Raw genomic sequence first — 43117 nt, forward strand, 5'->3', positions numbered from 1 at the left:
CAATTCACCCCAACAAAGCCGCCTGGTTCACCAGGCGGCTTTTTTGTTTTTTGCCTATCCACTCTTTCATTAACAGGCCTTTGCTCATGCCACTGCCCCCAGCCCCCTCACAAAGAGCCAGCCGCTTGAACACCAAAGCCTTTGGAGCTCCCTCCGAAGAGTTGGAGTCTCAGGCCATGGTTCAAGTAGAAACAAAGCGGTCTATCACCGCCGTGACTGACGCAATGACTGCCGTTGCCCCCCCCAAACTGGCCGTAAGAACACGCAAAACTGCGCAGGCGCGTGATGAAGGCCAAACGCAAAGCCAACACACCAACCGTTCTGAAAAGGTCAAGTCAGCAGCCTCCGAAAATCCATTGCCCCACGGGTCGAACCAGCGCATCAAAACGAAATCCAAACGCCGAACGGGTCCCAGCAAGTTATTTGTGCTCGATACCAATGTATTGATGCACGATCCGATGAGTTTGTTCCGCTTCGAAGAACACGATGTGTTTTTGCCCATGATCGTGCTGGAGGAGCTCGACGGTCACAAAAAAGGCATGACAGAGGTCGCACGCAACGCCCGACAAGCCAGTCGCTCCCTGGACGCTTTGGCATCCGCACAAGGAGCCGATCTGGGTAAGGGGTCACCCTTGAACACCACAGGCTACACCGATGCACTGGGTCAGTTGTTCTTCCAGACGCAAGCATTGGATCTGAGCCTGCCGTTGGCACTGCCACAAGGTAAGGCCGATAACCAAATTCTCGGCGTGGTCAAGGCATTGGGCCAGCTTCACTCACCGCGCGATGTGGTTTTGGTGTCGAAGGACATCAACATGCGTGTGAAAGCACGCGCTTTGGGTCTTCAGGCGGAGGACTACCAAAACGACAAAACATTGGAAGACGGCGATCTGCTTTATCCCGGGTCTTTGGCCTTGCCAGCAGACTTTTGGATCAAGCATGGCAAGACCGTGGAAAGCTGGCAACAAGGAACTAATACCTTTTATCGCATCACGGGGCCGATTGTGCCCAGCTTGCTGATGAACCAGTTCGTTTACTTCGAGGCAGTCGGTGAACCCAGTCTGTATGCCAGGGTGACAGAGATTCGGGGCAAAACAGCTGTGTTGCGCACTTTGAGGGACTTTACCCATCAAAAGAATGCAGTCTGGGGCGTCACAACACGCAACCGAGAACAAAACTTTGCCATGAATTTACTGACCGATCCTGATGTCGATTTTGTGACCTTAGCCGGTACCGCAGGGACCGGTAAGACGCTCATGGCATTGGCTGCAGGCCTGACGCAAGTGCTGGACGATCGTCGCTACACCGAAATCATCATGACCCGCGCTACCGTGAGTGTGGGTGAAGACATTGGCTTTTTGCCCGGTACCGAAGAAGAAAAAATGGGTCCTTGGATGGGTGCGCTGGACGACAACCTGGAGTTTTTGGCCAAGGGCGACGGTGGCAATTCCGGTGAATGGGGCCGCGCAGCGACCAACGAGTTGATCAAAAGCCGTATCAAGATCAAGAGCATGAATTTCATGCGTGGGCGCACCTTCATGAACAAATACGTGATCATCGACGAGGCGCAGAATTTAACGCCCAAACAGATGAAAACCCTGATCACCCGCGCTGGCCCGGGCACCAAAATCATTTGCATGGGCAACTTGGCACAAATTGACACGCCTTACCTGACTGAAGGTTCTTCAGGCTTGACCTACGCGGTCGACAGATTCAAGGGTTGGGCGCACGGGGGGCACATCACTTTGGCGCGGGGTGAGCGGTCCCGCTTGGCAGACTTTGCCAGCGAAGCCCTTTGACGCAGCATCGCCTCGTGAGCTTGCGGGCCTCAGTAATCGTCACTGAGGCCTGAGGCCAAGCTCTCGAAACGGGTCAAATTCTTCAAGAAAGTCAACTTCACGGTCCCTGTGGGGCCGTTTCGTTGCTTGCCAATGATGATTTCAGCCACACCCGGCTCTTTCGAGTCCTTGTTGTAGTAATCGTCTCGGTAAATGAACATGATGATGTCAGCGTCTTGCTCAATGGCGCCCGACTCCCGAAGGTCGCTCATCATGGGCCGCTTGTCTGTTCTTTGCTCCACACTGCGGTTGAGCTGTGACAAGGCGATCACCGGACACTGAAGCTCTTTGGCCAGCATTTTCAGACCTCGCGAAATTTCGCCCAATTCGGTGGCGCGGTTATCGCCCCCCGAGCCACCGGACCCACTCATCAGCTGCAAGTAGTCGACCACAATCAAACCCAGCTTACCGCACTGTCGCGCCAAGCGACGGGCATTGGCACGCAATTCCGAGGGTGTGAGTCCTGGCGTTTCATCAATGTGCAATGACACGGTGCGTAATTTTTCAATCGCTTCGGTCAGGCGTGGCCATTCGTCGTCGTTCAACTTACCCGTGCGCAAATGGCCTTGGTCAATGCGCCCAATGGAACCGACAACCCGCACAGCCAGTTGTGAGGCGCCCATCTCCATCGAAAACACGGCAACCGGCAATCCTTCGTTCAGGGCAACATGTTCGGCGATGTTGATGGCAAAAGCCGTTTTACCCATCGATGGCCTCGCCGCCAGCACCACCATATCACCGGGTTGCAAACCCGATGTCATCCTGTCCAAGTCATAGAAACCCGTCGGCACACCCGTGATGTCGTTGGGGTTGTCGGCCATCTCCTGCACACGGTCCAACAACTCGACGACCAGGGTGTCCATCGACTGGAAGCCCTGTTTCATCCGTGAGCCTTCTTCACCGATGTTGAAAATTTTCTGCTCGGCTTCGTCCAAGATCCGATCAATCGCTTTGCCTTGTGGGTTGAAGGCATTCGTCGCAATCTCGTCACTGGCCGAAACGAGCTTGCGAAGAATGGAGCGTTCACGAACAATTTCAGCGTAACGTCGGATATTGCTCGCACTGGGCACATACTGAGCGAGTGAGTTCAGGTAACCCAACCCACCCATTTCGTCGGCTTTGCCTTGGTTTTGTAAATACTCGTTGACCGTGATGACGTCAGCAGGCTTAGAGACATTGATCAAAGCACCGATCGCCGCATAAATCAGCTTGTGCTCATGACGATAAAAGTCGTTATCGACAAGCAAATCCCCGACCCGGTCCCATGCTGCGTTGTCCAACAGCAAGCCACCCAAAACGCTCGACTCGGCCTCAATGGAATGAGGTGGAACACGCAAGTTAGCGACCTGGCTGTCAGATGAGCCATCGGATGGGTAAGTGTTCAAAAGATAAGGGTAAGCAGAGGACATGGGTGAAAAACCAAAACGATCATGTTAGACGGAAAATCAGCAACCATCCGGGATAAACCTGTGGATAAGCCCTGCACTGCCAGTGACCAGACATGTAAAACCCATGAATAAAGCCCGACCCAAATAAAAAGCCGCCAAAGCACGAGGCTTGGCGGCTTTTAAAGACCGAAAGAACGATCAGGCAGATTCGCCGTAGACGGAGACAGTGACTTCAACCACCACGTCGGTGTGAAGCGCAACGGAAACCGAGGAGTCGCTGACGACTTTGATGGGGCCATTCGGCATGCGAATTTGGGATTTCACCAATTTGTAGCCTTGTTTGTTCAGCTCTTCGCAAATGTCGTGGTTGGTGACGGAACCGAACAAACGACCGTCAACACCCGCCTTTTGCGACAACTTGACAACTGTACCGGACAACTTCTCGCCTTGCGCTTGAGCATCGGCCAGTTTGGCAGCAGCCGCTTTTTCAAGCTCAACGCGACGCGCTTCGAACTCGGCTTTGTTGGCTTCGGTGGCACGGCGTGCACGGCCTTGTGGGATCAAGAAATTACGAGCGTAGCCGTCTTTGACTTTGACGATATCGCCCAGATTACCCAGGTTCACAACCTTTTCGAGCAGGATGATTTGCATGGTTGGACTCCTTAGACTTTGTGCTGGTCGGTGTAGGGCAACATGGCCAAAAAGCGAGCGCGCTTGATGGCTGTGTTGAGCTGGCGCTGGAAAATGGCACGGGTGCCAGTCAAACGCGCGGGAATAATTTTGCCGTTTTCGGCAATGAAATCACGCAAAGTGTCGACGTCTTTGTAGTCGATCTCTTCGACGCCAGTGACTGTGAAGCGGCAGAAACGCTTGCGCTTGAACAGCAGTGACTGGGTATTGCGCTTAGGGCGCTTGTCTTTGTTGAACTTTTTAAACGTGGCCATGGGGCCTCCTGAAATTAATCTTGCTGAAATTCTTGAATGTGCAACACGACACTTTTGCCTTGTCGAGGGGTGGCCAAAAAGCCTGAGAACGTCCAAACACTGCCAACCGCTTGCTTGACCAATCTTTCTGCCAAAGACCCAATGGCCAAGGCACGAAGTTTCAACTGGACTTTTCGCATTTGCCCTGCCTCTTGTAATTCAGAGGTGTGCTCCAAAATCAAATCCAGAGCGGGCAAACCAGCGGGGGTGTATCGCAAAGCAGTTTGCTCGGCAATACAGGCTTTCAATTCGGTACGATTCACTCCTCAACAGGTCAGTATCAAGCAGCGAATTCGGCTTGTTGGGACTTGCGAGCTTCTTCGCGCTCAACTTGCTTCATCATGGACGAAGGGCCTGTGTCGGCTTTTTTCTTGAGCACCGTCATGTGACGGAGCACAGCGTCGTTGAACTTGAAAGCGTGTTCAAGTTCAGCCATGACCGCTTGGTCGGCTTCAATGTTGACACACAGGTAGTGGGCTTTACCCAGTTTGTTGATCTGATAGGCCAGCTGGCGGCGACCCCAGTCTTCGACACGGTGAATGCTGCCACCGCCGGCAACAATCATGCCCTTGTAACGCTCCAGCATGGCTGGAACTTGTTCAGACTGATCGGGATGGATCAGCAAAATGATTTCGTAATGACGCATTGATACTCCTTGAGGTTAACCCAAATGGTTGGAAAGCTGCCCCCAGCGTCTGTCGGGGTGCAGCAAGGCGAGCCTCACATTATAGCTCGAACTCACAGCCCAGGAAAGCTTTCAGACGCGTTGCGTTGCGTCACGGGCCGCATGGTGGTTTGACCGATGAAGCGTGCCGGCGTCAACCATGTCGCCAAAAGCATCACACCAAACCCAACCGGAACCCCAAATACGCCTGCCGACAGGGGCTGAATGCCCCACCAAAGTCCACCAAAAGGGTCCATTCCCCAAAAATGTCTGAATCCCGGTGCATTGACCAGCATGTAAAAAATGGTTACGCCCAATCCCGACAACATGCCCATCACCACAGCGGGTCTGTGCACGCGCGGCCAAAGCATTCCAAGCACCATTCCGGGGAAAAAGGCAGACGCAGCCAAAGAAAAAGAAGCCGAAACCAGCGCCAAAATTTCAGCGGGTTTGAAGGCCGCCACAACTGCCGCCACCATGGCCACCGCCAACAGCGCGAACTTGGACAAAATCACCCTGCCCTCGGATGACTTGGGCCCACTGCCGCCATTGGGACGCATATCACGCACCAAAGCATTGCTGATGGTTAGAAGCAAGCCATCGGCGGTCGAAAGCGGTGCAGCCAGACCACCTGCCGCCACCAAGCCAGAGACAACAAAAGGCATACCGCCCAGTTCTGGTGTGGCGAGCATGATCATGTCTGCGCCCAATTTGAGCTCACCCAGCTGCAAAATGCCGTCGCCATTGACATCTGAAAAGGACAACAAGTCAGCGTCAAGCCTTGTCCATTGGGCCATCCAACTGGGCAGGGTATCAAAACGACTGCCCACTAAATTGTTGAGCACCTCGAATTTCACCAACACAGCCAAAGCTGGGACACTGAGGTAAATCAAACCAATAAAAAACAAGGACCAAGCCACAGAACTGCGTGTTTCAGCCACACTGGGCAGGGTGTAAAAACGCGTCAGCAAGTGAGGCAAACCCGCCGTGCCAACCATGAGACAAAAAATCAACGCCAAAAAGTTGAGTCGGGATTCGTTGAAAAGGCGTTCTTGAGCCATTCCAGCTTCAGGGTTTCCGGTGAAAGACTGTGTATGGGCTGGCATGCCTCCCAGGGGGCGTGAACGTTCCAGGTTTTCAATCTTGGCGCGTGTCCATTCTTCTCTGGCTTTTGCAGGATCTTGCGGCATCGCCAAGAGCTCTCTGCGCACTTGGGCAATGGTTGCGAAATCGGCCCCTTGGGCTTTGAGCAATTGAATTTTGGCTTCCAGCTCTTGCTGCAATTCGACGATCGACGCATCCACATCCTGCAAGCGAGAAGCGTAAAGTTTGGCGCGTTGCGCGTATTCACGCCGAACCTCCAACTCGGCAGGGTCATCCATCAATCGTTTTTCAATGGCCGCAATGGCAGACAATTGGTTGCCATAAACCAAAGGCGCGACAGGATTGCCCAATTGCTTGTAGGCCAACCAAGACACGGGAATCATGAACGCCAGCAAAAGCATGATGTATTGCGCCACTTGTGTCCACGTGATGGCCCGCATGCCCCCCAGAAAAGAGCACAACAAAACTCCGCCCAAGCCCAGCAAAATGCCGATTTCAAACTGCACACCCGTCAAACGTGAGGCGATCAAGCCAATGCCGTAAATTTGCGCCACGATGTAGGTGAAGGAACACAACACAGAAGCCAAAGCAGCGATCACACGAGGCCAACGACCACCATAACGTTGGTCGAAATAGTCTGGCAATGTGTAGAGGCGCATCGCACGCAATTGGGGTGCAATCAATAAAGCAACCAGGCAAAAACCGCCTGTCCAACCAATCACATAAGCGAGACCTCCGGGTTGGTTGCCACTGCCAGAATACCCTTGCAAATAAAGCGCGCCTGCCAAACTGATGAAAGAGGCTGCACTCATCCAATCCGCCGCGGTAGCCATGCCGTTGTACATGGCAGGAATACGGCGGCCAGCCACGTAATATTCGTCTTCGTTGGTTGTCCTGCCCGCTATGCCGATCAGGGCATAAATCATCACCGTGCTGAACAAGAAAATCGGGCCAATCAGGTTTTTGGACAACCCTGCACTTTCAGCCCATGCCATGGCTCCGATCAAGCTCAGCAAAAAAACGACGTAAATCAGCACATTTCGATGAAGCCGCCATCGGTACGACGCGGACATGTCGATGTCTTGGGGGCTGGTCATCGCCATGGCCTTGTTGACTTAACGGCCCAACTGGGTCCAGGTCTCGATCACGGTGTCCGGGTTCAGCGAGATAGAGCTGATGCCTTGGTCCATCAACCAATGTGCAAAATCCGGATGGTCTGAGGGGCCCTGGCCGCAGATGCCAACGTATTTGCCCTGCGCCAAACAAGCCTTGATGGCTTGCGAGATCAAAGCGGTCACCGCTGGGTCACGCTCGTCGAAATCAGCTGCCAGCAACGCCAAGCCCGAGTCACGGTCCAGGCCCAGGGTGAGCTGGGTTAAGTCGTTTGAACCAATCGAGAATCCGTCGAAAAATTCCAGAAAGCGCTCTGCCAAAATGGCGTTACTGGGCACTTCACACATCATGATGATTTTGAGGTCACCTTCTCCACGACGCAGACCTTGACTGGCCAGCAACTGGGTCACCTTTTCGGCTTGACCCAAAGTTCGCACAAAGGGCACCATGATCTGCACGTTGGTCAGGCCCATCTCACCGCGAACCCGTTTGAGGGCCTCGCACTCCATGGCAAAAGCTTCACCAAAGTCTGCGCTGATGTAACGCGCTGCGCCACGGAAGCCCAGCATCGGGTTTTCTTCTTCTGGCTCATAGCGGCTGCCGCCAATGAGTTTGCGGTACTCGTTGCTCTTGAAGTCGGACAAACGCACGATGACCGGCTTGGGCCAGAAGGCGGCCGCGATGCTGGCCACGCCTTCGGCGACCTTGTCAACGTAAAAAGCGCGGGGGGAAGCATGGCCTCGGGCCACCGATTCAACGGCTTTTTTCAGGTCGGCATCGATGGCGGGATAGTCCAAGATGGCCTTGGGGTGCACGCCGATGTTGTTGTTGATGATGAATTCAAGACGCGCCAAGCCCACACCCGCATTGGGCAGCTGTGCAAAGTCAAACGCCAACTGGGGGTTGCCCACGTTCATCATGATCTTGGTTTTGATCTCAGGCAGCACGCCACGCTGGATTTCGCTGACTTCGGTTTCGAGCAGCCCATCGTAAATATGGCCGGTATCGCCTTCGGCGCAACTGACGGTGACCAAACTGCCCTCGGTCAATTGCTCGGTGGCATTGCCACAACCGACCACCGCAGGAATGCCCAATTCGCGGGCAATGATGGCGGCGTGGCAAGTGCGTCCGCCGCGGTTGGTCACGATGGCGCTGGCGCGCTTCATCACCGGTTCCCAATTGGGGTCGGTCATGTCGGTCACCAAAACATCACCGGGCTGAACTTGGTCCATCTCACTGATGTGATGAACCAGACGGACCGGGCCGGTGCCAATCTTTTGGCCAATCGCCCTGCCCTCGGCCAGAATGGCGCTTTTGCCTTTGAGCTTGTAACGCAACTCAGGCGTGCCCTTGGCCTGACTTTTGACGGTCTCGGGGCGTGCTTGCAGGATGTACAGCAAGCCATCGGTACCGTCTTTGCCCCATTCGATGTCCATTGGCCGGCCGTAATGCTGCTCGATCACCACCGCATAGCGAGCCAATTGCTCGACCTCGGCGTCGGTGAGGCTGTATCGGTTGCGCAATTCAGTGGGCACATCTGTGGTTTTGACCAGCTTCCCAGAAGCGGCTTTTTCTTGCGCACTGGCGAACACCATCTCAACGAGCTTGGAGCCCAGGTTGCGACGGATCACGCAGCGCTTGCCTGCGGCAAGCATCGGTTTGTGAACATAAAACTCGTCAGGATTCACAGCGCCTTGCACCACGGTTTCACCCAAACCATAGCTGGAGGTGATGAAAACCACGTCTTCAAAACCAGACTCGGTGTCGATCGTGAACATGACGCCAGCTGCCCCCAAATCGGAACGCACCATGCGCTGCACGCCTGCCGATAAAGCGACCTCGGCGTGAGCGAAACCCTTGTGCACCCGGTAACTGATGGCGCGGTCGTTGTACAAGGAGGCAAACACCTCTTTCATCTTGTGCAGCACATCGTCGATCCCGACCACGTTCAAGAAGGTTTCTTGTTGACCCGCAAAGGATGCGTCCGGTAAGTCTTCGGCTGTGGCCGAAGATCGCACCGCAAACGAAGCCTCAGGGTTGTTGCCTTGTAGACGAACGAATTCCTCGCGAATAGCTTGGGCCAAATCCTCTGGAAAAGGCTGGGCCTCAACCATGGCGCGAATTTCAGCACCCGCTGCAGCCAAGGCGCGAACGTCCTCCGTGTCCAAGGCCTCCAGTCGGGCGTTGATGCGCTCGGTCAGCCCGCCAAACGCCAAAAACTGGCGAAATGCGTGGGCCGTGGTGGCAAAGCCTGTGGGGACACGCACACCCGAGGGCAATTGGGAGATCATCTCCCCCAAGCTGGCGTTTTTGCCACCGACCGACTCAACGTCGGTCATGCGCAACAACTCAAAGGGAACGACCAAAGGGGTCTCGCTGAAAAGATCAGACATGCAAAGCTCCAAAGTTAAAACCCGGCTCCATGGTTCAGGTCAGGGTTGTGTTGTTCTTTGAATAGAACCCCGAGCGGACAGCTGTGGATAATTGACTGATTTTAGGGGTCATGTTGATCCCGGCCATTGAAATTAATGACAAGCATGCCAAAACGCACTGTATTTTTCGTATCAGACGGCACAGGCATCACCGCCGAAACTTTTGGCAACGCCATCTTGGCCCAATTCGACATGAAGTCACGGCACGTTCGACTTCCTTTCACAGACACCATCGACAAAGCACACCAAGCGGTGCGGCAAATCAACCACACCGCAGAAACAGAAGGAACCAAGCCCATTGTGTTCACCACTTTGGTGAACATGGATGTCCTCAAAGTGCTTCAAGAACATTGCCAGGGCATGCTTCTCGACATGTTCGGTACCTTTGTCAACCCACTGGAAGCCGAACTGGGCATCAAGTCGCACCACCGGGTGGGGCGCTTTTCAGATGTCAGTAAAAGCAAGGAATACCACGACCGGATAGAGGCCATCAATTTTTCGTTGGCGCATGACGATGGCCAATCCAACCGGGATCTGGAGTCGGCTGATGTCATTTTGGTGGGGGTTAGCCGCAGCGGCAAAACACCCACAAGCCTTTACCTGGCCATGCAGCATGGCCTCAAAGCGGCCAACTACCCCTTGATTCCCGAAGACTTTGACCGCCGCCAACTGCCACCGGCTTTGATGCCACATCGCCCAAAAATTTTTGGCTTGAGCATTCACCCAGAGCGGTTGGCCGAAATACGCGCTGAGCGCAGGCCCAATTCGCGTTATGCCAGCCTAGAGAATTGCCGCATGGAGGTGTCCGAAGCCGAAGCCATGATGCGTCGCTCAAGCATCCGATGGCTGTCGACGACCACCAAATCCATTGAAGAGATCGCCACCACCATCTTGCAAGAGATCAAGCCTGATCGGCTGATTTACTGAAGACAAACGCAGCCTTAGACACGCAACGTCCCCAGCCAAAGCCCCCTAAGCTGTCAAAGCAAAGTGGCCGCGATGCGTTCAGCACACTCACGGGCTTGAACAGCATCACGCGCCTCAACCATCACCCGCACCAAAGGCTCGGTCCCACTGGCGCGGATCAAAACCCGGCCCGATTCGCCCAGTTCGGTTTCAGCGTAGCGCTTAGCGTCCCACAAAGCTGGGTGGCCTTGCCAATCAAAGCCGGGCATCAATCGCACATTGATCAAGGTTTGTGGAAACAGCGTGATGCCCTCCAACAATTGCGCCATGGTTTTTCTGCTGCCCACGCAAGCTTGCAGCACCTGCAAGGCGCTGACCAGTCCATCGCCTGTGGTGTGCTTGTCCAGCACCAATAAATGTCCTGAGCCTTCGCCACCCAGCAACCACCCTTTGTCCTGCAAGACCTCAAGGACGTACCGGTCACCCACTTTGGCCCTGACAAACTGCACACCACGTTGTTTGAGAGCGACTTCGATCGCCAAATTGGTCATCAATGTGCCCACAGCCCCAGGAACGGCTTCATCGCGTGCCAAGCGATCGGCAACCATGAGGTACAAAAGTTCATCCCCATTGAACAAACGACCTGTGGCATCCACAAACTGCAAGCGGTCCGCATCGCCGTCCAAAGCAATGCCGTAATCGGCGCGCTGGTCTTTGACTGACTGAACCAAGGCAGCGGGATGCGTCGCACCCACGTCCTTGTTGATGTTCAGCCCATTGGGTGAACAACCAATGGCGATGACCTCCGCGCCCAGTTCGTGAAAAACTTTTGGAGCGATTTGATAAGCCGCACCGTGCGCAGCGTCCACCACGATCTTCAAGCCCTTGAGGGTCAAATCGTTCGAAAAAGTACTTTTACAAAATTCAATGTAGCGACCTGCTGCATCGTCCAAACGGCGGGTCTTCCCGAGAGCAGCAGAGTCAACCCAAACGGGATCTTCCAGCAAAACGGCCTCAACGGCCTCCTCCCAAGCATCCGTCAGTTTTTGTCCTTGCGCACTGAAAAACTTGATACCGTTATCGGCAAAGGGGTTGTGGCTGGCACTGATGACAACGCCCAATGAAGCGCGCTGGGCGCGGGTCAAATAGGCCACCGCAGGCGTGGGCACAGGCCCCAACAGCACCACATCCACACCCGCAGAATTGAAGCCAGACTCCAAAGCACTTTCGAGCATGTACCCGGATATGCGCGTGTCTTTTCCGATCAAGACGGTAGGGTGTGCCTCTTGAGCTTTCAAGACGCGACCCACGGCATGCGCCAAACGCAAGATGAAATCAGGTGTGATCGGACTTTGGCCCACCGTGCCGCGTATGCCATCCGTGCCGAAATATTGACGTGCCATGTGAGCGGTCCTGATCATTGTTGTCTGAATAATTTTAGCCGTTCAAGCCATGCGCAATGCGGCCATTTTCAGGCAGTGGCCTCATCGTCATCAGACATGCTGCTGGGCAGTTGACCAAATTTTGAGTGCGTCAACGGTCTGCTTGACGTCATGCACGCGAACCACCGACGCCCCCCGATCGACTGCCATCACTGCTGCGGCCACGCTGGCCACTTGTCTCTGCCCGGGGTCAGGCAAGTGTCCGTCTTGCGCGAGTGCGGCACCCAATGCAGATTTTCGAGACCAACCGGCCAAAAGTGGAAGGCCTAAACGCAATAAATCTGCTTGCCTGGCCAAAAGCTGAAAGTTTTGCGCCACAGTTTTTCCGAAACCAATGCCAGGATCCAAAACAAGCCTGGAAACAGCCACACCGGCATCCGAGACCGTGGCAACGCGGGTTCGCAAAAAGAGTTCCACCTCAGACAAGACATCCTCCGTCATGGGTTGGGTTTGCATGCTTTGAGGATCACGGTGCATGTGCATCAAACAGATGCCGCAGTTTGCGTGAGCAGCCACGACTTGCAGCGCACCCGGCTGGCGCAGCGCCCAAATGTCATTGACGATGTCCACACCCCAATCTAAGCTGGCCTGCATCACCTCGGGTTTGTATGTGTCGACTGAGATCGGCACATTCCAACGGACAACTTCACGCAGCAAAGGTTCAAGCCTGGCCAACTCGAGGGCCAATGGCAAAGCCTCGGCACCGGGTCGGGTAGATTCTGCGCCGATGTCCAAAATATCGGCCCCTTCACTCAGCAGTCGTTCTGCATGACGCAAGGCTTGTGGGGTGTCAGCGTACAAACCGCCGTCAGAGAATGAGTCGGGCGTGAGGTTAACAATGCCCATGACCAAGGGCTTGGACAAGTTCAACTCAAACCGTGCGGTTTGCCAATGCTGGGCCGATGGTGGTAAGGGCGGCATGAACTGCATCAGGGTTTTTCCATGAAAAACGGGGCCGAAGGCCCCGTTTTTTTGAGCTCCAACGGTATGAATCAGGCCGCTGTGGTGGCCGGTTCAGATTGAACAACTGGAGACCCACCGCCGCTGTTGCCGCCAGAAGGAGGCGTACGGGGTGTCCAATCCTTCGGAGGCATGGGGTCGCGGCCAGCCATGATGTCCGCGATCTGGTCCTTGTCGATGGTTTCCCACTCGAGCAAAGCTTTGGCCATGCCATGCATTTGAGCACTGTGCTCTTCAATCAGGCGACGGGCCAATGTGTATTGCTCATCGATGATGCGACGCACTTCCATGTCCACTTTTTGCATGGTGGATTCGCTCATGTTGGTGGTTTTGGTCACCGAACGGCCCAAGAAAACTTCACCTTCGTTTTCGGCATACACCATGGGGCCCAAGGCATCGGTCATGCCGTACCGCATTACCATGTCACGGGCAATCGATGTTGCACGCTCAAAGTCGTTGCTCGCACCCGTGGTCATTTGGTTCATGAACACTTCTTCAGCGATTCGGCCACCAAAGAGCATGCTGATCTGGTTCAGCATGAACTCTTTGTCGTAGCTGTAGCGATCCTTTTCAGGCAAGCTCATGGTCACACCCAAGGCGCGGCCACGGGGAATGATGGTGACCTTGTGCACCGGGTCGCATTTGGGCAACAGATTGCCGATCAAGGCATGCCCCGCTTCGTGGTAAGCCGTGTTGCGACGCTCTTCTTCGGGCATGACCATGCTTTTACGCTCTGGGCCCATCAAAATTTTGTCCTTGGCCTTTTCAAAGTCGACCATTTCCACCACTCGGGCGTTGCGACGGGCCGCCATCAAAGCCGCTTCGTTGCACAAGTTGGCCAAGTCGGCACCACTCATGCCAGGCGTACCGCGGGCGATCACACCGGCGTTCACGTCTTGGCCAATGGGCACTTTGCGCATGTGCACGTTCAAAATTTGCTCACGGCCGCGGATATCGGGCAGTGTCACATAGACCTGGCGGTCAAAGCGGCCTGGGCGCAGCAAAGCGGCGTCCAAAATGTCTGGGCGGTTGGTGGCGGCCACCACAATGACACCCAAGTTGGTCTCAAAGCCGTCCATCTCAACCAGCATCTGGTTAAGGGTCTGTTCGCGCTCGTCGTTTCCACCGCCTAAGCCGGCACCCCGCTGGCGACCAACCGCGTCGATTTCATCAATAAAAATGATGCAAGGGGCATTCTTCTTGGCGTTTTCAAACATGTCGCGAACGCGGGAAGCACCCACACCCACAAACATCTCAACGAAATCAGAACCCGAGATGCTGAAAAAAGGAACCTTGGCTTCGCCGGCAATGCCTTTGGCCAGCAAAGTTTTACCCGTTCCTGGAGGGCCAACCAAAAGCAAACCACGAGGAATGCGCCCCCCCAATTTTTGGAAACGTTGTGGGTCTTTCAAGAAGTCAACCACTTCTTTGACCTCTTCTTTGGCTTCATCACAACCCGCCACATCAGCGAAAGTGGTGGTGTTGTTGTTCTCGTCCATCATGCGGGCTTTGGATTTACCAAAGCTGAAGGCTCCGCCTTTTCCGCCACCTTGCATCTGACGCATGAAGTAAACCCACACGCCAATCAAAAGCAACATAGGGCCCCAACTGACCAGCAAAGTCATGAGCAAAGAGCCTTCTTCACGGGGTTTGACGTCAAATTTGACACCGCTGCTGATCAAATCACCCACCAATCCACGGTCCAAGTAGGTGGCTGTTGTTTTGATGCGGCGCTCATCCAAGGTAATGGCGATGATTTCGGTACCACCGGGGCTCTCAGAAATCGTGGCGCTCTTGATGCGGTTGTTCCGAACCTCTTCGAGGAAATCCGAGTAACCAATAGCATTCGCGCTGGCGACACCGCGGTTGTCAAATTGCTTGAACAAGGTGAAAAGCACCATGGCGATCACCATCCAGACGGCAATTTTGGAAAACCAAGGGTTGTTCAAGTGAGGCTCCAATCAAAAGATAACTGTTGCCATTTTAGGCCTCAGAAGGGCTGACACAAGCCCTGAATGCTGTTTTAGCCCTCACAAAGGGAGGTTTAACCACCTTAATGGGTATCGAGCAGGCCCATACCGACCAAGAAAGTCTCCGAAGACTTGTCCCGGGAAGCCTTGGGCTTGATGGGTTTGACGACCTTAAAGGTCTCTTTGAACATCTTCACAATCTGGCTGTAGCCACTGCCGTGAAACACCTTGACCACCAACGCGCCTTGAGGTTTCAGGTGATTTTGGGAAAACTCAACCGCTAACTCAATCAAATGTTGAATGCGTGCAGCATCAGAGGACTCAATGCCCGACAGGTTGGGGGCCATGTCGGATACCACCACATCGGCCTGACGACCTTGCAAAGCAGCCTCCAACAAAGTGGCCACTTCGTTTTCTCGGAAATCACCCTGGATGAATTGAACGCCCTCGACCGGTGCCATGGGCAAGAGGTCCAAGGCAATGATGCCGCCGTTCAGTGCACCCACAGCGGCCCCGTCAGGCGAGAGTCTGCGTCGCAGGTACTGGCTCCAAGCTCCAGGGGCGGAACCCAAATCCACCACCAAATCCCCAGGTCGAATCAGGCCCAATGTTTCGTCAATTTCCTTCAGCTTGTAAGCGGCGCGCGCGCGGTACCCCTCTCTCAGAGCCAGTTTCACATAGGTGTCATTGACGTGGTCGTTCAACCACGCTTTATTGACTTTTTTACTTTTCGTTTTGACTTTCATTCTTCTGCGTCCTTGCGGGGATAATACGGGGATGCCCCAAATACAACTCACACCTGCCGAGCGCAAAGTTTTTCGCGCCGATGCCCACCACCTTGACCCAGTCGTCATGATTGGAGGCGACGGATTGACCCCTGCCGTCGTCAAAGAAACCGAATCCGCCCTGAATGCCCATGGGTTGATCAAGATCCGTGTGCTGGGCGACGACCGTGCTCAACGCGAAGCCATCTTTGCTCAACTCGCAGAACAACTCAACGCAGCACCTATTCAACACATTGGCAAGTTGCTGATTCTCTGGCGCCCCCAGCCTGAGAAAACCAAAGAAATCGATGAGGACCGCAAAGCGGGTCCTCGTGACTTCAAAATCCTGAAATACAGCACACGAGGTGGTCAGCGTCCTGAAGTCAAAACGGTTCGAGTTCTGGGCAATCAGCGACTGGCTGCAGGCGGCCAAATCAAGCGCGCCAAACCCAAACAAAAGTCGCTCAAAAAAGGGCGACACGACTGACAAGCTCAGTTGCTGCCTCTACAGGATGGCAAAGCTAACAAAGGCTGCTTTCGCAACAGCCTTTGTCTGCTCAAACGTAAGACACACCCACGATTTCGTATCGGCGCACACCACCCGGAGCCTGCACCTCGGCCACATCGCCCTCTTCCTTGCCAATCAACGCGCGGGCAATGGGGCTGCTGATGTTGATCAAACCCAACTTCAAATCGGCTTCGTCCTCACCCACGATCTGATACGTCACGGCCTCGCCAGTGCTTTCGTCTTCCAACTCGACGGTGGTGCCAAACACCACGCGGCCACCGGCATCTACCGATGCCGGATCGATGATCTGTGCAGCCGACAACTTTCCTTCAATTTCTTGAATGCGACCTTCCACAAAACCTTGACGGTCTTTGGCGGCATCGTATTCGGCGTTCTCACTCAGGTCGCCTTGGGCGCGGGCCTCAGCAATGGCTTGAATCACGCCAGGTCGGTCGACAGTTTTCAGGCGATGCAACTCGTCTTTGAGTTTTTCAGCGCCACGTTTGGTGATCGGAATGGTGGACATGCGGGGTTCTCCAAAAACAAACCGCCGAGTGATGAAACTCGGCGGTGATTCGCAGCATTATGCCCTGCCATAAGAACAGGGCCGGGGGCAAGACGAAGTTCAGGCCACCAACTGCGCATGCATTTCCTGTACGGAAATCACACCCAATTGATCCATGTACTTCATGCCCTCCACCGCAGCTTCAGCGCCAGCGATGGTTGTAAAGGTTGTGACGCGGTTGAGCAATGCTGATGTGCGGATATGGCGTGAGTCGGCGATCGCGTTGCGGCGCTCTTCAACCGTGTTGATGACCAAGGCAATCTCGTTGTTCTTGATCATGTCCACGATGTGCGGACGGCCTTCGGTGACCTTGTTCACAATGGCGCAAGGGACACCGGCTTCGGTGATCGCGCTGGCAGTTCCTTTGGTCGCGACCAGCGCAAAGCCTTGCGCGACCAATTGACGCGCCACTTCGATGGCACGCGCCTTGTCATTGTTTTTGACCGAAATGAAGACTTTTCCTGAGGGTGTGCCATCGGCCTTGGTGGGGCGCGGCAATTTGGTGCCCGCACCCAACTGGCTCTTCACAAAAGCTTCGCCAAATGTCTTGCCCACACCCATCACTTCGCCGGTCGACTTCATCTCGGGGCCAAGGATGGTGTCCACACCGGGGAACTTCACAAACGGGAACACGGCTTCTTTCACGCTGAAATAGGGGGGCGTGACTTCTTGGGTGATGCCTTGTGATGCCATAGACTGGCCTGCCATGCAACGGGCCGCCACCTTGGCCAACTGAATGCCCGTGGCCTTTGACACGTAAGGCACCGTGCGTGAAGCACGGGGATTCACCTCCAGAACGTAAATCACGTCTTGGCCGTCCACATGTTGGATGGCGAATTGCACGTTCATCAAACCGACCACATTCAAGGCACCCGCCATGGCGGCCGACTGGCGCTTGAGCTCGTCCACCGTGGCCGCCGACAGCGAGTAAGGTGGCAGCGAGCAAGCGGAGTCGCCGCTGTGCACGCCGGCTTGTTCAATGTGTTCCATCACGCCACCGATGAAGGTCTTGCCCTCGGGATCGCGCAGGCAGTCCACATCACACTCGATGGCATCGTTCAGAAAACGGTCCAGCAGCACCGGCGAGTCGTGCGACACCTTGACCGCTTCGCGCATGTAGCGCTCCAGGTCACGTTGCTCATGCACGATTTCCATGGCGCGGCCACCCAACACATAGCTGGGGCGCACCACTAAAGGGTAGCCCAAGGCTGCTGCTTTTTCCAAAGCCTCTGGCTCTGTGCGTGCCGTGGCGTTAGGAGGCTGACGAAGCCCCAAGTCTTGCAGCAATTTCTGGAAACGCTCGCGGTCCTCGGCTGCGTCGATCATGTCGGGGCTGGTGCCGATGATGGGCACGCCAGCCGCTTCCAGGTCCAGCGCCAATTTCAAAGGCGTTTGGCCGCCGTATTGCACGATGACGCCTGTTGGCTTTTCTTTGTCGACGATTTCAAGCACGTCTTCCAACGTGACGGGCTCAAAGTACAAGCGGTCCGAGGTGTCATAGTCGGTCGACACGGTCTCGGGGTTGCAGTTGACCATGATGGTTTCGTAACCGTCTTCGCGCATGGCCAAGGCGGCGTGCACGCAGCAGTAGTCAAACTCGATGCCCTGGCCAATGCGGTTGGGGCCGCCACCCAGCACCATGATTTTTTTGTTCGTGGTAGGTTCGGCTTCGCATTCACCGTCGCCATGACCCTCATAGCAGGAGTACATGTAGGCCGTGTCGGTCGAAAACTCGGCCGCGCAGGTGTCCACGCGCTTGTAAACCGGGCGAATGTTCAGTGCATGGCGACGCGCGCGCACCACATGCTCAGTGGTCTTCAGCAGCTTGGCCAAACGGCGATCCGAAAAACCCTTCTTCTTGAGTGCACGCAGCTCGTCGGCCGTGATGGCCTCGAGGGTGGCGGTTTCCAGTTCCAACTCAATCTTGACGATTTCTTCGATCTGTACCAAGAACCAAGGGTCGATCTTGGTCAAGGCAAACACCTCGTCCACGCTCAAACCCATGGCAAAAGCATCGCCCACGTACCAGATGCGCTCAGGACCAGGCTCGCCCAATTCCTTCTCGAGCACTTCGCGGTCTTGTGTTTTCTCATTCATGCCGTCCACGCCGACTTCCAGACCGCGCAAAGCCTTCTGGAACGACTCTTGGAAGGTGCGGCCCATGGCCATCACCTCGCCCACCGATTTCATTTGGGTGGTCAAGCGGCTGTCGGCGGTGGGGAATTTTTCGAACGCAAAACGCGGGATCTTGGTCACCACGTAATCGATCGATGGCTCGAACGATGCCGGAGTGGTACCGCCCGTGATGTCGTTGCGCAACTCGTCGAGGGTGTAGCCCACGGCCAACTTGGCCGCGACTTTCGCAATCGGAAAACCCGTGGCTTTGGAAGCCAAAGCAGACGAACGCGACACGCGCGGGTTCATCTCGATGACCACCATGCGGCCGTCTTTGGGGTTGATCGAAAACTGCACATTGGAGCCGCCCGTGTCCACACCGATTTCACGCAAGACGGCCAAAGAGGCGTTGCGCAGAATCTGGTATTCCTTGTCGGTCAGCGTCTGTGCTGGCGCCACAGTGATCGAGTCGCCGGTGTGCACGCCCATCGGGTCCAAGTTTTCGATGGAGCAGACGATGATGCAGTTGTCCGCCTTGTCGCGCACCACTTCCATCTCGTACTCTTTCCAACCGAGCAATGACTCTTCGATCAACAATTCGGTGGTGGGCGAGGCTTCCAAGCCGCGCTTGCAGATGACTTCGAATTCTTCGGGGTTGTAGGCAATACCGCCGCCGGTGCCGCCCAGTGTGAAGCTGGGGCGAATGACGGTGGGGAAACCCAAAGTCTTTTGCACGTCCCACGCTTCTTCCATGCTGTGGGCAATGCCCGAGCGGGCAGACCCCAGACCGATCTTGGTCATGGCGTCTTTGAACTTCAGGCGGTCTTCGGCTTTGTCAATGGCTTCAGGCGTGGCGCCAATCAGCTCGACCTTGTACTTTTCGAGCACGCCGTTGTGCCACAAGTCCAAAGCGCAGTTGAGCGCTGTTTGGCCACCCATGGTGGGCAAGATGGCATCGGGACGCTCCTTGGCAATGATCTTTTCGACCGTTTGCCAAGTGATGGGCTCGATGTAGGTCACGTCAGCCGTGGCGGGGTCGGTCATGATCGTCGCAGGGTTGCTGTTGATCAGAATGACTTTGTAACCCTCTTCACGCAAAGCTTTACAGGCTTGCACGCCGGAATAGTCGAACTCACAAGCCTGACCAATGATGATCGGGCCTGCGCCAATGATGAGGATGCTTTTGAGGTCAGAACGCTTTGGCATTATTTTGTCTCCATCAAGTTGATGAAGCGGTCAAAGAGATAAGCAATGTCGTGTGGGCCAGGCGATGCCTCGGGGTGACCTTGGAAGCAAAACGCGGGCTTGTCGGTGCGGGCCAAGCCCTGCAGGGTGCCGTCAAACAAGGACACGTGGGTGGCGCGCAAGTTGGCGGGCAATGATGTCTCGTCCACGGCAAAACCATGGTTCTGGCTGGTGATGGACACGCGACCGGAGTCGAGGTCTTTCACAGGGTGGTTGGCGCCGTGGTGTCCGAACTTCATCTTGAAGGTTTGAGCACCGCTGGCCAAAGCCATGATTTGGTGACCCAGACAAATGCCGAAAGTGGGTATGCCGGTTTCGATCAACTCTGCCGCTGCAGCGATTGCGTAGTCGCAAGGCTGGGGATCGCCAGGGCCATTGGACAAGAAAATGCCATCGGGCTTGTGCTTGAGCACATCGGCCGCAGAGGTCTTGGCGGGCACCACCGTGACTTTGCAGCCGCGCTGGGCCAACATGCGCAAAATGTTTTTCTTGACGCCGAAGTCGTAGGCGACCACATGGAACTTGGGGGATGTCAGGTGGCCGTAGCCTTCTCCCAAAGTCCACTCGGTTTGTGTCCACTCATACGACTTGGACACGGTGACTTTTTGTGCCAGATCGAGGCCAGCCATGTTGGGCGCACCTTTGGCGGCCGCCACAGCTTGGTCGATCAAAGCCTGGCTGACCTCTTGGCCTTTGGCCAAACCAACAATGGCACCGTTTTGGGCACCCTTGGTGCGCAAAATGCGGGTCAACTGGCGGGTGTCGATGTTGGCAATCGCGACCGTACCCGCATCGATCAAATAAGCGGAAAGGGTTTGGTCAGAGCGGAAGTTGCTCGCGATCAAAGGCAAGTCCTTGATGATCAAACCAGCAGCATGGACCTTGTCAGCTTCGATGTCTTCCACGTTGACGCCATAGTTGCCGATGTGCGGGTACGTCAAGGTGACGATCTGCTGGCAGTAGCTGGGGTCGGTGAGGATTTCTTGGTAGCCGGTGAGCGAGGTGTTGAACACCACTTCGCCGACTGTGGAACCGATGGCTCCAATCGAGTTGCCGATAAAGACCGTGCCGTCTGCGAGCGCCAAGATGGCGGGCGGGAAGGTTCCCTGAAGAGACAAAAGCACTGGGTTCTCCGGATAAGTTCGGGTACGCCTCAGCACTCACCAGAGATGCGATCTCTTTTTGGCTGCTTGTTCGAGGATTGGGCCTGGGATGGACTGTGGCGTACAGGTTGATGCGGGAAAGCCCACCATTATAGCTGAGGACTCAATGAAAACCCTGAGGTTTCTGGCCTCAAAGCGAGCAACAGCTAATCCAAAATCATCACAAAACAGCCGTTGCGCTGGCATGCAAACAAATGGCAGCAGCCGTGGCAACGTTCAAAGATTCTTCACCGCCAGGCTGGGCTATGCGAACTTGGTGCTGCGCCAACGCCAACAAAGAATCGCTGACGCCTTGACCTTCATGCCCAAAAACCCATGCACATTGGGCTGGTAGCTCGCCGCGACGAAGTAATTCGTGTAAAAAAGGACCTTCATGCACGTTGGTGGTCAAGATCGGCACCTGCAAATCGACCAATTCGCCTTCGTTGACCGACTCCACCAAGCTCAAACCAAAATGTGCACCCATTCCGGCCCTGAGCACTTTGGGAGACCACAAAGCTGCCGTTCCTTTGATGGCTAAGACTTGGCGGTAGCCGAAGGCTGATGCGCAGCGCAAAATAGCCCCCACATTGCCTGCATCTTGCAAGCGATCCAGGACAACGGTCGCCACATCGGGCAAGACTTTTTTTTCAGCCGCCCATGCGACGACAAAGCCCATTCGCGCGTGCGACTCTAAACCACTCAAACTGGCAAACGTGGCATCGGCCAAGACAAAAACCTGATCGGCCACACCCGTCCACTGCTCACCCTGCTCCGTCCATAAAGACTCGGTCAAAACGACCTGCAGCGGGCGCACACCGCGCTCAAGCGCCGCACGGCATAAATGATCGCCCTCCAGCCAAAACTGTCCTACTTTCCGGTAAGCAGTGGTCTCTTGGGCCAAACGCCGCCAAACTTTGACATGGGGGTTGTCTCGAGACGTGATCAGCTGCACCGCAAACTCCTGGCCACTGGGGCAAATGTCACCCTGTGGTAGTCTGTTGGACCATGCGCTTGCAACGCGGCCAAGTGCTGTGCTGTGCCATAGCCCTTATGTTGGTCGAATCCGTAGATCGGATAACGCAGATGCATCGCTTCACACAGGCGATCACGGTGGACCTTTGCCAAAATAGAGGCTGCGGAAATGGCTGGCACCAAGGCGTCTCCTTGCACGATGGCTTCAGCCCGCATGGACAAAGTGGGCAAACGGTTGCCGTCTACCAAAACCAACTTTGGGGGCAAACGCAGAGCCTCAACGGCCCGTTTCATGGCCAGCAGTGTCGCCTGCAAAATGTTGATTTGGTCAATTTCTTGCACGCTTGCCTCTGCAACGGCAAAGCACAAGGCTCTCGCCCGGATTTCGTCAAACAATGCCTCGCGACGCTTGGCCGTCAGTTTTTTGGAATCGTTCAATCCACGAATTGGATTCAAATCGTCCAAGATCACGGCAGCCGCAACAACAGGCCCCGCCAAAGGACCGCGACCAGCCTCATCCACCCCAGCCATCAAACCGGGTTCATGGAAACAAAGCGCTGACTGTTCAGCGTGCAAGAACTTTTTCGAGGGCATGCGTTGAAAGTTGGGCTGTATCCAGTTGCAATGAAAGATGCAAATGATGAAATCGAGACTGCAATGCGTCCACACGATCTGGCGCAGACAGCCAAGCCAGACAGGCTTTTGCCAAAGCATCGGGCGTACAGCGATCCTGTAAAAATTCTGGCACAACGAAGTCTTCACACAAAATATTGGGCAAGCCCACCCAAGCTTGCAGTTGTTGTCGCTTCATGATTTGCCAACTGAGCCAGTTCATGTGATACCCAATGACCATGGGGCGCTTGAACAAAGCCGCCTCCAGCGTGGCTGTCCCACTGGCAATCAAAGTGACATCACACGCGGCCAGCGCTGCGTGTGATTGGCCCAAGAGCAGCTGCAGATTGGGCAAACCACCTTCGGCTTGGATCAAAGCCTGCAAGCGCGGCAACAAACTGGGCACTGCAGGCAGCACAAATTGCAAAGCGCTGTTTTGACGCTGCATGATCCGGGCGGCTTGAATGAAGCGCGGGGTCAAGTGCTCTATTTCAGACAACCGACTGCCCGGCAAAATGGCCACCACAGGCCTTTGATCATTCAGACCCAAAGCTTGGCAAGCTGCTGAGCGATTGGGGTTCAAGGGGATGGTTTGCGCCAATGGGTGACCGACATAGGTCGCCTCTATGCCAGCTTGAGCCAACAACACAGGCTCAAACGGGAAAATGCAAAGCATGTGGTCGACGCTGCGGCGAATTTTCTCAATCCGCTCAGGCCGCCAAGCCCAGATGGAGGGACACACAAAATGGACCGTCGGAATGCCTGCGGCTTTGAGCTTGGCCTCCAAATCAAGATTGAAGTCAGGTGCATCAACGCCAATGAACACATCAGGCGGTTGAGACAACAAACGCTCACGCAATTGATCGCGAATGGCCACGATCCCCCGGTAGTGCCGCAATACCTCGACATAACCACGCACAGCCAGTTTGTCATGCGGCCACCAAGCCTCAAAACCCAGCGCTTGCATTCGGGGCCCACCGATACCAAAACCATGCGCTTGCGGCCAATGCGATTGCACACCTTGGATCAGCAAACCGGCCAGCAAGTCGCCAGAAACTTCTCCGGCCACCATGGCAAAGGACAAAGCCCCCGAGGGGGCTTTGTCGAATGAACCAAGCTCGCGTTGAGTCAACGCACAATCCCACGTTGAGGCGAGGCTGCCTTTAAAAAATCGAGCATCATGTCCACGTCGGGCTGGACCTCGGGTTTGGTTTCGGCCAGTCCACCAATACGGGCCATGGCGTCATGGAGCGACAAGCCATCTCGGTACAAGGCTTTGTGCATCGCCTTGACGGCACCAATGCGCTCGGCAGAAAAACCACGTCGGCGCAAACCTTCAAAATTCATCGAACGCGCTTGTGCAGGCTGGCCTTGCGCCATGACAAAGGGTGGCAAGTCGGCAAACAACAAAGAGTTCATGGCGGTGAAGCTGTGAGCCCCAATGCGGCAAAACTGGTGGACGACGGTAAAGCCCCCCAAAATCACCCAATCCTCCACCACCACATGACCCGCCAGCTGAGTGTTGTTGGCAAAAATGGTGTGGTTGCCCACTTGGCAATCATGGGCCAAGTGCACATAGGCCATGATCCAGTTGTCGTTCCCCACAGATGTCAGCGCTCGGTCACCCGGTGAACCGATGTTGAAAGTGCAAAACTCACGAATCGTGTTGCGGTCGCCAATCACCAACTCACAGGGCTCATCCTTGTATTTTTTATCCTGCGGCACCGCGCCCAAGGAATTGAACTGAAAAATTCGATTGTTTTGACCAATGGTCGTGTGCCCTTCGATGACGCAGTGACTTGCCACACGGGTACCCGCACCAATTCGGACATGGGGGCCAATTAAGGTGTAAGGCCCTACAGAAACCGTGCTGTCAAGTTCAGCTCCGGGACTGATGATGGCCGTTGGATGAATGTTGCTCATACCGATCAAACTTGAGGGATTTTCCGCATGGTGCACATCAACTCAGCTTCGGTTGCGATGTCATCACCGACCTTGGCACGTGCTTTGAATTTGAAAATACCGGACTTCATGCGGTCAAGTTCAACTTCCAAGATCAGCTGATCTCCCGGCTCCACCGGTCGCTTGAAACGCGCACCGTCAATGCCTGCAAAATAATAAACAGTTTGATCATCAGGCGTCTCCCCCAATGTATCAAAAGCCAATAAGGCAGCCGCTTGGGCCAAGGCTTCAAGCATCAAAACACCGGGCATCACGGGACGATGCGGAAAATGACCCTGAAAATGCGGTTCGTTGATGGACACGTTTTTGAGTGCCTTGATGCGCACGCCTTTTTCGATTTCCAGCACGCGGTCCACCAACAAGATGGGATAACGATGGGGGAGCTGTTTTAAGATTTTGTGGATATCCATCATGTTCAGGTTTCCTTGTTGTTATGAACTTCCGCTTCAAGTGCTTTGATGCGCTCACGTAAGCGGGACAGCTGCTTGAGACTGGCCGCATTTTTTTCCCAATTGGCGTTGGTATCCAATGGAAACATGCCCGTGTAATTTCCTGGCTGAGAGATGGAGCGCGTCACCACCGAGGCGGCCGAAATATGAACATGATCAGCCAAGGTCAAATGACCCAGAACCACCGCACCACCGCCCACTGTGCAATGCGCACCAATGCGGGCACTGCCGGCAACCCCCACACACCCTGCCATGGCCGTGTGCGCTCCGATGTGGACGTTGTGTCCAATTTGAATCAAGTTGTCGAGCTTCACGCCATCTTCGATGACCGTGTCTTCAAGCGCACCCCGATCGATGCACGTGTTGGCGCCAATTTCAACATCATCACCAATGCGGACGGCACCAAGCTGTTCAATTTTCTCCCACCGACCTTGGTGCATTGCAAAGCCAAAGCCATCGGCTCCCACCACAACGCCAGCATGCAAAATGCAACGGGCACCCACCACACACCCCTCCGAGAGCGTCACCCTTGACTTGAGGACTGTTCCGGCACCCACGCGAGTGCCCCGCTCCAAGACACACAAAGGACCAATCACCGCATCATCGGCAACATCGGCCAGGGGATGAATGACGGCACTGGGATGAATGCGTGGCCCTTGGAAAGGTGCATGGGTGTGTTTCCACAACCGCGTCAATCTGGCAAAGTAAAGGTAGGGGTCGTCGGTCACAATCACAGAGCGGCCAACGCCGGCCAAGGACTCAAAAGCAGGCGCGACAATGATGCACCCGGCCCGGCTCTCGACCAACTGCTTTTGATACTTGGGATGGCTCAGAAAGGCGATGTGTTGGCGCTGTGCGGTCTGGAGCGGTGCCAAACCTTCGACAGCGAACTCCGGTGAACCCAAAAGACGCCCACCGAGCCGATCAACAATGGTCGACAGTGTCAATGACACAATAAAAAGTCAGGGAAAAACCGTTACTTGCCAACCGAGGCGTTGAGGGCCTTGATGACTTTGTCGGTGATGTCGTGTTTAGGATGGATGTACACGGCTTCCTGAAAAATCACGTCATATTTTTCAGATTCTGCGACCTGCTTGACAGCACGATTGGCCCGCTCCACGACGATTTGTTGCTCTTCATTTTTACGAGCGTTCAAATCTTCCTGGAACTCACGACGCTTGCGCTGAAACTCACGGTCTTGGTCGAGCAATTGCTTCTGCCGGGCTGTACGCTGAGACTCCGCCAAGGTCGGCGCTTCACGCTCAAAACGTTCAGAAGCTTGTTTTAAACTGTTTCCGTTGTCCACCAGCTCCTTCTCTCGACGCGAAAATTCTTGTTCCAACTTGGCTTGAGCTTGCTTGGCAGTGGCCGCTTCGCGAAAAATTCGCTCGGTGTTGACAAAGCCCAGCTTGATGTCTTGAGCCTGGACACTGAGAGTCAACAAGGAGGCCATGATGGCGCAAGCCAAGGCGATTTTTGGTTGAATCGAGTTCATTAGAAGGAAGTTCCGATTTGGAATTGGAGACGTTGAATTCTATCGCCTGTCTGCTTGACAATGGGGGTCGCATAGGAAAAGCGCAGGGGCCCCATGGGCGAGATCCAACTCAAACCCACACCTGCTGAAACGCTCAATTTGTCCAACGACAGATCCTCATTGGCACCAAAAGCGCGCCCGGCATCGGTGAAACCGAACAACCTCAGCGTTCTGTCGTTGCCCACGCCCGGAAATGGCGTGATGAACTCAGCGTTAAAAACCACCTTTTTAGGGCCACCTGGGAAGAAAGAGGCCGAATTACCCGATTGGGAAGGTGGAGGGCCCAATGTATTTCTTTCAAACCCGCGAACACTGCCCAAGCCGCCCACATAGTAGTTTTTGAACAATGGGAACGTTTGACCGTTCAAGCCTTGCCCCAAGCCCACATCGGCATTGAAAGCAAATGTGTATTTTTTGGTCAGTGGTATGTACTGTTGGAACTGGTAGCTCGCACGGGCATAGTGGGCGTCACCGGCCAAACTCACATCCGAATTAAACCTTTGCAGAGCACCACGGCTGGGCACCAAGGCACTGTCGCGTCGATCTCTGGACCAACCTACCGTGATGGGCAAAGCAGTTTGCTTTTCACTGTAGGGCCGCAGCAAATCGGGCATTTGGATCTCAACGCCCTCCTTGACTTGGGTTTGTTCTGCCGTGATTCCGAAAAACACGGTATCTGTCTCGGTCACAGGAACCCCAAAACGCGTCCCCACACCGGTATTGATGATTCGGTAAGAGTTGATGTTGCCAAAAAATGGCCGCGTTGTTCGGTGGAACAAATCGAAGGTTCTAGAGATGCCGTTTTGTGTGTAATAGGGATTGGTCGTGCTGATCACCAAGTTTTGATTGAAACGACTGGTATTGACCTCGACCGCCAAAAAATTACCGGAACCGAACGCATTGTCCTGACGGATGCCAAAGTTCAAGGCCACTTTTTCAATCGACGAAAAACCCGCGCCCAAAGAAATACTGCCGGTTGGCTTTTCGGTCACTGTGAACAACAAATCCACCTGATCCTGCGCGCCTGGAACCTCCATGGTTTCAACGTTCACGTTGGTGAAATAACCCAAACGATCGACCCGGTCACGCGACAAACGAATTTTGTCGCCGTCGTACCAAGCCGATTCCAACTGGCGAAACTCTCGGCGAATGACTTCATCCCGGGTGCGGTCGTTGCCGGCCACTTGAATGCGCCGAACGTAGGCGCGCCGGGAAGGCTCCGCCTGCAAGACAAATTGGACGCGGTTGTTTTGACGGTCAATCACGGGTTTGGCCTCAACGCGTGCAAACGCAAAGCCAAACTTGCCAAAATATTCGGTGAATGCTTTGGTGGTCTCTGTCACGGTTTCCGCGTTGTAGGGTTTACCCACTGCAATTTTGATCAGCGCTTTGAACTCATCATCGCGGTCTAAATAATTGCCCTCCAGTTTGACCCCCGAAGTGATGAAGCGCTCTCCCTCGGTGATGTTGATGGTGATCGACATCTCTTGTTTGTTGGGCGACATGGCCACCTGGGTGGAATCAATGCGAAACTCTAAAAAACCACGCGACAAATAAAAAGACCGCAGGGCTTCCAAGTCGGCGTTCAGTTTGGTGCGCGAGTAACGATCAGACTTGGTGTACCAGCTCATCCACCCACCGGTGTCCAAGTTGAACTGATCACGCAATGTTTGGACGGTAAATGTCTTGTTACCGACGACCTCAATCTGAGCAATCTTGGCGGGGCCACCTTCCGTGATGCTGAAGGTCAAATTAACACGGTTACGGTCCACCGGCGTGGTGGTTGAGACCACCTCCGCACCATACAAACTTCGGCTGATGTACTGACGTTTGAGCTCTTGCTCGGCCCTGTCAGCCAAAGCCTTGTCAAAGGGCCTGCCCTCAGACAAACCAATGTCTCTCAGCGCTTTCGTCAAAACATCCTTGTCAAACTCCTTGAGGCCCACAAACTCGACAGACGCCACCGAAGGACGCTCTTCGACCACCACCACCAAGACGTCACCTTGCGTCTCCAAGCGCACATCCTTGAAAAGACCGAGGGCGAAAAGGGCCCGAATGGCAGCGGCACTGCTGTCCGTGGTGAAGCGGTCTCCCACTCTGACCGGCAATGAGGCAAAAACCGTTCCAGGTTCGATGCGCTGAAGGCCCTCAACACGAATATCTCGAACTGTAAAAGGTTCAACCGCCAAGGCCGGCAGACTGATGGCAGCACAAGCGATGGCTTTGATTGCGAATGGTATGCCGTAGCGGCGAGAATCAAAAAAAATCATGGTGCTGTCGTTCAAAGACCAATTCACAACCGGGATCGAAAGTCAAAGTTTCGAACATCGCGGCAAAAGCCCGGCATCCACGTTGCCGTGGCGATGGGCGAAAAGTAATGGATTTTTTGACCATGAAGCCAAAAACCATAAAAGATAATACATCAGGCGCTATCGGCGCAGAGGACCCCGACAGAAGCTGATCAGAGAAGATTCGCAATGATTTGCTCAGCCTTGACCCGACTGCGACTGTCGAGCGCCAACAAGTCGTCCAAGCACAATGGCGCAGAGAACGACATGCTGTCCAAAGACCCTCTGTTGACATGCTGGATCTGATCAAACCGGATGCGTTTATTCAGAAACGCCTCAACCGCCACTTCATTGGCAGCGTTCAAAACAGCGCAACTGCCTGGGGCGCCAAGCAGTGTCTCCCTCGCCAACTGAAGGCCAGGGAAGCGTAAAAGGTGGTTCGGGTCATCCATGGCCTCAAAAGTCATGGCTGACAAGGCATGAAAATCAAGCGCTTGAGCACCCGAAGTGATGCGCTCTGGCCAACTCAGTCCATAAGCGATCGGCACCCGCATGTCGGGTGTCCCCAATTGCGCCACCACCGAGTGGTCACGGTACTGCACCATCGAGTGGATGACACTTTGGGGGTGGATGACGACCTCCAATTGATCGGGCGACATGCCAAAAAGATAACGCGCTTCGATGACCTCCAGCGCCTTGTTCATCATGGTGGCCGAATCCACCGAGATTTTCCGCCCCATCACCCAATTGGGGTGAGCACAAGCCTCTTCGGGCGTCACATTTTTGAGCGTCAGAGGGTCTCTCGTGCGAAACGGGCCGCCCGAGGCGGTCAAGATGATTTTTTGAACGCGACGCTGCCAAGTCGCTGGGTCCTCTGGCAGAGACTGGAAAATGGCGGAGTGTTCACTGTCAATCGGTAGCAACAAAGCGCCGCCCTCTTGAACAGCGCGCAGGAAAACGTCTCCGCCGACCACCAAGGCCTCTTTGTTCGCCAACATGAGTCGCTTGCCTGCGCGCGCTGCCGCGATGCACGGAGACAAACCTGCAGCCCCCACGATGGCGGCCATCACTGAATCCACCTGCGGATCAGAAGCGACCTGATCCAAGGCCTCTGGACCCCAAAGAACACGCACTGACAATCCCTCGGCTTTGACTTTCTCTGCCAACAACTTGGCAGGCTCCTCTTGAACCATGACGGCGAACGCAGGTGAAAAGCGGGCACATTGGGCCAGCATCAGATCCACTTGGCTGGAGGCTGTCAAAGCATGGATGCGGTATTTGCCGGGGTGACGGGCCAACACGTCCAACGTGCTCGTACCGATCGACCCGGTCGACCCCAAAATGGTGATGCACTGGGCTTGCTTCATGCGCTATGTCTCCTGTTCAAATCCAGACCACGAGCATCATGGCCAAAGGCAACGTCGGCAACAAGGCATCGACCCGGTCCAACACCCCACCATGCCCGGGCAACAATCCCGAGCTGTCTTTCATGCCGGCACTGCGCTTGACCAAAGACTCCACCAAATCGCCCACCACACTCATGGCGGACATGAACAGCAAAGCCGGCACAGTCACCCACCAGCCTTTTTCCATGATCAAGGTGAAGAAGCTGGGGATGTCAGATGCCCTATTTTGGTCGAATGCGACCCATGCAAAGGCGACCAGAAAAACACCGACCATCCCACCCAAAACACCCTCCCAGCTTTTACCTGGGCTGATGGAAGGGGCCAGCTTGATGCTGAAAAAACGCCCCCCGAACGAACGGCCAAAAAAGTAAGCAAAGACGTCTGCTGCCCAAACGAGCACCAGCACAGACAAAAGAAAATTAACGCCTTTTTGAAGTGCCTGAGCCAAGGCTAACCAAGCCAGGGCCAACAAAAGCAAGCCGGTCATCCAGCGCAATGTCCGCGGCCAAAGCGCCCAGCCTGACACGCCGCGCTGAATCATCCAGGCCCCCAACAACACCCACATGGCACCCGCTAGCAGCCACAAAACCGGCGGTGTGTCGCGTACCCAGCCAACTTGTTGTGCCAAGATACAAGCCAGCGCACACCACAACGCGCCAAGCCAAGATCGCAGTGAGCCCACGTCATTGAGGCGCCCCCACTCCCAAGCACCCGCAGCAATCAACACCACGGTAAGCACCATGAAGGGCCAAGGGCTGACCGCAAAAAGTGCGGGCAAAAGCAAGGCCAACAGGACGACCGCAGTGATGACACGTTGTTTGAGCACGAACTCTCCAAAAAAAAAGCCGCCTAGAGGCGGCCATTCAGGCCGCGGCAGAGCACGGCACTGAAAGATTTTTTAAACCGCCATGATTTCTTGCTCTTTGGCGGCCACCAACTGATCAATTTCACCCATCCGTTTGTCGGTCAGTTTTTGGATATCCGCTTCAGCGCGCTTTTGATCGTCTTCTGAAACTTCCTTGTCTTTGACCAGTTTTTTGACCGATTCATTGGCATCGCGGCGCAAGTTCCGGGTTGCAATTTTGGCGTTTTCGCCTTCTGTTCGGGCCAACTTGGTCATTTCTTTGCGGCGCTCCTCGCTCATCGCGGGCATGGGCACCCGAATCAACTCGCCAAGAGACGCCGGATTCAGACCCAATTCACTTTCGCGAATGGCTTTTTCAATCTTGGCGGCCATGCTCTTTTCCCATGGCTGCACACTGATCGTGCGCGAATCCATCAAAGACACATTGGCGACCTGAGACAAAGGCACCAAGGAGCCGTAGTAATCCACATGGATGGTGTCCAGCAGCGCCGGGTTCGCACGCCCGGTACGAATGCGGGTCAGGTTATTTTTGAACGCCGCAATGGATTGCTCCATTTTCGTTTCGCATGTTTTTTTGATGTCAGCAATGGTCATGGGGTTCTCCTCGTCAGAACGGTCTCAAGCATAAACCAATGTACCTTCGTCTTCACCCAGAACCACACGCTTGAAAGCACCGTTCTTGATGATCGAAAACACTTTGATCGGCAACTTTTGGTCGCGGCACAAAGCAAAAGCTGTGGCGTCCATGATGCCTAAATTGCGGGATATGGCTTCGTCAAAGCTGATTTCCGTGTAGCGTGTCGCCAGTGGGTCTTTTTTCGGATCAGCCGAGTACACACCATCCACCTTGGTGGCCTTGAGCACCATCTCGGCACCGATTTCGGCCCCACGCAGAGCAGCAGCCGTGTCAGTGGTGAAAAAGGGATTGCCGGTGCCCGCCGCAAAAACCACCACTTTGCCCTCTTCCAGATACTGCAAAGCCTTGGGCCGGACATAAGGTTCCACCACTTGGTCAATGCCAATGGCCGACATCACGCGTGCTGTCAAGCCTGCTTTGTCCAAGGCGTCGGCCAAGGCCAAGGAGTTCATCACTGTGGCCAGCATGCCCATGTAATCGGCGGTGGCGCGGTCCATACCGACCGAGCCGCCCGCCACACCTCTGAAGATGTTGCCACCACCAATCACCACCGCCACCTGCACGCCCAATCGAGTGACCTCGGCAATCTCTTCGGCCATGCGAACAATGGTGGCGCGGTTGATGCCAAAAGCATCGTCCCCCATCAGGGCCTCACCGGACAGCTTGAGCAAAATACGCTTATAGGCTGGCTTGGGTGAAGACATGATGGGCTCCTGGGTGATCAAGTGGGACAATGAAATGGCAAATCAAGAGGTCAACGGAATCAGGCTGCTGCGCTTTGAGCAGCAGCCACTTGAGCGGCCACTTCTGCTGCGAAGTCGTCAACCTTCTTCTCGATGCCTTCGCCAACCACGTACAACGTGAAAGCCTTCACCGTGGTGTTTGCGGCCTTGAGCATCTGTTCAACGGTTTGCTTGTCATTCTTGACAAATGACTGGTTGAACAAAGAAACTTCTTTGAGGTACTTTTGGACCGAGCCTTCGACCATCTTGGTGGCGATGTCGGCAGGCTTGCCCGATTCGGCAGCCTTGGCCGCAGCGACCGAACGCTCTTTTTCAATCAGCTCGGCAGGCACTTCGGCGCTGGTCAAAGACACAGGCTTCATGGCGGCAACGTGCATGGCCACATCTTTGGCGGCGGTTTCGTCACCTTCGAACTCGACCAACACACCAATGCGGGTACCGTGCAGATAGTTAGCGATCTTGGCACCACCCGCCGCACGCTTGAAGCGGCGAAAGCTCATGTTCTCGCCGATCTTGCCGATCAAGCCTTTGCGCACGTCTTCCAATGTCGGGCCAAAGCTGTCTTGGCTGTAAGGCAAGGCCCCCAAAGCAGCGATGTCGGCGGGGTTGTGCTCAGCCACCAACTTGGCAGCGGCATTGGCCAAGGCCAAGAAACTGTCGTTTTTGGTCACGAAGTCTGTTTCGCAGTTGACTTCGATCATGGCGCCTGTGGTGCCGCTCACGAAACTGGTGACCACGCCTTCGGCGGTCACGCGCGAGGCAGCTTTACCCGCCTTGGTGCCCAGCTTGACGCGCAGCAACTCTTCCGCTTTGGCCATGTCGCCCTCGGCTTCGGTCAGGGCTTTTTTGCACTCCATCATGGGCGCGTCGGTTTTTGCGCGCAGTTCAGCAACCATGCTTGCGGTAATTACAGCCATTTGATTTCTCCGTAGTCAGTCTAAAAGTCAGATTAAAAAAAAGGGGCCACAAAGCCCCTTTCGTCGAGTCTTGGGAACTCAAGCAGAAGCGTTGGCTTCTTCGGCTTGGTCGTCAGCAGCCTCAGTGACAGCCTTGACCACGTCGTTGACCGCATTGGCGCGGCCCTCGATGATCGCGTCAGCGATGCCACGGGCGTACAAAGCCACAGCCTTGGCCGAGTCGTCGTTGCCGGGGATGATGTAGTCGATGCCTTCGGGCGAGTGGTTGGAGTCCACCACACCGATCAAGGGGATGCCAAGTTTCTTGGCTTCAGAAATCGCAATTTTGTGGTAACCCACGTCGATCACGAAAATCGCGTCAGGCAGGGCCGCCATGTCTTGGATGCCGCCGATGTCTTTTTCGAGCTTTTCCATCTCGCGCTTGAACATCAGTTGCTCTTTTTTGCTCAAGGTTTCGAGGCCGACTTCTTGCTGGGCCTTCATGTCCTTAAGACGCTTGATCGAGGTCTTGACGGTTTTGAAGTTGGTCAACATGCCGCCCAACCAACGTTGGTCGACAAAAGGCACGCCAGCGCGCTGGGCTTCAGCTGCCACCAGCTCACGGGCCTGGCGCTTGGTGCCGACCATCAGAATGTTGCCGCGGTTGGCGGACAGCTGCTTGGCGAACTTGATCGCGTCCTGGAACATCGGCAGCGATTTTTCCAGGTTGATGATGTGGATTTTGTTGCGGTGGCCGAAGATGAACGGGGCCATCTTGGGGTTCCAGAAGCGGGTTTGGTGACCGAAGTGGACACCGGCTTCCAGCATTTCACGCATGGTAACGGACATAAAAATACTCCAAAGGTTGGGTCTAAAACCAGTCCACTGATCACGCAGGTTAAAAAACCAACGCAACACCTTGATGGGACGGATTCGCGGATGAACTTCACGGGATGGAGGTAGAAAATTGAGACATGTCAAAAATGACACTCAAAAGACACACACCACGCCCAGCAAAGCCTTAGGATTATAGCATCCAGACTCCGCCAAAAGCACCTCATCTCATGAAAGCTGACCTGATCGCCACCCGGCAAGCCATTCGAGCGGGCAAAGCGCATCCTCAGACAGAAGCCGAAAACTGCTTGGAGATGGCCTCAAGCCATGCTTGCAAAGATGTTTTTATCCAGTTAACCCCAGAAGCACTGAAGTCTGCAGCCCATCAACACGCGCTGGGCAACAGCCCCCTTGCCGGACTCTCCGTTTCGCTCAAAGACCTTTTTGATGTCCAAGGCCAAGTCACCCAAGCGGGCTCGGTGGTTCTGTCCGACCAATCGCCCGCCCACGTCGATGGCCTGGCCGTGGCCCGTTTGCGGGCTGCAGGCGCAGGCCTGATTGGCCGCACCAACATGGTCGAATTCGCCTTTTCGGGGGTGGGCATCAACCCGCATCACGGCACGCCCGCCGCCTGGGACGGCCTGCACGACCGGCCCGTTGGCGCACCCGGCCAGCCCCATGCGCCTGGCGGCTCCAGTTCGGGTGCAGCCGTGTCGGTGGCCACAGGCGCTGCCTTCATCGGACTGGGTTCGGACACGGGCGGCTCGATTCGGGTGCCCGCGGCCTTGAACGGCATCGTGGGCTTCAAAAACACCGCCCGCCTGGTCCCCACACAAGGTGCCCTGCCCCTGTCCACCACCCTGGACACGGTGTGTGCCATGACACGTTCCGTGCGCGATGCGATCTTGGCCCACGAAGTCCTGTCTGCCAGACGCGTCGCACTGGGGAAACGCCCATTGTCGGGCTACCGCCTCGCCGTGGCCAAGCACCTGATGCAGGACGGCATGGACACCACGGTGACGCAGGCTTTCGAGCGCAGCCTGAACACGCTCCGATCCGCTGGGGCGCGCATCGACGAGATCCCACTGTCCGAACTGAACGAATTGGCCCCGATGATGAGCACTGGCGGCTTCAGCCCGGCCGAAGGCTTTGCATGGCACCGGGACATGTTGAGCCGCGACAGCGAACGCTATGACCCCCGGGTGCTGCAACGCCTGATGCGCGGCGCGGGCATGAAGGCCCATGAGTACATCGATTTGGTGCAGGCCCGCCAGCACTGGATTCGCCGGGTGGAAACGGCGCTGCTGGGCTATGACGCCATCTTGTCCCCCACCACCCCCATCACCGCGCCCCAAATCAGCGCGGTGGCCCCAGGCGCCGAACGCGATGCCGAGTTCTTCCGGGTCAATGGCTTGATGCTGCGCAACACCAGCGCGGTCAACACCCTGGACGGCTGTGGCATCTCGCTGCCCTGCCACACACCAGACGAGTTGCCCGTGGGCTTGATGGCCTGGCACGGGGCCATGCACGACGACAGCATTTTGCAACTGGCCTTGCTGCTCGAACCCTTGCTCCAAGTGCATTGACCCCATGCACACCCTGAACCGCAGTCATGCCTGGCCCATCCTGGGACCCGGTGAGGTGCGGCTTCTGGAGCCCGCGCTGCAGGCCCTCAGCCCCGCGCCCCTGATGCAAAGCGCCGGTCTGGCCGGTGCCCGACTGGCCATGGCCATTGCGCCGCATGCCCGGCGCGTCTGGATTGCCGTTGGGCCAGGCAACAACGGGGGCGACGGCCTGGAAGCGGCTCTGAATCTGCACCAAAGGGGCAAAGAGGTGGTGGTCAGCCTGATGGCCCCCCGAGGGTCTGGACCATCGGATGCCCAAGCGGCCTTGAAGCGTGCTTTGCAGGCCGGGGTTCGCCTGCTGGATCATGTGCCACACATTTGGTTGCAACAGATGACCGCGCAAGATCTGTGCATCGACGCCCTCCTCGGCATTGGCGCAACACGCCCTTTGAGTCCCGAATTGCAGGCCTGCGTGCAAGCCATGCAATCGTGCACGGCGCCGGTGCTGGCCATCGATGTGCCCACAGGGCTGAACCCGCAATCGGGCCAATGGCTGGGCGGAGAAACAGGCCAGGCCTTGGCTGTGCGCGCCGCCCACACCTTGAGCCTGATCTCGGTGCAAGCCGGTCTGCTCATGGGGCATGGCCGCGACACCAGTGGCCAAATCTGGCTCGACGACCTGGGCTTTCGACCTGACCAACACCAAGCCAAGCCACTGGCCTGGCTCAACACCCCCCACAGCAAGACAGTCAGGGCCCATGCCAGCCACAAAGGCAGCCATGGCGATGTGGCCATCATCGGTGGTGAAAGCATGGCCGCACACGGCATGGGCATGAACGGCGCAGCCATTTTGGCGGCGACTGCGGCCTTGCATGCCGGTGCCGGGCGCGTCATCCTGGCTTGGCTGACCGAGCCTGACGGCGTAAGCGTTCCACCCGATGTGATGCAACGTCCATTCAAACGCTTGGCGCTGGAACAACTGCATGTGGTGTGCGGCTGCGGTGGCGGCAATGCCATTGGGGCAGTTTTGCCCGAGGTGCTGCAGCGCAGTGCCCAGCTGGTCCTGGATGCCGATGGCCTCAATGCGGTGGCGCAAGACCGCCAATTGCAAAACGCGCTGCGCCAACGTGCAGCCCCGGATCCGGCACCGCAAACCACCGTCATCACGCCCCACCCGCTGGAAGCCGCCCGTCTGCTGGACTGCAACACATCGCAAGTCCAAAGCAATCGCATCCAGGCAGCCCAGGAACTGGCCGATCGCTTCCAATGCAGTGTTGTCCTGAAGGGCTCGGGCAGTGTGATCGCCGCGCCCGGTCACACGCCGCGCATCAACACCTCGGGCAATGGTCTTCTGGCCATTGGCGGCACGGGCGATGTATTGGCCGGACTGGTCGGTGCCCGAATGGCACAAGGCCTGAGCGCATTCGACGCAGCATGCGCTGCCGTGGCGCAACATGGCGAAATGGCCGACACATGGCCACAAGGAAGGTCACTCACCGCAAGTCGATTGGCCCGAAAAATTAATTTATAATACCTATTAATTATATTTTGTTGAAACTGACGGAATAATTTTCTTGTTTCTGGAGATAATGACTTCTCATACAAAATAAATGATGTAAAAAACCAGAAATTAATTTTTTTGGCATCATTTTGAAAAATAACTTAACCAATCAAAACGAAAATATCTTCAACCTTTTTCGCGAATGGATGCCGAATGATCGGCGTTCTGCAAAAGATTTTTTCTTTGCTTCATTCAGCCTTTCGGCCATTTTCTGGTTGATCCTGTTGTTTCCAGGACTGCTTTTTCTCAATGAACCCCATGCGGCCTGGTCCACGCTGATCACCGCCGCCGTCATTCTCATCAATTTTGTGGTCTGGTGCCTGGGCGTCCCTTTGGTTTGGGCGCATTCGGTTTTTCAAATCAGCATCGTTGTTTTAATCATTTTCAATGCCCTTCACATGGGTGGTGTGGCATCGCCTGCCATGGTTTGGCTGGGCATCGTACCCATCTTGCCGTTTTTTGTGGTCTCCAGAAGATGGAGTTATTTTTGGATTTTCATCACATTTTTTGTGGTGTTGTCCATGTTTTTTGCCCAATCCAAAGGACTCATTGACACAGGTGATACCGGGTCACCAGCGCTGTGGGCCACGATGATCGGTCTGCTAGCGATCACACAGGCCATGTTGGTCATCACTTATGACTCTGCCAATTCAGAGCACATTCGAAACATCAAAACAAAAAATGAACAACTCAGAAATCTGACGGATCGTTTGCAAATCGTCAATGCTGACAAAGATAAATTTCTGGCCACGGTCAGCCATGAACTGCGCACACCACTGAATGTCGTGATTGGGTATCTGAACTTGCTCAACAGCAACCGTCAATTGCCCTCTCAGGCTTCTGAGCAAATCAAGCACGCCTTGAATTCCTCTTCACTGTTGCTCACCGTGGTCAACGACCTGCTCGATTACACGCAAATCAAACAGGGGCAATTGGCATTTGTACCCCAAACCATTCAACTGAAGAACGTTATTTTCGAAGCGCATTCAGCCTTGGTTAGCAAAGCGTCAGAACAAAAGCTGGCCTATTTTCTTGAACTGAGCGACAAACTGCCGACTTGGGCCCATATCGACCCCAACCGGCTGACCCAAATCATCTTCAACCTGCTGAGCAACGCCATCAAATTCACACCCAAAGGGTTCGTGGAACTGCGCGCAGATTACATTCCAAACAATGCATCAAGCGGCAATTTGCATCTGTGCGTCACAGATTCGGGCGTGGGCATTCCGCTGGAATCACAGCAATCCGTGTTTGAGCCATTTGTCCAACTCGACAACCAGCATCGGACCACACAGGATGACGCACTGAGGGGCAATGGCCTGGGTTTGTCGATTGTCGAGAGCCTGATTCGAGGCTGGGGCGGGTCCATACAACTGCTCAGCACGCCCAATCAGGGCACATGCTTTGAAGTTTGGCTGCCCTTTGACACTGTCCACCCCAAGAAAGGCTATTCACAGGGGTCAGCAGACCATTTTGCGGACAAAGTCTTCACCGACAACCTCAAGGTTCTGATTGTGGATGACCATGCCCTCAACCGAATGGTTGCAGCCGCCACCATTCACCAATATTTGCCCAACGCGGTGATGGACGAGGCCAAAAACGGCTTTGAAGCCCTCGAAAAAATGTCCACCCAACTCTACGACGTGGTCTTGATGGACCTGGTCATGCCTGACATGACAGGAACAGAAGTGGTCAGAAGAATTCGGATCGAAAGTCCAGCGCCCTACCAAAATGTCAGGGTGGTGGCATTCACAGCCAATCTGTCCGAAGCGGCCAGGAAAGAATGCCATGAAATCGGGATCACGGAAATGCTGCCTAAGCCGCTTAACCGTGAAGCCCTGATTCAAACCCTCCGAAACAATTCGGTCTGAAACTCATGCATGGCTTGCCGTCATGCATGGCTTGCCAAAGATCACCGAGAAGCATCCAACACCAAGGTTTCTCCCAAAGGCGTGGCTTGCCCCCCTTTGCTGGACATGGAGGTCACACGGACCTTGTTGGGGTCAAAACCCACTTGCAGAAAAGATTGCTGATCCGCTGAACCACTCAAAAAGACAGGCACCGTCTGACCACTGGGTGTTTGAGCGTCCTTGATTTTTCCAATGGTGGAATGCAAGTGACCGGCAAAGATGGCCACCACCGGATGACCATCGATGGCCTGCAGGAATTCATCAGGCAAAGCTGGCTTGTGCATGTTGATGATGATCGATTGGCCGCGTGCCTTGGCGCGGGCCAGATCTGCGCGCAGCCATTCAATGGATGCACTGATTTTCAGTCGGTCAATCTTGTAGTTGGGTGCATTGTGCAGCTGCACAAAATGATAGCGCCCACGGTTCCAAGAGTAAGCCAAGCTTCCTGCATCAAAGCTCTCGATGGTGTGCGCTGGCATATTCTTCGTATAGCCCGCAAACACCGAACCCCGGATCAGGTTGATGGCATTCTTGGCACACCGGTCTTTGTCCCAGCTGAACGACAGGCACGATCCAAGGTTGTTTTCATAGTCGTGGTTGCCAAGGCCCAGGAACACAGGCGACTGCAACACATGGGGATACGCCCATGGGAATGCCTTATCATAAAAAGCCCTGAATTCAGACACCTGTTCTGGATGAAAGTAAGCAGTCAAATCACCATTGATCACGGTGAATGCCAGTGGTGCAGCGCTAGCTTGCAAAGTGTTTTGCAAGCCATTGACAGACTGAACCAGATTCAAGTTGTATGCCCGACTGTTGGCCAAGACGCTGTCTGCGGTGCTTTTGCCAGCCCTCGCCTGGGCAGAGGTCTCATCCCAAGGCAGTTGCGTGTCTGAAATCACGGCGACGGTGAAGGCTTCATCGGCGGGTTGACCATCGACCGGCTTCACAAAACTGTCTGTCGCGATCGCAGCCACCGCGCTGCTGGACACCTGGCCACGCACATAGGCGTTCAGACTGTTGCGGACACAAAGCCCCAACCGGAGAGTCTGCCCAGCGGGGCACTGATTGGCCAAACCGGTGGTGGACCTGGGCAAGATACTTTTTGGACGGGTTTCGTAGATGGGCACATTGACGCAGCCAAAGATCGTGCACACACGCTTGCTCGTGTTGCGGAAGAAGAATGCACCGGCATCACTCCAGCCCGCTGGTGTTTTTTGGGTACACGCCACTTCGCTCGAATTGTGCGTAGAGGGACACGCATTGAAACAGACACCCAGGATATTTTCTTGCCCGGGTTTGCACGATGGCGTGCTCACACAATTGCCTTGGGTCAAGCATTCACTGGCGCGAACCTGCACGCAAACACCACCGATGCCCGCGTATTCCGGCTTGCACTGTTGGTAGCACATCGGAGATTGCTGGCTCAACAAGCCGTGTTCGGGGTACTCGGCTGGACACAGTTTTTCGTTGTAGCCTTTTGCTTGCGCATCTGGTGCCATCAGCAAAAAACCACAAAAAAGGCCCAACACAAGCACCCGCATGGGATTGAAGTTCGCGCATTGAAGCGCAGCCTTGGCAAGAAAGTTCATGATCGAATCTCCATAAAAATGGTTGCTCTGCCGAGCGCTAGGAGTCGCAAAGATGGATGGATCACAAGACATGCTGCACCCGAGCCTGTTGGTCGATCAGCGCATGCGCTGCGGCATTTGTCCACAAGGCGTAGCTGTGGTTGTCCACCACCGCCGTGCTGCCCGTGTCCACCCAGCCCGTGCTGTCCAGTTGCACCACATCGTTGGCATCGGCTTGCACCACCACCAACTTCTGCACTGCGGCCAGCACATCGGACAAACGCACTTCGGTCACATCGGCTGTGTGGTTGCCCGACACGTCGATCTTCGACTGCCCCGTGGCTTGGCTGACAAAGTCAGCCAGCGACTGGCTGCTGAACCACACGTCGGCCATGTCGTGCACCTGGCCATTCGCATCGGTCCAGCCCGACACCAAGCCCAGCGTGTTGCCCTTGTCGGTTTGTGTGCCCTCCTGAGCTTTGAGGTCCAGCGAGGCAATGCCCAACTGCGAGAGTGAGTGCAGCTCGCCCAAATCGGTCTTGCCGTCCACGTTGGCATCCACCCAGACTTGCAGGTCTTTGAACACCGCGTCTTGGGCGTTGATCACGCCATCGGCATTCAAGTCGTACTGGCGCAAGGCCTGGTAACCGTCTTGGGCTTTGCCGCCCGTGAACAGATCGGTGCCGCTGCCAAACAACTCGCTGCCGTTGTGGATTTGGCCGTCCTGGTTCAGATCCAAAACCAGCAAGCCGTCTTTGCCGTCGCTCCAGCCGGTGAGCGCAGACTGGCCGGTATGGTTCACATCAAACACCACGCCGTTGGCCACACCACTGGTGCGCACGCCATCGCCATTGAGGTCAAGAATCAAGGGCGTATTGCCGTTCAACGTGAAAGTGATTACAGACGTCGATTGGTTGCCCGCTTCATCGAAAAGCGTCACATTCAGCGTTCGTGGTAACGAGGGTGGGTTGGCGTTGGTGTTTTTGTATTGAATTGTCGAGAGCAGACTTTCCACATCTGCGACAGTCACTGCTGATACCGGGGTGAAGGTGTAGTTTCGGCCGGAACTCCCACTGCCAGAAACAGTCCAGGTCTTGCCACCGTAGGTGAAAGTAGTGGTGTCGTCGTTGGTGGTGGGGTCGGGGGTGCCGAAGCTCGCATCGGTGGCATCCAAGTCCAAGCCTCCGATGAGGAGACGTTCGGCGTTTCCTTGCGTAAGGCTTCCGGTAAAGCGCAAGCTGAAACGAGTGGGCAATTCGCTGACAGACAAATTGCTGGGGTTGAGTGCTGCGCTGAGCATCTCGCCACTCACGCACGAGGTGACCCTTGTGACGTCCTCACCTGCAGAGGCTCCGTTGAAATCCACAACGGGAGCGGTGGTGTCAATCACCGGCAGCGCAGGGCTGTCAATGGTGGGAATCGCGCCGCTGTAGGTGAAGGCATTGCCCGCCGCATCGGTGATGCCAGCGACCAAAGCACTCTTGAGTGCTGCCTCATCCATCGCAGCTTGCCCGTTTTGCAACGCGGCCACTGTGTAGGTCAAGGTGCGGGTGTTGCTGCCATCGGTGCCCGACCAAGTGGCCGATACGCCGATGCCCCCCACCGTGAAGACGGTGCTGTTGGTGCCACTGGTCAGGCCGTTGACGCTATCGTCAAAGGTGAGGGTCAGCTTGATGGTCTCGCCTGCGCTGTTGCCCGCGGTCCCGGCCATTGTGGTGTAGCTCACCGCAGGCGCAGTGCTGCCGTGCAGACTGGGCGCTGCGGTGTCTACCGCTTGGCTGTAGTTGGCCGGGGCCGTGGCCACGTTGCCCGCTGCGTCGATCACGCCCGTGGTGCTGGTGGTCAGCACCACGGGGGTGGTGCTGTTGGCCGCAGGTGTCACCACCAGGGTGTACGTCGTGCCGTTCACCGGTGTGAAGGCTCCTTTGGTGCCGCCAGTGACGCTGACTTTAGTGGTATCAAAGCCCGTCACCGCTTCAGCAAAGGTGTAGGTAAATGTCACTGCGCCCGTGGCCGTGCTTGCTGCGTTGTCGCTGATGACCACCGTAGGCGCGGTGGTGTCGGCCACAAAGCTGCCCGTGGCCGCAGGTGTGCTGCCGCTGACTGCGTTGCCTGCTGTATCGGTCAGGCCTGCCACCATATTGCCCACCACCGCGATGCTGCCCGTGTC

At 55.4% G+C, this 43117-nt stretch carries 36 protein-coding genes; 6 read left to right on the forward strand and 30 right to left on the reverse strand.

The window, feature by feature from the left end; genetic code table 11:
- Nucleotides 1-86: 86 nt before the first annotated feature.
- Nucleotides 87-1799, forward strand: coding sequence for a PhoH family protein (locus B472_RS15350; protein ID WP_019427492.1), 1713 nt, complete (start codon nt 87-89; stop codon nt 1797-1799).
- 29 nt (nt 1800-1828) lie between these two features.
- On the opposite strand, the gene dnaB is transcribed toward B472_RS15350, so the two are convergent.
- From dnaB to ppsA, 7 genes are all read right to left on the reverse strand, one after another.
- The gene (gene dnaB, locus B472_RS15355) at nt 1829-3247 is read right to left on the reverse strand and encodes a replicative DNA helicase (protein WP_019427493.1); all 1419 of its coding nucleotides are present in this window, start codon (nt 3245-3247) and stop codon (nt 1829-1831) included.
- A gap of 177 nt (nt 3248-3424) precedes the next feature.
- Nucleotides 3425-3877: a 50S ribosomal protein L9 gene (gene rplI / locus B472_RS15360; RefSeq protein WP_019427494.1), complete on the reverse strand. Its 453-nt coding sequence runs from the start codon at nt 3875-3877 to the stop codon at nt 3425-3427.
- 11 nt (nt 3878-3888) lie between these two features.
- Complete coding sequence (gene rpsR / locus B472_RS15365) at nt 3889-4170, reverse strand: 30S ribosomal protein S18 (protein WP_019427495.1); 282 nt, start codon at nt 4168-4170, stop codon at nt 3889-3891.
- 14 nt (nt 4171-4184) lie between these two features.
- A complete protein-coding gene (gene priB, locus B472_RS15370; RefSeq protein ID WP_026039645.1) occupies nt 4185-4472 on the reverse strand; it encodes a primosomal replication protein N in 288 nt (95 codons plus the stop codon).
- Nucleotides 4473-4489: 17 nt separating this feature from the next.
- Entirely contained in the window at nt 4490-4855 is a 366-nt protein-coding gene (gene rpsF, locus B472_RS15375) for a 30S ribosomal protein S6 (protein ID WP_019427497.1), read from the reverse strand.
- Nucleotides 4856-4947: 92 nt separating this feature from the next.
- Entirely contained in the window at nt 4948-7080 is a 2133-nt protein-coding gene (locus B472_RS15380; protein WP_019427498.1) for a VC_2705 family sodium/solute symporter, read from the reverse strand.
- 12 nt (nt 7081-7092) lie between these two features.
- Nucleotides 7093-9483, reverse strand: coding sequence for a phosphoenolpyruvate synthase (gene ppsA, locus B472_RS15385; protein WP_019427499.1), 2391 nt, complete (start codon nt 9481-9483; stop codon nt 7093-7095).
- Between the two features lie 144 nt (nt 9484-9627).
- Here ppsA and B472_RS15390 point away from each other — a divergent pair, with 144 nt between their 5' ends.
- Complete coding sequence (locus B472_RS15390) at nt 9628-10449, forward strand: pyruvate, water dikinase regulatory protein (protein WP_026039646.1); 822 nt, start codon at nt 9628-9630, stop codon at nt 10447-10449.
- A gap of 53 nt (nt 10450-10502) precedes the next feature.
- Here the strand turns inward: B472_RS15390 and glmM are convergent, their stop codons facing one another.
- The 4 genes from glmM to B472_RS15410 all read right to left on the reverse strand — a co-directional run bounded on the left by glmM (nt 10503) and on the right by B472_RS15410 (nt 15546).
- Nucleotides 10503-11831, reverse strand: a complete 1329-nt coding sequence (gene glmM / locus B472_RS15395; protein ID WP_026039647.1) for a phosphoglucosamine mutase — start codon at nt 11829-11831, stop codon at nt 10503-10505.
- A 90-nt stretch (nt 11832-11921) separates the two neighbouring features.
- The gene (gene folP, locus B472_RS15400; protein WP_019427502.1) at nt 11922-12800 is read right to left on the reverse strand and encodes a dihydropteroate synthase; all 879 of its coding nucleotides are present in this window, start codon (nt 12798-12800) and stop codon (nt 11922-11924) included.
- 62 nt (nt 12801-12862) lie between these two features.
- Complete coding sequence (ftsH, locus tag B472_RS15405; RefSeq protein WP_019427503.1) at nt 12863-14779, reverse strand: ATP-dependent zinc metalloprotease FtsH; 1917 nt, start codon at nt 14777-14779, stop codon at nt 12863-12865.
- A gap of 104 nt (nt 14780-14883) precedes the next feature.
- On the reverse strand, nt 14884-15546 hold the full coding sequence (locus tag B472_RS15410; protein ID WP_019427504.1) for an RlmE family RNA methyltransferase: 663 nt from the start codon (nt 15544-15546) through the stop codon (nt 14884-14886).
- A gap of 31 nt (nt 15547-15577) precedes the next feature.
- Between B472_RS15410 and B472_RS15415 the strand changes: the two genes are divergently transcribed.
- Nucleotides 15578-16051, forward strand: a complete 474-nt coding sequence (locus B472_RS15415; RefSeq protein WP_019427505.1) for a YhbY family RNA-binding protein — start codon at nt 15578-15580, stop codon at nt 16049-16051.
- A gap of 70 nt (nt 16052-16121) precedes the next feature.
- Here the strand turns inward: B472_RS15415 and greA are convergent, their stop codons facing one another.
- The 17 genes from greA to rpsB all read right to left on the reverse strand — a co-directional run bounded on the left by greA (nt 16122) and on the right by rpsB (nt 34355).
- Nucleotides 16122-16598, reverse strand: coding sequence for a transcription elongation factor GreA (gene greA, locus B472_RS15420; RefSeq protein ID WP_019427506.1), 477 nt, complete (start codon nt 16596-16598; stop codon nt 16122-16124).
- Nucleotides 16599-16697: 99 nt separating this feature from the next.
- The gene (gene carB, locus B472_RS15425) at nt 16698-19958 is read right to left on the reverse strand and encodes a carbamoyl-phosphate synthase large subunit (RefSeq protein ID WP_019427507.1); all 3261 of its coding nucleotides are present in this window, start codon (nt 19956-19958) and stop codon (nt 16698-16700) included.
- Complete coding sequence (gene carA, locus B472_RS15430) at nt 19958-21121, reverse strand: glutamine-hydrolyzing carbamoyl-phosphate synthase small subunit (RefSeq protein ID WP_026039649.1); 1164 nt, start codon at nt 21119-21121, stop codon at nt 19958-19960. The genes carB and carA overlap by 1 nt, the downstream gene beginning before the upstream one ends.
- A 199-nt stretch (nt 21122-21320) precedes the next feature.
- On the reverse strand, nt 21321-22094 hold the full coding sequence (locus B472_RS15435) for an RNA methyltransferase (protein ID WP_019427509.1): 774 nt from the start codon (nt 22092-22094) through the stop codon (nt 21321-21323).
- Nucleotides 22085-22708, reverse strand: coding sequence for a ribonuclease HII (gene rnhB, locus B472_RS15440; RefSeq protein ID WP_019427510.1), 624 nt, complete (start codon nt 22706-22708; stop codon nt 22085-22087). The genes B472_RS15435 and rnhB overlap by 10 nt, the downstream gene beginning before the upstream one ends.
- Complete coding sequence (lpxB, locus tag B472_RS15445) at nt 22680-23798, reverse strand: lipid-A-disaccharide synthase (RefSeq protein WP_026039650.1); 1119 nt, start codon at nt 23796-23798, stop codon at nt 22680-22682. Before lpxB ends, rnhB begins: the two co-directional genes overlap by 29 nt.
- Nucleotides 23799-23854: 56 nt before the next feature.
- Entirely contained in the window at nt 23855-24649 is a 795-nt protein-coding gene (gene lpxA / locus B472_RS15450; protein ID WP_019427512.1) for an acyl-ACP--UDP-N-acetylglucosamine O-acyltransferase, read from the reverse strand.
- 5 nt (nt 24650-24654) lie between these two features.
- Nucleotides 24655-25101, reverse strand: coding sequence for a 3-hydroxyacyl-ACP dehydratase FabZ (gene fabZ / locus B472_RS15455; RefSeq protein WP_019427513.1), 447 nt, complete (start codon nt 25099-25101; stop codon nt 24655-24657).
- 2 nt (nt 25102-25103) lie between these two features.
- Nucleotides 25104-26090 carry a UDP-3-O-(3-hydroxymyristoyl)glucosamine N-acyltransferase gene (gene lpxD, locus B472_RS15460; RefSeq protein WP_026039651.1) on the reverse strand — a complete coding sequence of 329 codons (987 nt, stop codon included), beginning with the start codon at nt 26088-26090 and terminating at the stop codon, nt 25104-25106.
- Between the two features lie 23 nt (nt 26091-26113).
- The gene (locus B472_RS15465; RefSeq protein ID WP_238147462.1) at nt 26114-26590 is read right to left on the reverse strand and encodes an OmpH family outer membrane protein; all 477 of its coding nucleotides are present in this window, start codon (nt 26588-26590) and stop codon (nt 26114-26116) included.
- Between the two features lie 41 nt (nt 26591-26631).
- Entirely contained in the window at nt 26632-28941 is a 2310-nt protein-coding gene (bamA, locus tag B472_RS15470) for an outer membrane protein assembly factor BamA (protein ID WP_020424612.1), read from the reverse strand.
- 191 nt (nt 28942-29132) lie between these two features.
- A complete protein-coding gene (dxr, locus tag B472_RS15475; RefSeq protein WP_019427520.1) occupies nt 29133-30326 on the reverse strand; it encodes a 1-deoxy-D-xylulose-5-phosphate reductoisomerase in 1194 nt (397 codons plus the stop codon).
- A 16-nt stretch (nt 30327-30342) separates the two neighbouring features.
- Entirely contained in the window at nt 30343-31191 is an 849-nt protein-coding gene (locus B472_RS15480; protein WP_019427521.1) for a phosphatidate cytidylyltransferase, read from the reverse strand.
- 72 nt (nt 31192-31263) lie between these two features.
- Nucleotides 31264-31824, reverse strand: coding sequence for a ribosome recycling factor (frr, locus tag B472_RS15485; RefSeq protein WP_019427522.1), 561 nt, complete (start codon nt 31822-31824; stop codon nt 31264-31266).
- Between the two features lie 24 nt (nt 31825-31848).
- Entirely contained in the window at nt 31849-32571 is a 723-nt protein-coding gene (pyrH, locus tag B472_RS15490) for a UMP kinase (protein WP_026039652.1), read from the reverse strand.
- Between the two features lie 59 nt (nt 32572-32630).
- Complete coding sequence (tsf, locus tag B472_RS15495) at nt 32631-33527, reverse strand: translation elongation factor Ts (protein WP_026039653.1); 897 nt, start codon at nt 33525-33527, stop codon at nt 32631-32633.
- A gap of 78 nt (nt 33528-33605) precedes the next feature.
- Nucleotides 33606-34355, reverse strand: a complete 750-nt coding sequence (rpsB, locus tag B472_RS15500; RefSeq protein ID WP_026039654.1) for a 30S ribosomal protein S2 — start codon at nt 34353-34355, stop codon at nt 33606-33608.
- A 215-nt stretch (nt 34356-34570) separates the two neighbouring features.
- Here rpsB and B472_RS15505 point away from each other — a divergent pair, with 215 nt between their 5' ends.
- The 3 genes from B472_RS15505 (at nt 34571) to B472_RS15515 (ending at nt 39337) form a co-directional block, all read left to right on the forward strand.
- A complete protein-coding gene (locus tag B472_RS15505; protein ID WP_019427526.1) occupies nt 34571-35926 on the forward strand; it encodes an amidase in 1356 nt (451 codons plus the stop codon).
- A gap of 4 nt (nt 35927-35930) precedes the next feature.
- A complete protein-coding gene (locus B472_RS15510) occupies nt 35931-37436 on the forward strand; it encodes a bifunctional ADP-dependent NAD(P)H-hydrate dehydratase/NAD(P)H-hydrate epimerase (RefSeq protein ID WP_019427527.1) in 1506 nt (501 codons plus the stop codon).
- Nucleotides 37437-37690: 254 nt separating this feature from the next.
- A complete protein-coding gene (locus B472_RS15515) occupies nt 37691-39337 on the forward strand; it encodes an ATP-binding protein (protein ID WP_192877886.1) in 1647 nt (548 codons plus the stop codon).
- A gap of 41 nt (nt 39338-39378) precedes the next feature.
- On the opposite strand, the gene B472_RS15520 is transcribed toward B472_RS15515, so the two are convergent.
- Both B472_RS15520 and B472_RS17110 read right to left on the reverse strand, forming a co-directional pair.
- Nucleotides 39379-40968 carry a metallophosphoesterase gene (locus B472_RS15520; protein WP_019427529.1) on the reverse strand — a complete coding sequence of 530 codons (1590 nt, stop codon included), beginning with the start codon at nt 40966-40968 and terminating at the stop codon, nt 39379-39381.
- Nucleotides 40969-41029: 61 nt separating this feature from the next.
- Nucleotides 41030-43117: Ig-like domain-containing protein (locus tag B472_RS17110; protein WP_019427530.1), on the reverse strand; the 2088-nt coding region annotated here is incomplete at its 5' end.

Source organism: Limnohabitans sp. Rim28 (genome assembly GCF_000293865.2).
GTDB lineage: Bacteria > Pseudomonadota > Gammaproteobacteria > Burkholderiales > Burkholderiaceae_C > Limnohabitans_A.

Coding starts and splice junctions, on each gene's coding strand:
- pyrH (WP_026039652.1), bottom strand. CDS start 32,571: ATGTCTTCACCCAAGCCAGCCTATAAGCGTATTTTGCTCAAGCTGTCC.
- rnhB (WP_019427510.1), bottom strand. CDS start 22,708: ATGCCCTCGAAAAAGTTCTTGCACGCTGAACAGTCAGCGCTTTGTTTC.
- B472_RS15520 (WP_019427529.1), bottom strand. CDS start 40,968: ATGAACTTTCTTGCCAAGGCTGCGCTTCAATGCGCGAACTTCAATCCC.
- B472_RS15415 (WP_019427505.1), top strand. CDS start 15,578: ATGCCCCAAATACAACTCACACCTGCCGAGCGCAAAGTTTTTCGCGCC.
- B472_RS15510 (WP_019427527.1), top strand. CDS start 35,931: ATGCACACCCTGAACCGCAGTCATGCCTGGCCCATCCTGGGACCCGGT.
- rplI (WP_019427494.1), bottom strand. CDS start 3,877: ATGCAAATCATCCTGCTCGAAAAGGTTGTGAACCTGGGTAATCTGGGC.
- greA (WP_019427506.1), bottom strand. CDS start 16,598: ATGTCCACCATTCCGATCACCAAACGTGGCGCTGAAAAACTCAAAGAC.
- carB (WP_019427507.1), bottom strand. CDS start 19,958: ATGCCAAAGCGTTCTGACCTCAAAAGCATCCTCATCATTGGCGCAGGC.
- B472_RS15390 (WP_026039646.1), top strand. CDS start 9,628: ATGCCAAAACGCACTGTATTTTTCGTATCAGACGGCACAGGCATCACC.
- dxr (WP_019427520.1), bottom strand. CDS start 30,326: ATGAAGCAAGCCCAGTGCATCACCATTTTGGGGTCGACCGGGTCGATC.
- frr (WP_019427522.1), bottom strand. CDS start 31,824: ATGACCATTGCTGACATCAAAAAAACATGCGAAACGAAAATGGAGCAA.
- B472_RS15350 (WP_019427492.1), top strand. CDS start 87: ATGCCACTGCCCCCAGCCCCCTCACAAAGAGCCAGCCGCTTGAACACC.
- B472_RS15465 (WP_238147462.1), bottom strand. CDS start 26,590: ATGGCCTCCTTGTTGACTCTCAGTGTCCAGGCTCAAGACATCAAGCTG.
- dnaB (WP_019427493.1), bottom strand. CDS start 3,247: ATGTCCTCTGCTTACCCTTATCTTTTGAACACTTACCCATCCGATGGC.
- folP (WP_019427502.1), bottom strand. CDS start 12,800: ATGCAGTTCATGCCGCCCTTACCACCATCGGCCCAGCATTGGCAAACC.
- B472_RS15380 (WP_019427498.1), bottom strand. CDS start 7,080: ATGGCGATGACCAGCCCCCAAGACATCGACATGTCCGCGTCGTACCGA.
- rpsB (WP_026039654.1), bottom strand. CDS start 34,355: ATGTCCGTTACCATGCGTGAAATGCTGGAAGCCGGTGTCCACTTCGGT.
- ppsA (WP_019427499.1), bottom strand. CDS start 9,483: ATGTCTGATCTTTTCAGCGAGACCCCTTTGGTCGTTCCCTTTGAGTTG.
- lpxA (WP_019427512.1), bottom strand. CDS start 24,649: ATGAGCAACATTCATCCAACGGCCATCATCAGTCCCGGAGCTGAACTT.
- rpsR (WP_019427495.1), bottom strand. CDS start 4,170: ATGGCCACGTTTAAAAAGTTCAACAAAGACAAGCGCCCTAAGCGCAAT.
- fabZ (WP_019427513.1), bottom strand. CDS start 25,101: ATGATGGATATCCACAAAATCTTAAAACAGCTCCCCCATCGTTATCCC.
- B472_RS15505 (WP_019427526.1), top strand. CDS start 34,571: ATGAAAGCTGACCTGATCGCCACCCGGCAAGCCATTCGAGCGGGCAAA.
- tsf (WP_026039653.1), bottom strand. CDS start 33,527: ATGGCTGTAATTACCGCAAGCATGGTTGCTGAACTGCGCGCAAAAACC.
- lpxB (WP_026039650.1), bottom strand. CDS start 23,798: ATGGTGGCCGGAGAAGTTTCTGGCGACTTGCTGGCCGGTTTGCTGATC.
- rpsF (WP_019427497.1), bottom strand. CDS start 4,855: ATGCGTCATTACGAAATCATTTTGCTGATCCATCCCGATCAGTCTGAA.
- glmM (WP_026039647.1), bottom strand. CDS start 11,831: ATGGCACGTCAATATTTCGGCACGGATGGCATACGCGGCACGGTGGGC.
- bamA (WP_020424612.1), bottom strand. CDS start 28,941: ATGATTTTTTTTGATTCTCGCCGCTACGGCATACCATTCGCAATCAAA.
- B472_RS15410 (WP_019427504.1), bottom strand. CDS start 15,546: ATGAAAGTCAAAACGAAAAGTAAAAAAGTCAATAAAGCGTGGTTGAAC.